At 65.3% G+C, this 55,011-nt stretch carries 58 protein-coding genes, 1 tRNA gene and 1 pseudogene (2 of these 60 running past the window's edge); 44 read left to right on the top strand and 16 right to left on the bottom strand.

Annotated features, from left to right (window positions below):
* The 3 genes in view from C6570_RS17775 to C6570_RS17765 are tightly spaced (at most 57 nt apart) and all read left to right on the top strand, a layout consistent with a single transcriptional unit that may run on beyond the window.
* Positions 1-2,990, top strand: partial view of a glutamate synthase-related protein gene (locus C6570_RS17775; protein ID WP_106704795.1) — the 3' portion only. 1,789 nt of this gene lie to the left of the window's left edge; the window shows 2,990 of its 4,779 coding nt (coding positions 1,790-4,779); its start codon lies beyond the left edge, outside the window; its stop codon occupies positions 2,988-2,990.
* An 8-nt stretch (positions 2,991-2,998) separates the two neighbouring features.
* Positions 2,999-3,637 (top strand): glutathione S-transferase family protein, encoded by a 639-nt coding sequence (locus C6570_RS17770; protein ID WP_106704406.1) that lies wholly within the window; start codon positions 2,999-3,001, stop codon positions 3,635-3,637.
* A gap of 57 nt (positions 3,638-3,694) precedes the next feature.
* Positions 3,695-5,176 carry a glutamate synthase subunit beta gene (locus C6570_RS17765; RefSeq protein ID WP_106704405.1) on the top strand — a complete coding sequence of 494 codons (1,482 nt, stop codon included), beginning with the start codon at positions 3,695-3,697 and terminating at the stop codon, positions 5,174-5,176.
* 90 nt (positions 5,177-5,266) lie between these two features.
* Here the strand turns inward: C6570_RS17765 and C6570_RS18050 are convergent, their stop codons facing one another.
* Entirely contained in the window at positions 5,267-5,458 is a 192-nt protein-coding gene (locus C6570_RS18050) for a hypothetical protein (RefSeq protein ID WP_123812298.1), read from the bottom strand.
* Between C6570_RS18050 and C6570_RS17760 the strand changes: the two genes are divergently transcribed.
* The 11 genes and pseudogenes from C6570_RS17760 (at position 5,457) to hisG (ending at position 13,996) form a co-directional block, all read left to right on the top strand.
* Positions 5,457-6,281 carry an ABC transporter ATP-binding protein gene (locus tag C6570_RS17760; RefSeq protein WP_106704404.1) on the top strand — a complete coding sequence of 275 codons (825 nt, stop codon included), beginning with the start codon at positions 5,457-5,459 and terminating at the stop codon, positions 6,279-6,281. The genes C6570_RS18050 and C6570_RS17760 overlap by 2 nt on opposite strands.
* Positions 6,278-7,060, top strand: coding sequence for a lipid asymmetry maintenance ABC transporter permease subunit MlaE (mlaE, locus tag C6570_RS17755; RefSeq protein ID WP_106704403.1), 783 nt, complete (start codon positions 6,278-6,280; stop codon positions 7,058-7,060). Before C6570_RS17760 ends, mlaE begins: the two co-directional genes overlap by 4 nt.
* An 18-nt stretch (positions 7,061-7,078) precedes the next feature.
* Positions 7,079-7,573 carry an outer membrane lipid asymmetry maintenance protein MlaD gene (mlaD, locus tag C6570_RS17750; protein ID WP_106704402.1) on the top strand — a complete coding sequence of 165 codons (495 nt, stop codon included), beginning with the start codon at positions 7,079-7,081 and terminating at the stop codon, positions 7,571-7,573.
* Positions 7,574-7,667: 94 nt separating this feature from the next.
* Positions 7,668-8,390: pseudogene (locus tag C6570_RS18465) on the top strand (MlaA family lipoprotein); the annotation flags it as partial.
* 404 nt (positions 8,391-8,794) lie between these two features.
* Positions 8,795-9,454, top strand: a complete 660-nt coding sequence (locus C6570_RS17740; RefSeq protein WP_211297618.1) for an MlaC/ttg2D family ABC transporter substrate-binding protein — start codon at positions 8,795-8,797, stop codon at positions 9,452-9,454.
* Between the two features lie 35 nt (positions 9,455-9,489).
* Complete coding sequence (locus C6570_RS17735; protein ID WP_106704400.1) at positions 9,490-9,786, top strand: STAS domain-containing protein; 297 nt, start codon at positions 9,490-9,492, stop codon at positions 9,784-9,786.
* A 76-nt stretch (positions 9,787-9,862) separates the two neighbouring features.
* A complete protein-coding gene (locus C6570_RS17730; RefSeq protein WP_106704399.1) occupies positions 9,863-10,819 on the top strand; it encodes an ABC transporter ATP-binding protein in 957 nt (318 codons plus the stop codon).
* Positions 10,820-10,920: 101 nt separating this feature from the next.
* Positions 10,921-11,661 carry an ABC transporter permease gene (locus C6570_RS17725; RefSeq protein ID WP_245896520.1) on the top strand — a complete coding sequence of 247 codons (741 nt, stop codon included), beginning with the start codon at positions 10,921-10,923 and terminating at the stop codon, positions 11,659-11,661.
* 29 nt (positions 11,662-11,690) lie between these two features.
* Entirely contained in the window at positions 11,691-11,936 is a 246-nt protein-coding gene (locus C6570_RS17720; RefSeq protein WP_106704397.1) for a BolA family protein, read from the top strand.
* 79 nt (positions 11,937-12,015) lie between these two features.
* On the top strand, positions 12,016-13,320 hold the full coding sequence (gene murA, locus C6570_RS17715) for a UDP-N-acetylglucosamine 1-carboxyvinyltransferase (protein WP_106704396.1): 1,305 nt from the start codon (positions 12,016-12,018) through the stop codon (positions 13,318-13,320).
* 28 nt (positions 13,321-13,348) lie between these two features.
* Positions 13,349-13,996, top strand: coding sequence for an ATP phosphoribosyltransferase (hisG, locus tag C6570_RS17710; RefSeq protein WP_106704395.1), 648 nt, complete (start codon positions 13,349-13,351; stop codon positions 13,994-13,996).
* Between the two features lie 265 nt (positions 13,997-14,261).
* Here the strand turns inward: hisG and C6570_RS17705 are convergent, their stop codons facing one another.
* On the bottom strand, positions 14,262-14,987 hold the full coding sequence (locus tag C6570_RS17705) for a hypothetical protein (protein ID WP_123812297.1): 726 nt from the start codon (positions 14,985-14,987) through the stop codon (positions 14,262-14,264).
* Positions 14,988-15,162: 175 nt separating this feature from the next.
* On the opposite strand from C6570_RS17705, the gene hisD reads away from it, so the two are divergent.
* Positions 15,163-16,533, top strand: a complete 1,371-nt coding sequence (hisD, locus tag C6570_RS17700; RefSeq protein WP_106704393.1) for a histidinol dehydrogenase — start codon at positions 15,163-15,165, stop codon at positions 16,531-16,533.
* A 129-nt stretch (positions 16,534-16,662) separates the two neighbouring features.
* Positions 16,663-17,835, top strand: coding sequence for an NAD(P)/FAD-dependent oxidoreductase (locus C6570_RS17695; RefSeq protein WP_106704392.1), 1,173 nt, complete (start codon positions 16,663-16,665; stop codon positions 17,833-17,835).
* Between the two features lie 235 nt (positions 17,836-18,070).
* Here C6570_RS17695 and C6570_RS17690 read toward each other — a convergent pair whose 3' ends face one another.
* Positions 18,071-18,433: a hypothetical protein gene (locus C6570_RS17690; RefSeq protein ID WP_106704391.1), complete on the bottom strand. Its 363-nt coding sequence runs from the start codon at positions 18,431-18,433 to the stop codon at positions 18,071-18,073.
* Positions 18,434-18,971: 538 nt separating this feature from the next.
* On the opposite strand from C6570_RS17690, the gene C6570_RS17685 reads away from it, so the two are divergent.
* From C6570_RS17685 to tatC, 15 genes are all read left to right on the top strand, one after another.
* A complete protein-coding gene (locus C6570_RS17685; protein WP_164675561.1) occupies positions 18,972-19,841 on the top strand; it encodes a helix-turn-helix transcriptional regulator in 870 nt (289 codons plus the stop codon).
* Positions 19,842-20,003: 162 nt separating this feature from the next.
* The gene (gene hisC, locus C6570_RS17680; protein ID WP_106704389.1) at positions 20,004-21,137 is read left to right on the top strand and encodes a histidinol-phosphate transaminase; all 1,134 of its coding nucleotides are present in this window, start codon (positions 20,004-20,006) and stop codon (positions 21,135-21,137) included.
* Positions 21,134-21,757 (top strand): imidazoleglycerol-phosphate dehydratase HisB, encoded by a 624-nt coding sequence (gene hisB, locus C6570_RS17675; protein WP_106704388.1) that lies wholly within the window; start codon positions 21,134-21,136, stop codon positions 21,755-21,757. Before hisC ends, hisB begins: the two co-directional genes overlap by 4 nt.
* A gap of 64 nt (positions 21,758-21,821) precedes the next feature.
* On the top strand, positions 21,822-22,493 hold the full coding sequence (gene hisH / locus C6570_RS17670; protein ID WP_106704387.1) for an imidazole glycerol phosphate synthase subunit HisH: 672 nt from the start codon (positions 21,822-21,824) through the stop codon (positions 22,491-22,493).
* 100 nt (positions 22,494-22,593) lie between these two features.
* The gene (hisA, locus tag C6570_RS17665) at positions 22,594-23,334 is read left to right on the top strand and encodes a 1-(5-phosphoribosyl)-5-[(5-phosphoribosylamino)methylideneamino]imidazole-4-carboxamide isomerase (protein ID WP_106704386.1); all 741 of its coding nucleotides are present in this window, start codon (positions 22,594-22,596) and stop codon (positions 23,332-23,334) included.
* 35 nt (positions 23,335-23,369) lie between these two features.
* On the top strand, positions 23,370-24,149 hold the full coding sequence (gene hisF / locus C6570_RS17660; protein ID WP_106704385.1) for an imidazole glycerol phosphate synthase subunit HisF: 780 nt from the start codon (positions 23,370-23,372) through the stop codon (positions 24,147-24,149).
* Positions 24,150-24,719: 570 nt separating this feature from the next.
* A complete protein-coding gene (gene gdhA, locus C6570_RS17655) occupies positions 24,720-26,063 on the top strand; it encodes an NADP-specific glutamate dehydrogenase (protein ID WP_106704384.1) in 1,344 nt (447 codons plus the stop codon).
* Between the two features lie 153 nt (positions 26,064-26,216).
* Positions 26,217-26,606: a phosphoribosyl-AMP cyclohydrolase gene (gene hisI, locus C6570_RS17650; protein ID WP_106704383.1), complete on the top strand. Its 390-nt coding sequence runs from the start codon at positions 26,217-26,219 to the stop codon at positions 26,604-26,606.
* A 5-nt stretch (positions 26,607-26,611) separates the two neighbouring features.
* Positions 26,612-26,980, top strand: a complete 369-nt coding sequence (locus C6570_RS17645) for a phosphoribosyl-ATP diphosphatase (RefSeq protein WP_106704793.1) — start codon at positions 26,612-26,614, stop codon at positions 26,978-26,980.
* Positions 26,981-27,015: 35 nt separating this feature from the next.
* Positions 27,016-27,423: a DUF4870 family protein gene (locus tag C6570_RS17640; protein ID WP_106704382.1), complete on the top strand. Its 408-nt coding sequence runs from the start codon at positions 27,016-27,018 to the stop codon at positions 27,421-27,423.
* Positions 27,416-28,474: a patatin-like phospholipase family protein gene (locus C6570_RS17635; protein WP_106704381.1), complete on the top strand. Its 1,059-nt coding sequence runs from the start codon at positions 27,416-27,418 to the stop codon at positions 28,472-28,474. Before C6570_RS17640 ends, C6570_RS17635 begins: the two co-directional genes overlap by 8 nt.
* Positions 28,471-28,863 carry a histidine triad nucleotide-binding protein gene (locus C6570_RS17630; RefSeq protein WP_106704380.1) on the top strand — a complete coding sequence of 131 codons (393 nt, stop codon included), beginning with the start codon at positions 28,471-28,473 and terminating at the stop codon, positions 28,861-28,863. The genes C6570_RS17635 and C6570_RS17630 overlap by 4 nt, the downstream gene beginning before the upstream one ends.
* Before the next feature lie 95 nt (positions 28,864-28,958).
* A complete protein-coding gene (gene tatA / locus C6570_RS17625) occupies positions 28,959-29,192 on the top strand; it encodes a Sec-independent protein translocase subunit TatA (protein ID WP_106704379.1) in 234 nt (77 codons plus the stop codon).
* A gap of 73 nt (positions 29,193-29,265) precedes the next feature.
* On the top strand, positions 29,266-29,760 hold the full coding sequence (gene tatB, locus C6570_RS17620; RefSeq protein WP_106704378.1) for a Sec-independent protein translocase protein TatB: 495 nt from the start codon (positions 29,266-29,268) through the stop codon (positions 29,758-29,760).
* Between the two features lie 94 nt (positions 29,761-29,854).
* Complete coding sequence (gene tatC, locus C6570_RS17615; protein ID WP_106704377.1) at positions 29,855-30,664, top strand: twin-arginine translocase subunit TatC; 810 nt, start codon at positions 29,855-29,857, stop codon at positions 30,662-30,664.
* A 389-nt stretch (positions 30,665-31,053) separates the two neighbouring features.
* On the opposite strand, the gene C6570_RS17610 is transcribed toward tatC, so the two are convergent.
* Together C6570_RS17610 and C6570_RS17605 are read right to left on the bottom strand one after the other, a co-directional pair.
* Positions 31,054-32,205: a Do family serine endopeptidase gene (locus C6570_RS17610; RefSeq protein ID WP_106704376.1), complete on the bottom strand. Its 1,152-nt coding sequence runs from the start codon at positions 32,203-32,205 to the stop codon at positions 31,054-31,056.
* Between the two features lie 91 nt (positions 32,206-32,296).
* The gene (locus C6570_RS17605; protein WP_106704375.1) at positions 32,297-33,085 is read right to left on the bottom strand and encodes a hypothetical protein; all 789 of its coding nucleotides are present in this window, start codon (positions 33,083-33,085) and stop codon (positions 32,297-32,299) included.
* Positions 33,086-33,376: 291 nt separating this feature from the next.
* Between C6570_RS17605 and C6570_RS17600 the strand changes: the two genes are divergently transcribed.
* Both C6570_RS17600 and pdxA read left to right on the top strand, forming a co-directional pair.
* Entirely contained in the window at positions 33,377-34,138 is a 762-nt protein-coding gene (locus C6570_RS17600) for a Nif3-like dinuclear metal center hexameric protein (protein ID WP_106704374.1), read from the top strand.
* A gap of 6 nt (positions 34,139-34,144) precedes the next feature.
* Positions 34,145-35,200 (top strand): 4-hydroxythreonine-4-phosphate dehydrogenase PdxA, encoded by a 1,056-nt coding sequence (gene pdxA, locus C6570_RS17595; protein WP_106704373.1) that lies wholly within the window; start codon positions 34,145-34,147, stop codon positions 35,198-35,200.
* 69 nt (positions 35,201-35,269) lie between these two features.
* On the opposite strand, the gene mscL is transcribed toward pdxA, so the two are convergent.
* The gene (gene mscL / locus C6570_RS17590; protein ID WP_106704372.1) at positions 35,270-35,683 is read right to left on the bottom strand and encodes a large conductance mechanosensitive channel protein MscL; all 414 of its coding nucleotides are present in this window, start codon (positions 35,681-35,683) and stop codon (positions 35,270-35,272) included.
* Between the two features lie 158 nt (positions 35,684-35,841).
* Between mscL and petA the strand changes: the two genes are divergently transcribed.
* From petA to C6570_RS17560, 6 genes are all read left to right on the top strand, one after another.
* A complete protein-coding gene (petA, locus tag C6570_RS17585; protein ID WP_106704371.1) occupies positions 35,842-36,468 on the top strand; it encodes a ubiquinol-cytochrome c reductase iron-sulfur subunit in 627 nt (208 codons plus the stop codon).
* A gap of 9 nt (positions 36,469-36,477) precedes the next feature.
* On the top strand, positions 36,478-37,923 hold the full coding sequence (locus C6570_RS17580) for a cytochrome b (protein WP_106704370.1): 1,446 nt from the start codon (positions 36,478-36,480) through the stop codon (positions 37,921-37,923).
* Between the two features lie 20 nt (positions 37,924-37,943).
* Positions 37,944-38,711 carry a cytochrome c1 gene (locus C6570_RS17575; RefSeq protein ID WP_106704369.1) on the top strand — a complete coding sequence of 256 codons (768 nt, stop codon included), beginning with the start codon at positions 37,944-37,946 and terminating at the stop codon, positions 38,709-38,711.
* A 100-nt stretch (positions 38,712-38,811) separates the two neighbouring features.
* Positions 38,812-39,423, top strand: coding sequence for a glutathione S-transferase N-terminal domain-containing protein (locus C6570_RS17570; protein ID WP_106704368.1), 612 nt, complete (start codon positions 38,812-38,814; stop codon positions 39,421-39,423).
* 20 nt (positions 39,424-39,443) lie between these two features.
* Positions 39,444-39,953, top strand: a complete 510-nt coding sequence (locus C6570_RS17565; RefSeq protein ID WP_425437903.1) for a ClpXP protease specificity-enhancing factor — start codon at positions 39,444-39,446, stop codon at positions 39,951-39,953.
* A gap of 48 nt (positions 39,954-40,001) precedes the next feature.
* Positions 40,002-40,077: transfer RNA gene (locus C6570_RS17560), tRNA-Thr, on the top strand.
* 31 nt (positions 40,078-40,108) lie between these two features.
* On the opposite strand, the gene C6570_RS17555 is transcribed toward C6570_RS17560, so the two are convergent.
* Positions 40,109-40,420 carry a DciA family protein gene (locus C6570_RS17555; protein ID WP_106704792.1) on the bottom strand — a complete coding sequence of 104 codons (312 nt, stop codon included), beginning with the start codon at positions 40,418-40,420 and terminating at the stop codon, positions 40,109-40,111.
* 204 nt (positions 40,421-40,624) lie between these two features.
* Here C6570_RS17555 and secA point away from each other — a divergent pair, with 204 nt between their 5' ends.
* The 4 genes from secA (at position 40,625) to C6570_RS17535 (ending at position 46,201) form a co-directional block, all read left to right on the top strand.
* On the top strand, positions 40,625-43,417 hold the full coding sequence (secA, locus tag C6570_RS17550; protein ID WP_106704366.1) for a preprotein translocase subunit SecA: 2,793 nt from the start codon (positions 40,625-40,627) through the stop codon (positions 43,415-43,417).
* A 129-nt stretch (positions 43,418-43,546) separates the two neighbouring features.
* Complete coding sequence (gene argJ / locus C6570_RS17545; RefSeq protein WP_106704365.1) at positions 43,547-44,776, top strand: bifunctional glutamate N-acetyltransferase/amino-acid acetyltransferase ArgJ; 1,230 nt, start codon at positions 43,547-43,549, stop codon at positions 44,774-44,776.
* 54 nt (positions 44,777-44,830) lie between these two features.
* Entirely contained in the window at positions 44,831-45,709 is an 879-nt protein-coding gene (locus C6570_RS17540; protein WP_106704364.1) for an ATP-binding protein, read from the top strand.
* Between the two features lie 12 nt (positions 45,710-45,721).
* Complete coding sequence (locus C6570_RS17535; RefSeq protein WP_106704363.1) at positions 45,722-46,201, top strand: NUDIX domain-containing protein; 480 nt, start codon at positions 45,722-45,724, stop codon at positions 46,199-46,201.
* Positions 46,202-46,299: 98 nt separating this feature from the next.
* Here C6570_RS17535 and C6570_RS17530 read toward each other — a convergent pair whose 3' ends face one another.
* From C6570_RS17530 to pilB, 6 genes are read right to left on the bottom strand one after another with little or no spacing between them, the layout of a single operon-like run.
* Complete coding sequence (locus tag C6570_RS17530; protein WP_106704362.1) at positions 46,300-46,539, bottom strand: DNA gyrase inhibitor YacG; 240 nt, start codon at positions 46,537-46,539, stop codon at positions 46,300-46,302.
* Complete coding sequence (gene zapD, locus C6570_RS17525) at positions 46,536-47,291, bottom strand: cell division protein ZapD (protein WP_106704361.1); 756 nt, start codon at positions 47,289-47,291, stop codon at positions 46,536-46,538. The genes C6570_RS17530 and zapD overlap by 4 nt, the downstream gene beginning before the upstream one ends.
* Before the next feature lie 30 nt (positions 47,292-47,321).
* Entirely contained in the window at positions 47,322-47,939 is a 618-nt protein-coding gene (coaE, locus tag C6570_RS17520) for a dephospho-CoA kinase (RefSeq protein WP_106704360.1), read from the bottom strand.
* 6 nt (positions 47,940-47,945) lie between these two features.
* Positions 47,946-48,788, bottom strand: coding sequence for a prepilin peptidase (locus tag C6570_RS17515; RefSeq protein ID WP_106704359.1), 843 nt, complete (start codon positions 48,786-48,788; stop codon positions 47,946-47,948).
* Complete coding sequence (locus C6570_RS17510; protein WP_106704358.1) at positions 48,788-50,011, bottom strand: type II secretion system F family protein; 1,224 nt, start codon at positions 50,009-50,011, stop codon at positions 48,788-48,790. The genes C6570_RS17515 and C6570_RS17510 overlap by 1 nt, the downstream gene beginning before the upstream one ends.
* A gap of 35 nt (positions 50,012-50,046) precedes the next feature.
* Positions 50,047-51,786, bottom strand: coding sequence for a type IV-A pilus assembly ATPase PilB (gene pilB, locus C6570_RS17505; RefSeq protein ID WP_106704791.1), 1,740 nt, complete (start codon positions 51,784-51,786; stop codon positions 50,047-50,049).
* A gap of 193 nt (positions 51,787-51,979) precedes the next feature.
* On the opposite strand from pilB, the gene C6570_RS17500 reads away from it, so the two are divergent.
* Positions 51,980-52,690 (top strand): GNAT family N-acetyltransferase, encoded by a 711-nt coding sequence (locus tag C6570_RS17500; RefSeq protein WP_106704357.1) that lies wholly within the window; start codon positions 51,980-51,982, stop codon positions 52,688-52,690.
* Positions 52,691-52,776: 86 nt separating this feature from the next.
* Here C6570_RS17500 and C6570_RS17495 read toward each other — a convergent pair whose 3' ends face one another.
* The 3 genes from C6570_RS17495 to C6570_RS17485 all read right to left on the bottom strand — a co-directional run.
* On the bottom strand, positions 52,777-53,517 hold the full coding sequence (locus C6570_RS17495; protein ID WP_106704356.1) for a DUF6683 family protein: 741 nt from the start codon (positions 53,515-53,517) through the stop codon (positions 52,777-52,779).
* 150 nt (positions 53,518-53,667) lie between these two features.
* Positions 53,668-54,513: a hypothetical protein gene (locus tag C6570_RS17490; RefSeq protein ID WP_123812296.1), complete on the bottom strand. Its 846-nt coding sequence runs from the start codon at positions 54,511-54,513 to the stop codon at positions 53,668-53,670.
* 350 nt (positions 54,514-54,863) lie between these two features.
* On the bottom strand, positions 54,864-55,011 hold the end of the coding sequence (locus C6570_RS17485) for a response regulator transcription factor (protein WP_106704354.1). 557 nt of this gene lie beyond the right edge of the window; only the last 148 of its 705 coding nucleotides appear in the window; its start codon lies off the right edge, out of view; its stop codon occupies positions 54,864-54,866.

Raw genomic sequence — 55,011 nt, 5'->3', positions numbered from 1 at the left:
CCGACATGGTTAAGCTGCGCCAGATCAAGCGCCACACGCAGGGCAAGTTCAGCTCGGCCGTGCTGGACATCACCTACCCGCTGGCCTGGGGCCCCGAAGGCGTGGAAGCGCGCTTGGCCAGCCTGTGCGCGCAGGCCGTGGACGCCATCAAGGGCGGGCACAACATCCTGATCCTGAGCGACCGCAGCGTCGGCCCCGACAACGTCGCCATCCCGGCGCTGCTGGCGTTGTCCAGCGTGCACCAGCACCTGATCCGCGAAGGCCTGCGCACCAGCGCCGGCCTGGTGGTGGAAACGGGCAGCGCCCGCGAAGTGCACCACTTCGCCGTGCTGGCGGGCTACGGCGCCGAGGCCGTGCACCCCTGGCTGGCCATGGAAACGCTGGCGGCCATGCACAAGGACCTGCCGGGCGAGCTGAGTGGCGACAAGGCCATCACCAACTACGTCAAGGCGATCGGCAAGGGCCTGTCCAAGATCATGTCCAAGATGGGCGTGAGCACCTACATGAGCTACTGCGGTGCGCAGCTGTTCGAGGCCATCGGCATCAACACCGCCACCATCGCCAAGTACTTCACCGGCACCGCCAGCCGCGTGGAAGGCATCGGCGTGTTCGAGATCGCGGAGGAGTCCTTCCGCCGCCATCGCGCCGCCTTCAGCGACGACCCGGTGCTGGCCGGCATGCTGGATGCGGGTGGTGAATACGCTTGGCGCACCCGCGGCGAAGAGCACATGTGGACGCCCGACGCCATCGCCAAGCTGCAGCACAGCACGCGCGCCAACAGCTTCAACACCTACAAGGAATACGCGCAGCTGATCAACGACCAGAGCCGCCGCCACATGACGCTGCGCGGCCTGTTCGAGTTCAAGGTCGACCCGGCCAAGGCCATTCCGCTGGACGAGGTGGAGCCTGCTGCCGAGATCGTCAAGCGCTTTGCCACCGGCGCCATGTCGCTGGGCTCGATCAGCACCGAGGCGCACGCCACGCTGGCCGTGGCCATGAACCGCATCGGCGGCAAGAGCAACACCGGCGAAGGCGGCGAAGACCCGGCGCGCTACCGCAATGAGCTCAAGGGCATCCCGATCAAGCAGGGTGAAACGCTCAAATCGATCATCGGCGACGACGTGGTCGAGGTGGACCTGCCGCTGCAGGCGGGCGATTCGCTGCGCTCGCGCATCAAGCAGGTGGCGTCGGGCCGCTTTGGCGTGACGGCCGAGTACCTGACCAGCTCTGACCAGATCCAGATCAAGATGGCCCAGGGCGCCAAGCCGGGCGAGGGCGGCCAGCTGCCCGGCGGCAAGGTGTCCGAGTACATCGGCAAGCAGCGCTATTCGGTGCCCGGCGTGGGCCTGATCAGCCCGCCGCCGCACCACGACATCTATTCCATCGAGGATCTGGCGCAGCTGATCCACGACCTGAAAAACGTGGCGCCGCACAGCGATATCAGCGTCAAGCTGGTGTCTGAAGTGGGCGTGGGCACCATCGCCGCAGGCGTGGCCAAGTGCAAGAGCGACCACGTGGTGATCGCCGGGCACGACGGCGGCACGGGCGCATCACCCTGGTCGTCCATCAAGCACGCGGGCAGCCCGTGGGAAATCGGTTTGGCCGAAACGCAGCAGACGCTGGTGCTCAACCGCCTGCGCGGGCGCATCCGCGTGCAGGCCGACGGCCAGATGAAGACTGGCCGCGACGTCGCCATCGGCGCGCTGCTGGGCGCCGACGAATTCGGCTTTGCCACCGCGCCGCTGGTGGTCGAAGGCTGCATCATGATGCGCAAATGCCACCTGAACACCTGCCCGGTGGGCGTGGCCACGCAAGACCCGGTGCTGCGCAAGAAGTTCACCGGCCGTCCTGAGCACGTGGTGAACTACTTCTTCTTCGTCGCCGAAGAAGTGCGCCAGATCATGGCGCAGCTGGGCATCCGCCAGTTCGACGACCTGATCGGCCGCAGCGACCTGCTCGACATGAAGCAGGGTCTCGAGCACTGGAAGGCGCGCGGCCTCGATTTCAGCCGCCTGTTCGCCCAGCCGAACGTGCCGGACGATGTGCCGCGCTTTCACGTGGCGAAACAGGACCACGGCCTGGCCAAGGCACTGGACGTGCGCCTGATCGAGAAAGCCCGCCCCGCCATTGAAAAGGGCGAGGCCGTCAAGATCATGGACACGGCGCGCAACGTGAACCGCTCGGTCGGCGCCATGCTGTCCGGCGCGGTGACCAAGGCGCACGCCGAAGGCCTGCCGGACGACACCATCCGCATCCAGCTCGAAGGCACCGGCGGCCAGAGCTTTGGCGCCTTCCTGTGCAAGGGCATTACGCTGTTCCTGATCGGCGAAGCCAACGACTACACCGGCAAGGGCTTGTCGGGCGGCCGCATCGCCATCCGCCCCAGCCTGGACTTCCGCGGCGCCGCGCACGACAACATCATCGTCGGCAACACGGTGATGTACGGCGCCACCACCGGTGAAGCCTTCTTCAGCGGCGTGGCGGGCGAACGCTTTGCCGTGCGCCTGTCGGGCGCCACCACGGTGGTGGAAGGCACGGGCGACCACGGCTGCGAATACATGACCGGTGGCACCGTCGTGGTGCTGGGCAAGACCGGCCGCAACTTCGCCGCGGGCATGAGCGGCGGCGTGGCCTACGTGTACGACGAAGACGGCCAGTTCGCCAAGCGCTGCAACCTGTCGATGGTCACCCTGGAAAAAGTGGTGCCTTTTGCCGAGCAGCGCGCTGCGGGCGACGTGGGTATCTGGCACCGCGGGCAGACCGACGAAGAGCAGCTGCGCAAGCTGCTGGACGACCACCTGCGCTGGACAGGCAGCCGCCGCGCCCGCGAACTGCTCGACAACTGGGCCGCCTCGCGCGAGAAGTTCGTCAAGGTGCTGCCGACCGAGTACAAGCGCGCGCTGGGCGAGATTCATGCCAAGAAACAGGCTGCGGCGCAGGCTGCACCAGCGCAAGGCGCTTCTAAAAACGTAGCGGTTGCTGCGAAGTAAGGCGCCTGATGGAACTGGTTGGCATGCTCGACTCGCCGTACGTGCGGCGCGTGGCGGTTTCACTGGGCCTGATGGGGCTGCCGTTTCAACTGCGGCCCCTGTCGGTGTTCAGCACGTTCGATCAGTTTCGTGCCATCAACCCGGTGGTGAAGGCGCCTACGCTGATCACCGATGGCGGCGCGGTGCTGATGGATTCGAGCCTCATCCTGGACTACGCCGAGCAGTTGCCCGGCAAGCGCCGCAGCCTGATGCCCGCTGATCTGGACGAGCGAGTGCGCGTGCTGCGCGTCACCGGGTTCGCCCTGGCCGCGTGCGAAAAGGCCGTTCAGCTGGTGTACGAGCGCAAGCTGCGGCCTGCAGACAAGCAGCATGCGCCTTGGCTGCAGCGCGTTCAGACCCAGTTGCACGCCGCCTGCGAAGCGCTGGAGGCCGAACTGGTGGCCGCGCCGCTGCCCAGCGCGGAAGAAACGATGGACCAGGCCGGCGTCAGCGCCGCGGTAGCCTGGCTGTTCATTCAAAAGGCGCTTCAGCCGGGCGACGTGCCCGCCGAACGCCTGCCAGGGCTGGCCGCCCATTCGGCCCGCGCCGAAGCCTTGCCCGCCTTTGTCAGTGCGCCCTTTGACTCCAGCGGCTGGAAGCCGCTCTGAGTGCCAGCGCACCGCCAAGACCCACGAGAACCAGCAAAAAGAAACTGAGAGCACCCTATGGGAAAAGTCACCGGCTTCATGGAGTTTGACCGCATCGAAGAGGGCTACGCGCCCGTGGCCGAGCGGCTGAAGAACTACAAGGAATTCGTCATCGCGCTGGAAGACACGCAGGCACGCCAGCAGGGCGCGCGCTGCATGGACTGCGGCACGCCGTTCTGCAACAGCGGCTGCCCCGTGAACAACATCATTCCGGATTTCAACGATCTGGTGTACCGCGACGACTGGAAGAACGCCTTCGCGGTGCTGAACTCGACCAACAACTTCCCCGAGTTCACCGGCCGCATCTGCCCCGCCCCGTGCGAGGCCGCCTGCGTGCTGAACATCAACGACGACCCCATCGGCATCAAGTCGATCGAGCACGCCATCATCGACCGCGCCTGGAAGGAAGGCTGGGTCAAGCCCGAGCTGCCGCCCGTCAAGACCGGCAAGCGCGTCGCCGTGGTGGGCGCTGGCCCCGCAGGCATGGCCGCCGCGCAGCAACTGGCGCGCGCCGGGCACGACGTGACGCTGTTTGAAAAGAACGACCGCGTGGGCGGCCTGCTGCGCTACGGCATTCCCGACTTCAAGTTGGACAAAGAGCACATCGACCGCCGCGTGGAGCAGATGCAGGCCGAGGGCGTCACCATCCGCACCGGCGTGCTGATTGGCGCCATGCCCACCGAAGGCCCGGGCGCCAAGGTGACCAACCTCGCCACCGAAGTCATTCCGGCCGACAAGCTGACGGCCGACTTTGACGCCGTGCTGCTCACCGGCGGGGCCGAGCAATCGCGCGACCTGCCCGTGCCGGGGCGCGACTTGTCGGGCGTGCACTTCGCCATGGAACTGCTTCCGCAGCAAAACCGCGCCAACGCGGGCGACAAGGTCAAGGACGCTATCAGTGCCAAGGGCAAGCACGTCATCGTGATCGGCGGCGGCGACACCGGCAGCGACTGCGTGGGCACCAGCAACCGCCACGGCGCCAAGAGCGTCACGCAGTTCGAGGTGATGCCCATGCCGCCCGAGCAGGAAGACAAGCCGCTGACCTGGCCGTACTGGCCGATCAAGCTGCGGACCAGTTCCAGCCACGAAGAAGGTGCCACGCGCGAATTCGCCATCTCCACCAAGGAATTCGTGGGCGACGGCAAGAGCGGCAAGGTCAAGGCGCTGAAGACGGTGCAGATCGAATTCAAAGACGGCAAGCTGACCGAAGTGGCGGGCACCGAAAAAGAATGGCCCGCCGACCTGGTGCTGCTGGCCATGGGCTTTACCAACCCGCTGGCTTCCGTGCTGGACGCGTTCGGCATCGACAAAGACGTGCGCGGCAACGCCAAGGCCACCACCGAGGCGGCGGGCGGCTACCAGACCAGCGCCAACAAGGTGTTTGCCGCTGGCGACATGCGCCGCGGCCAAAGCCTGGTGGTGTGGGCCATCCGCGAAGGGCGGCAAGCGGCGCGCGCGGTGGATGAGTTCCTGATGGGCGCCTCCATCCTGCCGCGCTGAGTTCGGCCCGGGCAGCGGGGTATGGCGGCGGCGCATCGGCCTTGGGGTTTCAGGGCCATGCCGTCCGGCCAAGCCTACGTACGCAGAGATTCAGAATAAAAAATGCCGCCAGCGCTTGTGTGATAAGCGCTGGCGGCTATCAAAAATATAGTAGACCCGTGAATGAATCGTTGCGCCGCGCCCGGTCTTGCGCCCATCGCTGGGGCCTGTCCGGCGGGCAACGCGCGGAATCGCTATCATCTCTGCAGCCGGTGACTCGCCGGCTTTTTTGTTGTCCAGCATGACCGCCCCCGCCCCGCCACCGCCCGCCTTGGTAGAGCTGCGCCACGTCACCTTCGGGTACGACGAGCGCCCGGTGCTGCGCGATTTGTCGCTCACGGTGCCGCGCGGCCGGGTCACGGTGCTGATGGGCGCCTCGGGTGGCGGCAAGACCACCGTGCTGCGCCTGATCGGCGGCCAGCAGCGCGCCAACGCCGGCGCGGTGCTGGTGGACGGGCAGGACGTAGGCGCCATGGACGAGGCGCGCCTGTACGCCGCGCGCCGCCGCATGGGCATGCTGTTCCAGTTTGGTGCGCTGTTCACCGACCTTTCGGTGTTCGACAACGTGGCCTTTCCGCTGCGCGAGCACACCACGCTGACCGAGCCATTGGTGCGCGACATCGTGTTGATGAAGCTGGACGCGGTGGGCCTGCGCGGCGCGCGCGACCTGATGCCCTCCCAGGTGTCGGGCGGCATGGCGCGGCGCGTGGCGCTGGCCCGCGCCATCGCGTTGGACCCGGAGCTGGTCATGTACGACGAGCCCTTCGCGGGGTTGGATCCGATTTCGCTGGAAACATCAGCGCGGCTGATCCGCCAGCTCAACGATGCGCTGGGCATCACCAGCATCGTGGTGTCGCACGACGTGGCCGAAACCTTCCGCATCGCCGACAAGGTCATCATCCTGGCCGATGGGCAAGTGGCCGCGCAGGGTACGCCCGATGAAGTGCGCGCCAGCACCAACCCGCTGGTGCGGCAGTTCATTGGCGAAGACACGGATGGCCCGGTGCGCTTTCACTATCCGGGGCCCACGGTCGAGCAGGATTTTGGCGTGGAGCAGGCGCGATGAGCTGGTGGCGCCCGTCCGATTTGGGTTTTGCCGTGCGCAGCGGCCTGGCCGACATGGGCTATGCGGCGCGCTTTCTGGCGCGGCTGGTGGCGCTGTTCGGTCCGACGATGCGGCGCTTTTCGCTGGTGCGCGAGCAAATCCATTTCCTGGGCAACTACTCGCTGGCCATCATCGGCGTGTCTGGCCTGTTCGTGGGCTTTGTGCTGGCGCTGCAGGGCTACAACATCTTGCAGCGCTACGGCTCGGCGGAGGCCGTGGGGCTGATGGTGGCGCTTTCGTTGCTGCGCGAATTGGGCCCGGTTGTGACGGCGCTGCTGTTTGCGGGGCGCGCTGGCACGTCGCTCACGGCGGAAATCGGGCTGATGAAGGCGGGTGAGCAGCTGTCCGCCATGGAGATGATGGCGGTCGACCCGATTCAGCGCATCATCGCGCCGCGTTTCTGGGGGGGCGCCATCGTGGTGCCGCTGCTGACGGCGGTCTTTAACGCCGTGGGCATTTTGGGTGGCTGGGTCGTCAGCGTGCTGATGATCGGCGTAGATCCGGGCGCCTTCTGGAGCCAGATGCAGGGCGGCGTCGATGTCTGGGCCGACCTGGGCAACGGCGTGCTCAAAAGTGTGGTGTTCGGGGTGACGGTGACCTTTGTCGCCCTGCTGCAAGGTTATGTGGCCAAACCCACGGCCGACGGGGTGGCGCGCGCCACCACGCGCACCGTGGTGATGGCTTCGCTGATGGTGCTGGGGCTGGATTTCCTGCTCACGGCCATGATGTTCAGTTTTTGACGGGAAGGGGCGCGCACTGTGGGACGCTCGAAAAACGATCTTTGGGTAGGCCTGTTCGTGCTGATCGGGCTGGGCGCGCTGGTGTTTTTGGCGCTTCAATCAGCGAACCTGCTGTCGCTGAGCTTTCAGCCCACCTACCGCGTAACGGCCAATTTCGACAACATCGGCGGGCTGAAACCGAAGGCCGCAGTGCGCAGCGCGGGCGTGGTGGTGGGCCGCGTTGCCGGCATCGGCTTTGACGATCAGCGGTATCAGGCGCGCGTCTCGCTCGATCTGGACAGCCGCTACCACTTTCCCAAGGACAGCTCGCTCAAGATCCTGACCAGCGGCCTGCTGGGCGAGCAGTACATCGGCGTAGAGCCCGGCGCCGACGATAAAAATCTGGCCAGCGGTGATAATGTCACCCAAACCCAGTCTGCCGTGGTGCTGGAAAACCTGATCAGCCAGTTTCTCTACAACAGCGCGGCCGGCAATTCGCCCGCTGGTGGCAAAGGCGCCAGCGCCGACAAATAACAAGAATCGCCCCACAGGAACGGCCGCCGGCCAAGCGCGTGATCTGCCCCGCGTTGGCAGCAGGCCGTGGCGGTTCGACACAACAGAGTATCTGATGACTGAGCGAACAGCGCTTACGTGCAGGCCCTTGCGGCTGGCGGCTGCCGCGGCCATGATGGCGCTGGCGGCGGGCTGCGCCACGGTGCCCGGCGAGCAGCGCGACCCCCGCGATCCGTGGGAGCCCTACAACCGGTCGATGACCAAATTCAACGACGCGGTGGACGACGCGGTGCTCAAGCCCGTGGCCACGGCGTACCGCGACGTGCTGCCACAGCCCGTGCGCACCGGCGTCAGCAACTTCTTCGGCAACCTGAGTGACGCCTGGTCTTTCGTGAACAACGTGCTTCAGGGCAAGCCCGAGGGTTCGTTGCATTCGTTCTGGCGCGTGGTGATCAACTCCACCGTCGGGCTGGGCGGCGTGCTGGACCCCGCCACGGAAATGCGCCTGGAGCGCCGCCGCGAAGACTTCGGCCAGACGCTGGGCCGCTGGGGCGTGCCTCCCGGGCCCTACTTCGTCATCCCGCTGCTCGGCCCTTCCACCGTGCGCGACACCGCGGCGCTGCCGGTCGACATCTATGGCAATCCCCTGGGCCAGATGCACGACGTGGCCTGGCGCAATTCGCTGGCGGCACTGCAAGTGGTCAACACCCGCGCCACGGTGCTGAATGCCATCGACCTGCTCGACGCCGCGGCGCTGGACCCGTACACCTTCACGCGCGATGCCTACCTGCAAAAGCGCCTGAACGACGTCTACGACGGCAACCCGCCCGTGGACGAAGAGCGCTACGACCTGGACGAGGCCGATCCCGCCGCGCAGCCGCCGGCTGGCGCCACGCCGGGTGCCGCGCCCGCCAAGCGGCCAAACCGCCGCAGCCCGCGCCGCGTTCAACCAGCGCCGACCTCCGAAGCGCCGTCGCAGACGCCAGTCGCTGAGGCGGCGGTGGGCGAGCCCGTTGCGACCGCCGCTCAAGATGCAGGCACGACGGTGGCCGCGCCCAGTGCTGCGGAAGCCACGGCGCCGATGGTCACCGCCGTCGCGCCAGCGCCAGCGGAGCCCATTCACTGAGGTCGCGCTCAATCTCTCCATCCGGACAATCTGTAACAGGCCAATGGAACCCCTCGCCCATGGGGTGGTCTGATGCACGGGAGGGCGCAGTGCGCCCGGCACTATAGGAATTCACCATGATCGCAAGTTATCGCCGCACTGTCGTGAAGACGCTCGCCCTGGCCGCCACGGCTGCGTGCATGGCCGGCGCCGCGCCTTGGGCGTTCGCGGCCGACGAGGCACCCGACGCCATGATCCAGCGCCTGTCGGACGACGTGCTGGCCACCATCCGCAACGACAAGACGCTGCAAAGCGGCGACGTGAACCGCGTGATGGCGGTGGTCGACAGCAAGGTGATGCCGAACGTCAACTTCACCCGCATGACTGCGTCGGCCACCGGCCCCATGTGGCGCAAGGCCACGCCCGACCAGCGCCAGCGGCTGCAAACTGAGTTCAAGAGCCTGCTGGTGCGCACGTACGCCGGTGCGCTCAAGCAGGTCAGCGATCAAACCGTTGAGGTCAAACCCATGCGTTCGGCGCCGGGCGACAAGGAAGTGGTGGTTCGCACGCTGGTCAAGGGCAAGGGCGACCCGGTGCAACTGGACTACCGCATGGAGCAAACGCCCGGGCAGGGCAGCGGCTGGAAGATCTACGACCTGAATGTGCTGGGCGTCTGGCTGGTCGACAACTACCGCCCGCAGTTTGCGCAGCAGCTGAATGCAGGCGGCGTGGACGCGCTGATCAAGTCGCTGTCCGAGCGCAACCAGGCGAACGCCGCCAAGGGCAACGGCGGCTGAGGCCGCGCGTTCTGTTCAGGAGCTTTCCCGTGGCCATGCTCGTGCTTCCTGCGGAGTTGACGCACAGCCAGGCCAATACCTGCCTGGGCATGCTGCGCGAGGCCGTGCGCGCGGCGCGCGCCGAGCAGGTTCTGGTCGATGCCAGCGCGCTGACGCGCTTCGATTCCTCCGCTCTGGCTGTCTTGCTGGAATGCCGCCGCGATGCCTTGCACGACGGCAAGCCGTTTGCGGTGCGCGGCTTGCCGGCGCGTCTCAAGGAGCTGGCGCAGGTCTACGGCGTGCGCGAGTTGCTGAACGAACTGCCCGAGCCCGCCAGCCCTGTCGCCGCCTGATGGTGCGCCCTGGCCAAGGGCATCTGGCAGGCGGCCGGGCCAAAATCGCTTGAAATCGTAGAATGGCGGGTTGCCTATGCCTGCCGTATCTTTTCAGTCCGTCTCCAAGGTCTACCCGGCCTCCGGGCGCCCCGGCGCTCGCCCACTTCAGGCGCTCGACCACGTCAGCTTCGATATCGAAGAAGGCGAGTTCTTTGGCCTGCTGGGGCCCAACGGCGCGGGCAAGACCACGTTGATTTCGATCCTGGCGGGGCTGGCGCGCACCACCTCCGGCAGCGTGAAAGTGCATGGCCACGACGTGCAGGCCGAGTTCATCGAGGCGCGCAGGCATTTGGGCGTTGTCCCGCAAGAGTTGGTGTTCGACCCGTTTTTCACGGTGCGCGAAGCTCTGGTTTTTCAGTCGGGCTACTTCGGCCTGTACGACAACGGCGCCTGGATCGACGAGCTACTGGACGGCCTGGGCCTGGCCGACAAGGCCAAGGCCAATATGCGCCAGCTGTCGGGCGGCATGAAACGGCGCGTGCTGGTGGCGCAAGCGCTGGTGCACCGCCCCCCGGTGATCGTGCTGGACGAGCCGACCGCCGGCGTGGACGTAGAACTGCGCCAGACGCTGTGGCATTTCGTGGGCGATTTGAACCGCAAGGGCCACACCGTATTGCTGACCACCCACTACCTTGAAGAGGCCGAGGCGCTCTGTTCACGCCTGGCCATGCTCAAGCAAGGCAAGGTGATTGCGCTGGAGCGCACCAGCACCCTGCTGAGCAACGCGACTTCCAACATCCTGCATTTCAAGACCGACGACGAGCTGCCCCCGGCGCTGGCCGCGCTGGCGCGCGTGACGGGGCGCATCGTTCAGCTGCCCGCCAACGACACGGCTGAAATCGAGCGCCACCTGGCCGCACTGCGCGAAGCCGGCGTGCGGGTGGAAGACGTCGAGATCCGCAAGGCCGATCTGGAAGACGTGTTCATCGCGTTGATGAACGGCAGCGCCCCCGCGCAAAAAGCGCCGCCCGCGCTGGAGGCCGCGCCATGAGAGAGCCGCAGGCCATGGCGCCCACGCCGCCCACCCCCACGCCCCGCCACCCCGCTGCGCCCCACCTGCGCGCGCTGCCGGCCGCCAACGATGGCTGGAAGATGCTGCTGAAAAAGGAAGTGCTGCGCTTTTGGCGCGTGGCCTTCCAGACCATCGCCGCGCCGGTGCTGACGGCGGTGCTCTACCTGATGATCTTCGGCCACGTGCTGCAGGGTCGGGTGGAGGTGTACCCCGGTGTCAGCTACGTGGCTTTTCTGGTGCCTGGCCTGGTGATGATGAGCATGCTGCAGAACGCGTTTGCCAACAGCGCGTCGAGCCTGGTGCAAAGCAAGATCATGGGCAACCTGGTCTTCACGCTGCTGGCGCCGCTGACGGCGTGGAACTGGTTCGTGGCCTACGTGGGAGCGGCCATCATCCGTGGCCTGCTGGTGGGCCTGGGCGTGTACGTGATCACGCTGTTCTATGCGCCGCCGCAGGCCGTCGCGCCGCTGTGGATATTCGCCTTCGCGCTGCTGGGCTCCGGCCTGATGGGCGTGCTGGGTCTGCTGGCCGGGCTGTGGGCCGACAAGTTTGACCAGATGGCGGTGTTCCAGAACTTCATCGTCATGCCCATGACCTTTCTGGCGGGCGTGTTCTATTCAATCCATTCGCTGCCCACTGTGTGGCAGACGCTCAGCCACCTCAACCCGTTCTTCTACATGATCGACGGGTTCCGCTATGGGTTCTTTGGCGTCAGCGACGTGTCGCCCTGGCTCAGCCTGGCGATTGCGGGCGGCGCCTTCCTGGCGGTGTCTGCCCTCACGCTGCACCTGCTGCGCACCGGCTACAAGCTGCGCAACTGAACCCCGCTTTCACCCACCGCGCCGCCGACATGACCGCCGACCAGCTCAAATCCCTCATCGCCGCAGGCCTGGCCTGCGACCATATCGACCTGGAGGGCGACGGCCGTCACTGGTTCGCGACCATCGTTTCCGCAGAATTCGCTGGCATGCGCCCCATCGCGCGCCACCAGCGCGTGTACGCCACGCTGGGCGAACGCATGAAGACCGACGAAGTGCACGCGCTGTCGATGAAAACCTTCACCCCGGCCGAATGGTCCGCCCGCGGCGCTGGCTGAATACTATCAATACAATAGCTGCTGGCGCTGGTGCCACCTGCGCCAGCGGCTTGTTTGACTTAGAAAACGTCCCCACACCATGGACAAACTCCTCATCCGCGGCGGCCGCCCCCTGAACGGTGAAGTGCTGATTTCGGGCGCCAAGAACGCCGCATTGCCCGAGATGTGTGCCACGCTGCTCACCGACGAGTTGGTCATGCTGACCAACGTGCCGCGCCTGCACGACGTGCGCACCATGCGCAAGCTGCTGGACAACATGGGCGTTCAGACTGAGACCCACGGCGAGCGCGGCGGCATGAGCTTTCACGCAGCCGACCCCATCACACCCGAGGCGCCCTACGAGCTGGTCAAGACCATGCGCGCGTCGGTGCTGGCGCTGGGCCCGCTGCTGGCGCGCTTTGGCCGCGCGCGCGTGTCGCTGCCCGGCGGCTGCGCCATCGGTTCGCGCCCGGTGGATCAGCACATCAAGGGCCTGCAGGCTATGGGTGCCGACATCGTGGTGGAGCACGGCTACATGGTCGCCAGCCTGCCCGACGGGCAAACGCGGCTGAAGGGCGCGCGCATCACGACCGACATGGTGACCGTGACCGGCACCGAGAACTTCCTCATGGCCGCCTGCCTGGCCGAGGGCGAGACCATCCTCGAAAACGCCGCGCAAGAGCCCGAGATCACTGATCTGGCCGAGATGCTGATCAAGATGGGCGCGCAGATCGAAGGGCACGGCACCAGCCGCATCCGCATCCAGGGCGTAGAGCGCCTGCACGGCTGCACGCACGAAGTGGTGGCCGATCGCATCGAGGCAGGCACCTTCCTGTGTGCCGTGGCCGCCACGGGCGGCGAAGCGACTTTGCAGCACGCCTGCGCGCACCACCTTGATTCAGTGATCGAAAAGCTGCGCGAAGCGGGCGCCGAGGTGACGGCCATGGGCGGCCCCGACTGCGAGAGCGGCCCCCGGTCGCACGCCATCCACATCCGCAGCGCGGGCGCCAAGGCGCTGAAAGCGCAGAGCTTTCGCACCATCGAGTACCCTGGCTTTCCTACCGACATGCAGGCGCAGTTCATGGCGCTGAATTGCGTGGCCGGCGGCGCCAGCAGGGTGACCGAGACGATTTTTGAGAACCGCTTCATGCACGTGAACGAACTGGTGCGCCTGGGCGCGCAAATTCACGTGGACGGGCGCGCCGCCATGATCGACGGCGGCGCACAGCTGTCGGGCGCCACCGTGATGGCGACCGACCTGCGCGCCTCGGCCGGCCTGGTCATTGCCGGCCTGGTGGCCGAGGGTGAAACCCTGGTCGACCGCATCTACCACCTGGACCGTGGCTACGACCAGATGGAAGAAAAGCTGCGCGGCATGGGCGCGGACATCGAAAGGGTTTCATGAGCACCCCGATTGCACCGGAGACGCTGTCGTGATCACACTGGCGCTCTCCAAAGGCCGCATCTTCGACGAAACCCTGCCGCTGCTGGCCGCCGCAGGCATCGAAGTGCTGGAAGACCCCGAAAAGTCGCGCAAGCTGATCCTGCCGACCAACCAGCCCCACGTGCGCGTGGTGCTGGTGCGTGCGACCGACGTGCCCACCTACGTGGAGTACGGCGGCGCAGACATCGGCGTGACCGGCAAGGACGTGCTGCTGGAGCACGGCGGCGCAGGCCTGTACCAGCCGCTGGACCTGCAGATCGCCAAGTGCCACATGGCCGTGGCGGCGCCCACGGGTTTCGACTATGCGCGCGCCATCCGCCAGGGCAGCCGCATCACCGTGGCCACCAAGTACACGCACATCGCGCGGCAGTTCTTTGCCGAAAAAGGCGTGCACGTCGACCTGATCAAGCTGTACGGCAGCATGGAACTGGCCCCGCTGACCGGCATGGCCGACGCCATCGTCGACTTGGTCAGCACCGGCAAGACGCTGAAGGCCAATGACCTGGTCGAGGTGGAGCACATCATGGACATCAGCTCGCAACTGGTGGTGAACCAGGCTGCGCTGAAGCTCAAGACAGCGCCCATCCGCCGCATCATTGATGCCTTCACCCAGGCTACGCCCGCCGCTGCGGCGTAGCGTTCGATCGTTCAGCATCGCCTGAGGGGTCTTGCTGCGCGCTGGGCGCGTGCCATGCCGCGATGTACAGAACCGCATGGCCGTCGGCCGATTCGAAATAGGCCATTCCATTCTCGCCGGTGCGCCGAAGCGTCCAGTCCTCGGGCAAAGACGCGCGCCGGTTTGCGCCAGTGTGGGTGGAAAGTGCCACGGTGGGTGGGATTGTTGCGGTTGGTCTGGCTGACACCACCTTGGGGTTGGCGCTTGCGCGGCCTTTCGGGTGTGCTTAGCCTTCTTTGAAAAAATCGATTTCGCGGCCTGTGTAGCCGTCGCGCACGTACTCGACCCAGCTGTCGAACTGCAACGGGCACCGAAAGCGCGGGTCGTTCGGCGTCCGGTAGCGCGCCAGCACCAGCGCTTCGAGGTCCTTGACCAGCGCGCGCCGCTGAGTACCGAGCAACGGCGACATCAGTACCACGCGCCGTGCCGACAACATCGGCTGGCTCCCTAGGCTGGACGGCGCCAGGTCCAGACCCCAGCGCCACTCAGATCGCCCTTGCATGATCGTTTGACCGAGCAACGTGGCCAGATCCAATACCACGCTAAAGATCGCGTCAGGGCCCTCGCGCTCGCTTTGCGCCCAATACGCATCGTCGTTGTGTTGCGGCAGATACGGGTGGGTGGGCCAGCTGGCACGAGTCCAATCGATCAGGCGCGCGGTCAGGTCGAGCGCGTCTTCCAGTGAATCCATGGCGTTGTCGTCCAGCTCGCATCCCGTCTGCGCGCACAGCAAGCGCAAGGCGGCAAGTCGCTCATGCAAAGTCCGGTTGAACCAGTCGAGGTTCTGCTGGGCTTGCTCGATGCTGAGGCTGGCACCCAAGCCGCGATGGGGTGGCACGTGCGCGGGATAGTTGCGCAGCGCTAGGGCGAAGCTTGCTTGCCGATCTTGCGGTGTGAGCAAATCGGCAGAGGCCGGTTTTCGAGACAGCCAGCTCTTCAATTGATCCATCATGGCGGTTTGGCGGTTTGGCGGGTTTTAGTTTTACTGCATCGAAGGCCCGAGCGCGCCGCTCGGGCGCCGATGAACCACCTATGCGCTTCTCGAGCCGGTGAGACAATGGCGCAAGCCGTTCCCGTCAGCGGCGCCCCTGTTTCGACCCCCAGTCCGCAGTTCCGCTGCCTGCCCCATGACCCTGTCTGCCGCACCCCTACGCTTGTCCACCGCCGATGCGGATTTCGAAGCTCAGTTCGCCGCGCGCCTGCACTGGAGCGCGGAGCAGGACGACGCGATCGAGCAGCGCGTGAAGGCCATCCTGGCGGACGTGCGCCAGCGCGGCGACGCCGCGGTGCTGGAGTACACCGCCCGCTTTGATGGGCTGCAGGCAGACAGCATGGCCGCGTTGGAGTTGAGCGCCGATGAGCTGAAAGCGGCCTTCGACGGCCTGCCTGCCGAGCAGCGCGACGCACTGGAACAGGCCGCCGCGCGCATCCGCCGCTACCACGTTTGGCAGAAAACGCAGGGCGGCGAAACCGCCACCTACCGCGATGCCGACGGCACGCTGCTGGGCCAAAAGGTTACGCCGCTGGATCGCGTGGGCATCTACGTGCCGGGCGGCAAGGCCGCGTACCCATCCAGCTTGCTGATGAACGCCATTCCCGCTCAAGTGGCGGGCGTGGCCGAAATCATCATGGTGGTGCCAACCCCGGTGCGTGGCAGTGTTGCCACGGGCGGCGACGGCGGCGCGGGGGCTGCCACTCGTGGCGAGCGCAACGAGCTGGTGCTGGCCGCCGCGCACGTCGCGGGCGTGACCCGCGCCTTCACCCTGGGCGGCGCGCAGGCCATTGGCGCGCTGGCCTATGGCACGGCCACCGTGCCCAAGGTCGACAAGATCACCGGCCCCGGCAACGCCTACGTGGCCAGCGCCAAGAAGCATGTATTCGGCACCGTGGGCATCGACATGATCGCCGGGCCTTCTGAGATTCTGGTGCTGGCCGACGGCAGCACGCGCCCCGACTGGGTGGCGATGGATCTGTTCAGCCAGGCCGAGCACGACGAGCTGGCGCAAAGCATTCTGCTGTGCCCCGACGCGGCTTACATCGACGCCGTGCAGCGCGAAATCGACCGCTTGCTGCCTGGCATGCCGCGCGCCGAGATCATCGCCAAAAGCCTGAACGGCCGCGGCGCGCTGATCCATACCCGCAGCATGGAAGAGGCTTGCGCCATCAGCAACCGCATCGCACCCGAACACCTGGAAGTCAGCAGCACCGACCCGCACCGCTGGGAGCCGCTGCTCAAGCACGCGGGCGCCATCTTCCTGGGCGCCTACACCAGCGAAGCGCTGGGCGACTACTGCGCCGGCCCCAACCACGTGCTGCCCACCAGCGGCACGGCGCGATTCTCAGGCCCGTTGTCGGTCTACGACTTTCAAAAACGCAGCAGTCTGATCGAAGTCAGCCAACAAGGCGCCCAGCAACTGGGCCGCATCGCGAGCGTGCTGGCCCACGGTGAGGGGCTGCAGGCGCACGCGGGTGCGGCAGAGATGCGGCTCGTCGACTAAGCACGGGCCAGTCCATCCTTGAGCGGGTTGCGCGGATAGAGCGCGCCCTGCGGTGGTCGGCGAGCCGGGTGCATCCGGTTTACGCCGCACCATCGCTACCATCGCGCTCATCGCCCCCAACGCCCCAGCATGAACGCCACCCCTCACATCGTCATCATCGGCGGCGGCGCGGTGGGCAGCGCGGTGGCGGCTGGCCTGACCTTGCCTGCGCGGCAGGCGGCGTTTGCCTGCCGCGTGACGGTGCTTGAGCGCGACCCCAGCTACGCGCGCGCGTCGTCGGCGCTGTCGGCCTCATCCATCCGGCAGCAGTTTTCCACCGCCGTCAACATCGCCATCTCGGCCTACGGCATCGAGGTGCTGCGCGCGATGCCCGGCATCGGCTTGCACGAGGGCGGCTACCTGTACCTGGCCACCCCGGCCGGCGAAGCGGCGCTGCGCGACAACCACGCGCTGCAGCGCGCCCATGGGGTGGACGTGGCGCTGCTCACGCCCGAGCAGCTCCGGCAGCGCTTCGGGTGGTTGAGTACCGATGGCCTGGCGCAGGGTTCGCTGGGGTTGTCGGGCGAAGGCTGGTTCGACGGCTACAGCCTGCTGCAGGCCTTTCGCGCTCAGGCGCGGGCGCAGGGCGCGCGCTACGTGCAGGCCGAGGCGTTGGGGTTTGATAGCAAAAACAACGGCCAGCGCACGACCATTCAGCGCGTGCAGCTATCGAATCAAGAGCATCTGGATGCGGACATCGTGGTCAACGCCGCTGGTCCGTGGGCGCGCCACGTGGCCGCATGGGCCGGTATTGATCTGCCCGTGGCGGCGCGGCGGCGCACGGTGTTTCACGTCAGTTGCCCGAAGCCGCTGCCCACCTGCCCACTGCTGATCGACCCGTCGGGCATCTGGCTGCGGCCCGAAGGCAGTGGCTTTCTTATCGGCCTTGCGCCGCCAGAGGGCGAAGATGCGGACGATCTGCCGCTGGACCAGCCCGACTTGGCCGCGTTTGAAGCCATCGTCTGGCCCACGCTGGCCGCGCGCATCCCCGCCTTCGAGGCGCTGCGCCTGCAGCGCGCCTGGGCGGGTTACTACGAGATGAACACGTTCGACCACAACGCCATCGTCGGCCTGCACCCCACCTGCGCCAACCTGGTGTTTGCCAACGGCTTTTCTGGCCACGGGCTGCAGCAGGCGCCGGCTGTCGGGCGGGGCGTGGCTGAGTTGATTGCCACCGGCGGCTACCAGACGCTGGATCTGTCGCCGCTGGGCTGGGCGCGTGTGCTGCAAGGCCAGCCGCTGCTGGAGCGCAACGTGATCTGATGCCGCCCAAACCGGCGGTAGGGCAGGCGTGCGCCATGGCGGCGTGACATGGCGAATGAGGCGGCTAAAGGGCTGCCAGCGCAGGCGCAACCAGCGCTGGCAGCTATGATTTTTGACAAGGCTGCTTTCCTCGCGGGGCGGTCGGATATGGCTGCATGGACGAAGCCGCAGGCGCTAGCGATGCGCCCTTCCACGCGAACTGGGCCACAGCCCGCCACGTCAGCGGCGCGCTTCGCTACCGGAACCACAGAATCACCGCCGTCGTCAGGCCGCAGGCGGCGGCGTTGGCCAGGCTCACGCCGATGGCTTTGTCCATGCGTTGGCCGTTGTGCTCGTACAGCCACGCGGCCATGGTCAGGTTGGCGCCCACCCAGGTCAGCCAGGTCCACAGCGAGTGTTGGCGCGAGTCGCGCGTCTGCAAAATGGCCCACACCGTGGGCATGTAGGCGGCCAGGCGTGCGCCGGTCAGCAGCAGGAAAGCCCAGGTCAGCACCCGCAGATACCAACGGCGCCACGGCCAGTTGCGCCGGGCCGTGGTGGGGCCGCTGGGGGCGATGGGTGCGCCCAGGTCGGCTGTGTCTGCATGGGTGGGGGGCATGGTGCGGCGCGGACCAGGTGGATCAGGCATCGGCCCCGGGCCAGCGCCGCACGCGGGCCAGTGGCTGGCGTGGCCCTCCGGCGGTATCGGCGGGGGTGGCCCGCCTGCGCGGCGGCTGGGCCCGCCCAACCGCCCGCGCACAGCGATGTGAGTGGTGCCCCACTGCGCGGCAAGCGGTGCAGGGGCGGGCGATGGCGGGGGCAGGGCAGGTCATTTCGGGCCAGAGGTTAGGCATTCGCCGCCCGCCGGTCTTGGACTGGCGCGAAGCCGGTGCGGACTGGTGCGAACTGCCATATGGCCTAGGGCGCCTGCTGCAGGCGCGGTAGATGGCGCGCCTGAAAATAAGTCCGAAAGAAATCCAAACTTATGCCAAGATGCGGCCGATCAACGCACGGTGCGAGGATGTATGGCAAGCACACAGGCAGGCGCTGACCTCGGCGCGACGCCCGCAGGGGCGGCGTTGACGCGGTGGCTGAAAACGCCCCTCATTCGAGACCCCCGGACGCTGTCGCGCTTTCAGCAGCGGTTCAGCGAATTCATGGGCGGCATCGTGGTCGAGCCGCTGTATGGCCAGCCCATGGCGGTGGCGGGCAGCTTGACCAGCGTGGACGACATGGTCATCAGCATCGGCCACACCACGCCCACGCGCTGCGTGCACCCGGCCGCGCGCGGGCTGGACGACACGCTGATCCTGATGGGCGCGGCGCAGGGCGATTGCGAAATGGCGGGGCGGGGCACATCGCTGACCCTGGCGGCTGGCGATGTGCTGCTGGACAGCACCGCGCGCGCCCGCGCGTTTCTGGCGCACACGCCCGCGCGCTTGTGTATGGTCACGCTCAACCGGCGTCGGCTGCAGGCCATGGGCGTGGATGTGGATGCCGCGTTGCTGCGCCCGGTGCGCGCCAACCCCGCCACGCAGCTGCTGATGAACTACGCCGCCTGGGTGCGCGACCAGGGCCCGCTGGCCAGCCCGGAGCTGCGCAGTGCCACCACGCTGCACATGCACGACCTGGCCGCTCTCGTAGCCGGCGGCGCGCGCGAGGTGGCGCAACTGGCGCAGCGCCGGGGCGGGCGCGCCGCGCGGCTGCTGGGCGTCAAACAAGACATCCAGGCGCATTGCGCCGATGCGGCCCTTACCGTGGGCGACGTTGCGCGTCGCCAGCGCATGAGCACGCGCTACCTGCAAATGCTGCTGGAGGGCGAGGGCAGCAGCTTCACCGCGCTGGTGCTCGAATACCGCCTGACGCTGGCGCATCGGCTGCTGTGCGACCCGCGCCTGGCCCCGTGCGGCATCAGCGGCATCGCGCTGGACGCGGGTTTTGGCGACCTGTCGTACTTCAACCGGTGTTTTCGCCGTCGCTACGGGCAGACCCCTTCCGACGTGCGGGCGCAGGCGCGGGCGCATTGATCGGCGCGCGCGGCGTGCTGCGTGCCCCGCTGGCGCCCGCGCCCGGTTGTCAGCCCAGGCGCCGCCCATGGCCCGCGCCGCCGTGTGAATAGGGCGCGTGAACTGGGCGCGTGGCCTACCATACGGCCCTTCGCCGCTTTCACCCGCCTTTCGCGCCCCGTCATGACCGCTGCCGATTCCCTGCGCCCCAGCCCGCTGGCCCGCATCCGCCCGGATGTGCAGGCCATGCACGCCTACGCCGTTCAGGACGCGGCGGGCCTGGTCAAGCTGGACGCCATGGAAAACCCCCATACCCTGCCGCCCGCGCTGCGCGCCGTGCTGGGCCAGCGCCTGGGCGAAGTGGCCGTCAACCGCTACCCCGGCCCCAATGTCGACCAGCTCAAGCGCGCCCTGCACGACTATGCGCAACCGCCAGAGGGCTGGTCGCTGATGCTGGGCAACGGCTCGGACGAGCTGATCAGCCTGCTGGCCATGGCGTGCGACGTGCCCGGCGCCACCGTCATGGCGCCCGTGCCCGGCTTCGTGATGTACGCCTTCAGCGCGCAGCTGCAGGGCCTGGGCTTTCATGGCGTGCCGCTCACGCCCGATTTCGAGCTGGACGAGCCCGCCATGCTGGCCGCCATCGCGCAGCACCGCCCGGCCATTCTGTACCTGGCCTACCCCAACAACCCCACCGGCACGCTGTGGAACGCCGACGCCATCGCGCGGCTGATCGACGCGCAGGGCGCGCAAGGCGGGCTGGTGGTGATGGACGAGGCCTACCAGCCCTTCGCCGCTGCCAGCTGGATCGACCGCGCGCGCGCCGAGCCGGCGCGCCACGCGCACGTGCTGATCATGCGCACGCTGAGCAAGTTCGGCCTGGCTGGCGTGCGCCTGGGCTATCTGCTGGGCGACGCCGCCCTGGTGGCGCAAATCGACAAGGTGCGCCCGCCCTACAACGTCAGCGTGCTGAACGCCGAATGCGCCCTGTTTGCGCTGGAAAATGAAGCGGTCTTTGCCGCGCAGGCGCAGGATATACGGGCACAGCGTGCTTCACTTTTTGAAGCGCTGGCCCAACTGCCCGGCGTGCACGCCTACCCCAGCGAGGGCAACATGATCCTGGTGCGCATCACCGCCCAGGGCGGCCGCGCCGACGACCAGGCCGCCGCCCGCGTGTGGGATGGCATGAAGGCGCGCGGCGTGCTGATCAAGAACGTTTCTAAAATGCACCCCATGCTGGCCAATTGCCTGCGCCTGACAGTCGGCACGGCCGCCGAAAACGCGCAGCAGATCGCCGCCCTGCAGGCCTCCCTATGAACGCCCCCATCTCCATCGCCTCCGCGCACGAGCCGCGCACCGCCGAAGTCTCGCGCGACACGGCCGAAACGCAGATCACCGTCAGCGTCAACCTGGACGGCCACGGCCAGTCTGAGTTGAGCACCGGCATCGGCTTTTTCGACCACATGCTCGAGCAGATCGCCCGGCACGGCCTGATCGACCTGAAGGTGCGCGCCAAGGGCGACCTGCACATCGACGGCCACCACACGGTGGAAGACGTGGGCATCACGCTGGGCCAGGCAGTGCGCAAGGCCGTGGGCGACAAGCGCGGCATCACCCGCTACGGCCACAGCTACGTGCCGCTGGACGAGGCGCTGTCGCGCGTGGTGATCGACTTCTCGGGCCGCCCCGGCCTGGTGCTGGACGCGCATTTCACCAGCGGCATGGTGGGCGCGTTCGACACGCAGCTGGTCTACGAATTCTTCCAGGGCTTTGCCAACCACGCGCTGGTGTCGCTGCACATCGACAACCTGAAGGGCATCAACGCCCACCACCAGGTTGAAACGATCTTCAAGGCCTTTGGCCGTGCGCTGCGCATGGCCCTGGAGCGCGATGCGCGCGCCGCAGGGCAGATCCCGTCCACCAAGGGCACGCTGTAGGCCAGCACCCTGCGTTTTCAAGCCAAATCGGGCGCCAGCGCCCGTCCCTACAGCGCCAGCAGCTATGAATTCAGTAGTTAAGCAGACCGTGGCCGTGGTCGACTACGGCATGGGCAACCTGCGCTCGGTGGCGCAGGCGGTGATCCACGCCACCACCGACACGCACGTCAACGCCGTCATCACCGCCGACCCGCAGGTGGTGCGCAGCGCCCACCGCGTGGTGCTGCCGGGCCAGGGCGCCATGGCCGACTGCATGCGCGAGCTGCGCGAATCCGGCCTGCTGGAATCCGTGCTGGAAGCCGCCGCCACCAAGCCGCTGTTTGGCGTGTGCGTAGGCATGCAGATGCTGCTGGACCACAGCGCCGAAGGCCGCAGCGCCGCCGGCACGCCCGGCCTGGGCCTGATCGCGGGCAACGTGCTCAAGTTCGACCTGGCCGGCCAGCACGCGCCCGATGGCAGCCGCTACAAGGTGCCGCAAATGGGCTGGAACCGCGTCCACCAGACGCGCCCGCACCCCGTGTGGGGCAACGTGCCCGACGGGCAGTGGTTCTACTTCGTGCACAGCTTCTACGCGCGCCCGCAGGATGCGGCGCACAGCGTCGGGGAAACCGATTACGGCCAACGCTTTACCTCGGCAGTGGCACGCGATAATATTTTTGCGACCCAGTTCCATCCCGAAAAAAGCGCGGACCAGGGCCTGGCGCTGTACCGCAACTTCCTGCACTGGAACCCCTGAGCGCGCGGCCCGTTCCGCCCCTTAGTCCGCTATTTGTTTGATAGCTTCTGGCGCCCAGCCAGCCTGCGCCAACAGCGTTTTTCTTTACTCATCTCAGATCATGCTGCTCATCCCCGCCATCGACCTCAAAGACGGCCAGTGCGTGCGCCTGAAGCAGGGCGACATGGACCAGGCCACCGTATTCAGCGAAGACCCGGCCGCCATGGCCGCGCGCTGGCTGGCCGCGGGCGCGCGCCGCCTGCACCTGGTCGATCTGAACGGTGCCTTCGCCGGCAAGCCGCAGAACCTTGCCGCCATCAAGGCCATCCTGAAGGAAGTGGGCGAAGACATTCCGGTGCAGCTGGGCGGCGGCATCCGCGACCTGGACACGATCGAGAAATACATCGACGCGGGCATGCGCTACGTGATCATCGGCACGGCGGCGGTCAAAAACCCCGGCTTTCTGAAAGACGCCTGCACCGCGTTCGGCGGCCACATCATCGTGGGGCTGGACGCCAAGGACGGCAAGGTGGCCACCGACGGCTGGAGCAAGCTGACCGGCCATGAAGTGGCCGATCTGGCCAAGAAATTCGAAGACTGGGGTGTGGAAAGCATCATCTACACCGACATCGGCCGCGACGGCATGCTGAGCGGCGTGAACATCGACGCCACCGTCAAGCTGGCGCAGGCGCTGTCGATCCCGGTCATCGCCTCGGGCGGCCTGTCCAGCATGGCCGACATCGACGCGCTGTGCGCGGTGGAAAGCGAGGGCGTCGAAGGCGTCATCGCCGGGCGCGCCATCTATTCGGGCGACCTGGATTTCGCCGCCGCCCAGGCCCGCGCAGACGAGCTGGCGGCCTGATCGGCCCCAATCCAGCCAGACGAACCAACCCGCTCATGCTTGCCAAACGCATCATCCCCTGCCTGGACGTGACCGGTGGCCGCGTCGTGAAGGGCGTCAACTTTGTCGAACTGCGCGATGCGGGCGACCCGGTGGAAATCGCCGCGCGCTACAACGAGCAGGGCGCCGATGAGCTGACGTTTTTGGACATCACCGCCACCAGCGACGGGCGCGACTTGATCCTGCACATCATCGAGGCCGTGGCTTCGCAGGTGTTCATCCCCCTCACGGTGGGCGGCGGCGTGCGCACGGTGGACGACGTGCGGCGCCTGCTGAACGCGGGGGCGGACAAGACCAGCTTCAACTCGGCCGCCATTGCCGACCCGCAGGTCATCCGAGATGCCTCGGCCAAGTACGGCGCGCAATGCATCGTGGTGGCTATCGACGCCAAGCGCCGCGTGGGCGACGAAGTGGCGCGGCGTGGCGAAGGCTGGGACGTGTACAGCCACGGCGGTCGCAAGAACACCGGGCTGGACGCCGTGGCCTGGGCCACGCAGATGGCCGAGCACGGCGCGGGCGAAATCCTGCTGACCAGCATGGACAAGGACGGCACCAAGAGCGGCTTTGACCTGGCGCTGACCCGCGCCGTGGCCGAAGCGGTGCCCGTGCCCGTGATCGCGTCCGGCGGCGTGGGCAACCTGGACCACCTGGCCGACGGCGTGCAGCAGGGCCTGGCCGACGCGGTACTGGCCGCCAGCATCTTTCATTACGGTGAATTCACCGTGGGCCAGGCCAAGCAGCGCATGGCCGAGCGCGGCATTCCTGTGCGCCTTTGAGGGGCTGCCGCGCGGGCGGCGGCAGACCGGCCCGCTAGAGGCGGGCAGCGATTCGACCAGTGCGCCAATGCGCGGGCTTTCGGTCGTTGCGGGCAACTGTGGCGCTCGCGCAGCGTGGTTTCCTCCGTTAGACCGCGATCGCGGCGTCGGTTCGTGGCCAGCGGCAGCGGTGCTGACTGGCGGCGTTGCTGAAGTCCCACCCGAGGTTCGCTGACGATCGGCGCGAACCAAACAGGTGCGCTTGGCGCTCAACTCTGGTGCACTGGCGTTTGACTGGGCAACGTCACGTTGGTCGCGCACGCCCAACGCCTGGGTGACAATCCAGATGCTATTAATAGGGTAGCTGCCGGCGCAATGGGTACGGGCGCTGGAAGGCTTTTTTCTCTGAATAATCGCCATGCCTCTGCCCGATCACCACCCTTGCAGCGGCCAAATTCCAGCGCCCAGCGCGGCGCCGGGCATACCCCCACCCAGAAAGCGGCGACGTGCGCCAGCCTGGCGGGGCACCAACTGCGTGCATCATTAGGGGTTTTTCGGCCCGCCGGGCCGGCACACCTCAGGAGCCTGATCTTGTCCGCCCAACGTCTCGAAGACTTCATGCAGCAGGTTGCCCTGCGCGACCCTGGCCAGCCCGAATTCCTGCAGGCCGTGCAGGAAGTGATGGCCAGCCTGTGGCCGTTTCTGGCGCAGAACCCGCGCTACCGCGACTTTGGCTTGCTGGAGCGTCTGGTCGAGCCGGATCGCGTGATCCAGTTTCGCGTGGCGTGGGTGGACGACAAGGGCCAGACGCAGGTCAACCGCGCCTTCCGCGTGCAGCACAGCATGGCCATCGGCCCATACAAGGGCGGCATGCGCTTTCACCCCAGCGTGAACCTGTCGATCCTGAAGTTCCTGGCATTCGAGCAAAGCTTCAAGAACGCGCTGACCACGCTGCCCATGGGCGGCGGCAAGGGCGGCAGCGACTTTGACCCCAAGGGCAAGAGCGACGGTGAGGTGATGCGCTTTTGCCAGGCATTGATCAACGAGCTTTACCGCCACCTGGGCGCCGACACCGACGTGCCGGCGGGCGACATCGGCGTGGGCGCGCGCGAGGTGGGCTTCATGGCCGGCATGATGAAAAAGCTCAGCAACAACGCGGGCAGCGTGTTCACCGGCAAGGGCCTGGCCTACGGCGGCAGCCTGATGCGGCCCGAAGCCACCGGCTACGGCACGGTGTACTTCGCGCAAGAGATGCTGCACCGCGCCAAGGATGGGTTCGAGGGCAAGCGCGTGTCGATCTCTGGCTCGGGCAACGTCGCGCAGTACGCGGCCGTGAAGGCGCTGGAGCTGGGCGCCAAGGTGGTCACGCTGTCCGATTCGGGTGGCACGCTGGTGTGCGAAGCGGGGCTGACCGATGGCCAGCTGGCCGAGCTGATGGACTGGAAGAACGTGCAGCGCGGCCGCCTGGCCGATTTTGCGGCGCGCCACGGCATGGCTTTTGAAAGCGGCAAACGCCCCTGGCACGTGCCGGCGGACATCGCGCTCCCGTGCGCCACGCAGAATGAGCTGGACGAAGCCGACGCCAAGGCGCTGATCGCCAACGGCGTGCGCTGCGTGGCCGAGGGCGCCAACATGCCCAGCACGCTGGAGGCGGCGGACGCCTTCATCCACGCGGGCGTGCTGTACGCGCCGGGCAAGGCCAGCAACGCGGGCGGCGTGGCCACGTCGGGCCTGGAGATGAGCCAGAACGCCATGCGCCTGTCTTGGACGCACGCCGAAGTGGACGAACGCCTGCATTCCATCATGAAGGACATCCATCACAACTGCGTGCGCCACGGCGAGCGCAAGGATGGCTCGGTCAACTACGTGGAAGGCGCCAACGTGGCGGGCTTCGTCAAGCTGGCCGACGCGATGCTGGCGCAGGGCGTGCTGTAAGGCGCGCTCGGGCTTATTCAAGCCAGATCGGCCTCTGGCGCCCGAGCGACAAGCGCTGGTAGCTATGAAATCAGTAGTAAGCCGCGCTGCCTGAACCCTGGCCCGTCGGGCGATGCCCCGCCGCCGCGCGACCAAATCACCGACAATCCGGCCATGAACTGGCTGGATCAAGTGAAATGGGACGCGCAGGGCCTGGTGCCCGTGATCGCGCAAGAGCAGGGCACGGGCGACGTGCTGATGTTCGCCTGGATGAACCGCGAGGCGCTGGCCCAGACGGCCGAGCTGGGCCGCGCGGTGTACTACAGCCGCTCGCGCGGCAAGCTGTGGCCCAAGGGCGAAGAATCGGGCCACGTGCAGCAGGTGCATGAGATCCGCATCGACTGCGACAACGACGTCGTGCTGCTCAAAGTCACCCAGCTGGGGCACGATCCCGGCATCGCCTGCCACACCGGCCGCCACAGCTGCTTTTTCAGCGTGCTGAAAGATGGCCAGTGGCAAGCCGTGGAGCCGGTCTTGAAAGACCCCACCACCATCTACAAATGAAGGCCATGCCCGAGCAAGACACCCTGGCGCGCTTGACCGCCGTCATCGAAAGCCGCCAACCCGCCGCCGGCGGCGACCCAGACAAAAGCTACGTCGCCCGCCTGCTGCACAAGGGGCCGGACGCTTTCTTGAAGAAGATTGGCGAAGAGGCGACCGAAGTCGTCATGGCCGCCAAGGACGCCGATCACGGCGCGCCGCGCGAGAAGATCGTCGCCGAGATGGCCGACCTGTGGTTTCACTGCATGGTGGCGCTGGCGCACTATGGCTTGTCGGCCGACGACGTGGTGGCGGAACTGGGCCGGCGCGAAGGACTCTCAGGCATTGAAGAAAAAGCGCTGCGCAAGGTGCGCGAGCGCGAAGCCAGCGGCGGTTGAACCCGCCCCCACCCGGTTTGCAAAGGAGTGACCGCATGAGCCGCAACGACATCATCGACGTGGAAGCCCGCAGCGCCGACGAGGCCCAGGCACGCAGCGATTCGCTCAAGACCTGGGGCTGGGTGAGCTACATCCTGCACCTGATCGTGGCGGTGGCCGCGGTGATTCCGGGCGCGCAGGTCAGCATTGCGCTGCTCATCATCGCGCTGGTGATGGACCTGGTGAAAAAAGACGACGCCGTCGGCACCTGGCAGGAAAGCCACTTCAAATGGCGCATCAGCTCGGTGATCTGGGCGGGCGTGCTGTACGTGGTGACCTTCCCCTTGTTCCTGCTGCTGTACCTGCCGGGCGCCATCGCCTGGGCGCTGATCTCGATCTGGTTCCTTTACCGCATCGTCAAGGGCATGGTGCGCATGAACGCCAACCAGCCGGTTCATGGCTGAGTCCGCGGCGCCGCGCAGCGCCACCTCCAAATCGGCCAACCTGGCCTTGCAAGGTGGCGGGTCGCACGGCGCCTTCACCTGGGGCGTGTTGGACGCGCTGCTGGAAGACGGGCGCGTTGAATTCGAAGGCGCCAGCGGCACCAGCGCCGGCGCCATGAACGCCGTGGTGCTGGCCCACGCGCTGGCGCGCGCGCACGCCGACGGCCTTCGCGGGCCTGACCAGCGCGCAGCCGCACGCAGCGCGCTGGCGCGCTTCTGGGACGGCGTGGGGCTGATGGGCACCTTCATGGCCGGCGTGCCCCTGCCAGCCGCGCAGGCCTTTGGCGCGTGGTTTGGCCAATGGTTTTCGCCCTACCAGACCAACCCGCTGGGCCTGAACCCCCTGCGCACTTTGCTGCAGCGCGAGGTGGACTTTGAGCTGCTGGCGCACCAGCGCCAGATGAAGGTGTTCGTCACCGCCACCAACATCCGCACCGGGCGCGGCGAGGTGTTCAGCGGCAAGCAGCTTTCTTGTTCTGCGGTGATGGCCTCGGCCTGCCTGCCCACGCTGTTCCAGGCGGTGGAGATCGATGGCGAGCACTATTGGGACGGCGGCTATTCCGGCAACCCGGCCATCTACCCGCTGATCTACGAGACCGACTGCGCCGACATGATCCTGGTGCAGATCAACCCGATCGAATCCGGCTTCAAGCCAGGCGCCAGCGCCACCGAGATTGCCGAGCGCGTGAACGAGATCACCTTCAATGCCCCGCTGCTGGCCGAGATGCGCGCGATCGATTTCGTTGCACGCCTGCTGGCCGAAGGCAAGCTGGACGACGCCCGCTACAAAAACGTGCTGCTGCACCGGGTGGACGGCGGCGCGGCGCTGGCCGAGTTTGGCGCCACCAGCAAGGCGCGCGCCGACGCGGCTTTTCTGCGCCGCCTGTTCGATTTGGGCCGCGCCGCGGGCGTGTCGTGGCTGGCCGAACACTTTCAGGATCTGGGTGTGCGTTCGAGTGTCGAAAAAGTTCGCCATACTCACGCGCAAGTCAAACCCGCCTCTGCCTCATGAACGCCACCGCAACCGCTTCCGATCACGCCCACCCGCACGACCCGAACTGCATTTTCTGCAAGATCGTGGCGGGCCAGATTCCGTCCAAGAAGGTCTACGAAGACGAGGACATCGTCGCCTTTCACGACATCAGCCCCTGGGCGCCCGTGCACTTCCTGATGGTGCCTAAGGCGCATATCCCTTCGATGGCCCAGGTCGGCCCGGAGCACGAGCGCCTGCTGGGGCGCATCATGACCCTGGCGCCTAAGCTGGCGGCCGAGCAGGGCTGCAACCCTTATCCCGACGGAGGCTTTCGCATCGTCGTGAACACGGGCAGCGAAGGCGGGCAGGAGGTGCATCACCTGCACGTGCATGTGATGGGCGGCCCGCGGCCGTGGCTGAAAGGCTGAGCGAAGGCGGGGCGCAGCGGCGCCGACACGCTGGCGACGCCCCTGCCGTCTAAAATCGTACGTAATGCGCCCGCTGTGGCGCCAGGAGAAACATCATGGGTTCGTTTTCCATTTGGCATTGGCTGATCGTCCTGCTCATCGTGGTGATGATTTTTGGCACCAAAAAGCTCAAGAACATGGGTTCTGACCTGGGCGGCGCCGTCAAGGGTTTCAAGGACGGCATGAAAGACGGCGCGGCCGAGGCCGACAAGCCCGTGGCTGGCCAGGTCGCCAACAGCGCCACGGCATCCAAGGAAACCATCGACGTTCAGGCCAAGGAAAAGAGCTGAGCGTGGCGCCTGCGCGGCCGCTGCAGTTTTTTCGTGACATGCCTTTGCCCGACACGGCCAATGCGTCTGCACCATGATTGACCTTGGCATTTCCAAGATGGCCTTGATCGGCGCGGTGGCGCTGATCGTGATCGGCCCTGAAAAGCTGCCGCGCGTGGCCCGCACGGTGGGCACCTTGCTGGGCAAGGCGCAGCGCTACGTGTCTGACGTCAAGGCAGAGGTCAACCGGGCGATGGACCTGGACGAGCTCAAGAAAATGAAGGAAACGGTGGAAGAGGCCGGCCGCGAGGTCGAAAAAGGCATCTACACCACCAAGGCCGACTTCGAAAAAGACTGGAACGACGTCACCACCGGCCTGGACGGCAGCACCTCCGCAGCCGACCACGCCGCCAGCGGCTCCGCAGCCTGGTCGCCGCCCCCACCCGAGTACCGCCGCCCCGACAAGAACTGGCGCCTGAAGCGAGGCGCCACGCCGCAGTGGTACAAGGCGCGCCAGGGCGTGCGCCGCCAAGTGCAGTCGGGCGCCGCGCGGGTGGCGCGCTACCGCCCGCGCAGGCCCGGCGCTTGAGCCGGTCGCATCCGGCGCGCCGGCCTTTCGCACGTGCCACGCAGCGCCTAACGGGCCACAGGCGCAGCCCCGCTGGGCGACAATCGCACTTCCCATGACCGATCCCAACTCCAAGCCCGAACCCGAAGACGAACTGGCCGGCACCGAGCAGCCCTTCGTCGCGCACCTGATGGAGCTGCGTGATCGGCTGATCAAGGCGCTGATTGCCGTGGCCGTGGTGGCCGGGGTGCTGGCGGTGTACCCGGGCCCGGGCCAGCTGTACGACCTGCTGGCCGCGCCCCTGGTGGCGCACCTGCCCGCCGGGGCCACGATGATCGCCACGTCGGTCATATCGCCCTTCATGGTGCCGCTGAAGATTTTGATGCTGGCCGCCTTTCTGATCGCGCTGCCGGTGGTGCTGTACCAGGTGTGGGCGTTCGTGGCGCCGGGGCTGTATTCGCATGAAAAGCGGATGGTCCTGCCGCTGGTTATTTCCAGCACGCTGCTGTTCTTCTCTGGCGTGGCGTTCTGCTACTTCCTCGTGTTTGGCAAGGTGTTTGCCTTCATCCAGAGTTTCGCGCCCAAGAGCATCACCGCCGCGCCGGATATCGAGGCGTACCTGGGCTTCGTCATGACCATGTTCCTGGCGTTTGGCCTCGCGTTCGAGGTGCCAATTGCCGTGGTCGTGCTGGCACGCATCGGCGTGGTGACCATCGATCAGCTCAAGAGCTTTCGCGGCTACTTCATCGTGCTGGCCTTCGTCGTCGCTGCCGTGGTCACGCCGCCGGACGTGGTGTCGCAACTGGCGCTGGCCATTCCGATGTGCCTGCTGTACGAGGTGGGCATCTGGGCGGCCAAGATTTTCATCAAACACACCAAGGCGCCTGACGACGAGGCCGAATCCACCGAAGTGGCCAAGCCCTGAGCGCCGCTTGGGGCGGCGCACGATTCATGGTGTTTTCTGCCTCTAGCGCTGGTTGGGCCTGCGCCTGCAGCTATCTAAAACAGAGCAATTGGATGGCTTTGCGCATCCCATGATCGGTTTCGGTTGGGCGCTGATCGCTGGTTGTGCCGCCCGCACCTGAGACTGGTAGCGCTGCGTCGCGGCTCATCCTGAGAAGGTTGCAACAGCGCCGCTGGCGTGGCGCCGAGCGACGGTCTGCGCTACCCCAGCCGCGATGGCCCGAAGTAAACTTTGACACGCAGCCGCCGAGCCAGGTTGGACAGCTGGATTCGCCTCTGGCGCCCGCCAGCAGAGCGCTGGCAGCTTCCGAAAAGATAGCAAAAACTATGTGCCGTGACGCCGGCAGCACTTCAGCGCTGGGGCATGCGCTGCGGGCGGGGCCGCTGCGCCGGCACCACCTGCAGCTCCACCTGCTCGCCGCGGCGCTGCACTTCAAACGGCGCGGCCTGGCCAGGGGTGAGGGCGGCGATGCGCGTCAAAAGCTCTGACACCGTGCGCACCGGCTGGCCCTGCACCTGCGTGATCACGTCGCCGGGGCGGATGCCCGCCGAGGCGGCCGGCCCGGTGTTCAGCACGCCGGTCACGATGACGCCCTGCGCGCGGCTGATGCCGAAGGTCTGCGCCAGCTCGGGCGTGAGCTCATTGGGCTCCACGCCGATCCAGCCGCGCACCACCTGGCCGTCCTTGACGATGCTTTCCAGCACCTGTTTGGCCGTGCTGACCGGAATCGCAAAGCCGATGCCCATGCTGCCGCCCGAGCGCGAATAGATGGCCGTGTTGATGCCCATCAGGTTGCCGCTGATGTCGGTCAGCGCGCCGCCTGAGTTGCCCGGGTTGATGGCCGCGTCGGTCTGGATGAAGTTCTCGAACGTGTTGATGCCCAGCTGGTTGCGCCCCAGCGCGCTGACGATGCCGCTGGTCACCGTCTGGCCCACGCCGAACGGGTTGCCGATGGCCAGCACCTGGTCGCCCACCTGCAGGGCATCGGAATTGCCCAGCGACATCACCGGCAGCTTGTCCAGGTTGATCTTGAGCACGGCCAGATCGCTTTCCGGGTCGGTGCCAATCACCTTGGCGGTGGTGCGGCGGGCGTCCTGCAGCACTACCTCGATGGCGTCGGCGCCTTCCACCACGTGGTTGTTGGTCAGCACGTAGCCTTCGGGGCTCATGATCACGCCCGAACCCAGGCCCGATTGCTGCTGCTCGGCCTGGTCACCGAAGAAGAAGCGGAACCACGGGTCGTTGTTGCGCGGCGCGCGGGCGGTGGTGCTGGTGTTGATACTGACCACCGCGGGCGCGGCCTTGCGCACGGCCCCGCTCAGGCTGCCGGGTGCGCTGGTGCCAGGGGCGACGCTGGGCGCCTCAACGATGGACACCGTGCCCGTGGTGCCGGGCATCGCCACACCGCGGCCCAGCCATTGCGGCTTGAGCGTGGCGACCACGAAATACGCCGCCAGCAGCACGGTGACCACTTGCGCGAAAAGAAGCCAGAGTCGTCTCATGGGGCGAATTGTGCTGCATCCACGAAAAAGCCAGCCCGTGGGCTGGCTTGCGGCGGGGCGCCCGAAAGCGCCCGGTGAAGGCCGTCAGGCTTCAGCGGAAGCCGGTGCTGTTGATCAGCTGCTCGTCCGCCAGAATCACGCCCTTGGCGTCGACCGACATGCGGCGCACCAGCATGCCCGTGCCATGCTGCACCCACTCGTGCGTGACCGAGCCATCGCCGGGATAGCGCGAGAACTTGCAGGTCAGCAGATTGCCGGCCGGCACACCCATCACTTCTTGCCCCACGTAGGTGTGGCGAGTGCTGCTGTTGAGGATGGTGATGGGCTCTTGCGTGACGTCGTTCAGCGCAACCAGCTGCTTGCCGTTGATCGGCGAGTCGTAGCTCTGGCCTGGGGCCAGCGGGGTGTAGTCCTGGTTCAGCGCCGCAGGGTCGTAGGTGTTCATCACGCGCCGATCGGGCACCCTGTCGACGATGTTGTCCCATTTTTCAGCGATGACGTCGCTGAAATAGCTGCGGCTGCCGCCGGTGTTCCACAGGAAGTACTCCTCCTGGTTGTCGTAGAGCATCGCGCCGTACATCGTGGCGGGCGCGTTGAAGGTGGAGCGGCCGGCGGCGCGGTTGCGAACAACCTGCTGGCCGTTGAGCTCGACCGGCTCGTTGATCACCAGCACCTCGTTGCGAACGGCGGCAGAGCCGTCGGCGTATTTCACCTGGTAGTTGCTGGTGGCCGTGGCCAGTTTGGCGGGCGGCGCGCATTCCGAAGACAGGGGCACCGGGGGCGGCGGCGCATCGTCGTTGCCGCCGCCGCAGGCGACGAGGGTGGCAGCGCACAGCGCGGTCAGGGACAGCTTGGAAAGGCTGCTGATGGAGATGCTCATGAATTTCTTCTCTGGTGATGGTGAAAAAGTTGGCGCATTCGGCGCAGTCGCACGCACGGACCGCATAGATCCGATGGCGCGCCCCCCTGGCTGCCGACCGCAGCGAAGCTGCTCGCGTGGCAACCATAGCGCCGTCGGCAACGTTTGTCACGACTGTTCACAGATTGGTTGTATGGAGCGGACACTTTGCCCGCACTCCAACGCGGCGTGGCGCTTGGGTAAGAATCGGCCTTTTGCGCCGCTGGCCGCCGAGCCCGTGCGCGCCATCCTTTGCACGGGGAACGCCTTCTCATGACGACGCAGCGCGCGGACCTGCTGGCCGCTTTCAATGCCGAGATGCAGCCCGGCCGCTTCAAGGACTATGGGCCGAACGGCCTGCAGGTAGAGGGGCGCGCCGAAATCCGCAAACTGGTCAGCGGCGTGACCGCCAGCCGCGCCCTGATTGACGCCGCCATCGCGGCCGGCGCGGATGCCATCTTCGTGCACCACGGCCTGTTCTGGCGCGGGCAGGATGGCACTGTGACGGGTTGGATGAAAGAGCGCCTCAAGCGCCTGCTGGCGCACGACATCAACCTGTTCGCCTACCACCTGCCGCTGGACGCACACCCCACGCTGGGCAACAACGCGCAACTCGGCCAGCGCCTGGGGCTGCAAACCCTGGGGCATTTCGGCGACCAGGACCTGGGCTTCATCGGCCACCGCGCTGACGGCGGCGTGTTTGCCGACGCCGATGTGCTGGCGTGGCAGATCGAGCACGTATTGAATCGGCCCGTGGTGCACGTGGGACAAGCGCGAGAAGCTATCGAAAAAGTAGCGTGGTGCACCGGTGGCGCCCAGGGCTTCTTTGAGGCGGCCATCGCCGCCGGCGCGCAGGCCTACATCACCGGCGAGATTTCCGAGCCGCAGGCCCACCTGGCACGCGAATGCGGCGTGGCCTACTTCGCCTGCGGCCACCACGCCACCGAGCGGTACGGCGCGCCCGCCATGGCCGCGCACGTGGCGGCGCAGCTGGGCATCGCGCACGAGTTCATTGAGATCGACAACCCGGCCTGAAGCCCTATGCCATCCCACGCACCCTTGCCGCTGGCCATCACGCTGGGCGATCCGGCCGGTATCGGGCCGGAAATCATCGCCAAGGCCTTTCGCGATCAACCCGAGGCGCTGCGCGGCTGCTTTGTGGCCGGCGACGTGGCCAGCGTGCGGCGCGGCGCGCAGTGCGTTCAGCCGCCCGATGTGCAAGTCGGCCTGCCCGTGGCCGAAATCGACGCGCCCGCCGGGGCGTTGACGGCGCCGCCGGGGTGTATTCCGGTGCTGCAGGTGGTGCCCGCGCAGGCGCTGGTGCCGTTGGGTCAGGTCAGCGCACAGGCCGGGCGCATCGCGGGCGACTGCGTCACGTGGGCCGCGCGGGCCGCGTTGCGCGGCGAGGTGGCGGCCATCGTCACGGCGCCCTTGCACAAGGAGGCGCTGGCCGCTGCCGGCGCGCCTTACGACCAATATCCGGGCCACACCGAATTGCTGCAGGCCGAAGCCGCCGCGCACCTGGGCCGCGCGGTGGCCGATGTGCCGGTGCGCATGATGCTGGCGAACGACGAGCTGCGCACCGTGCTGGCCAGCATCCACATGTCTTTGCGCGACGCCATTGAAAGTGTGACGGCGCGCAACATCCTTCAAACGCTGCGAATCGGCCACCAAAGTGTTGGTGCGGCGCTACGAAAGGCGCCGCGCATCGCCGTGGCGGGCCTCAACCCCCATGCGGGTGAGGGCGGGCTGTTTGGGCGCGAGGAGATCGAGCACATCGCTCCCGCTATCGCCCAGGCGCGCGCCGAAGGCATCGACGCGCACGGCCCCTTTGCGCCCGACACGGTCTTCATGCGTGCGCGCCACACGCCGCAGCGCGCGGGCGAGTTTGACGTGGTGGTGGCGATGTACCACGACCAGGGCCTGATCCCGGTGAAGTACCTGGGTGTGGAGCAGGGCGTGAACGTCACGCTGGGCCTGCCCTTCGTGCGCACCAGCCCGGATCACGGCACCGCGTTTGACATCGCCGGCCGCGGCATCGCGAGCGCCGACAGTCTGCTGTCGGCCGTGCGCATGGCGCGGGCACTTTCGCAATGAAAAACGCCCGCAGCGCAAATGCGGCGGGCGCAAGCAGCTACGATAAACGTAGCAATCAGACGGGCTGAATCAGCGCTTCAGGCTGTCGCGAATCTCGCGCAGCAGCGTCACTTCTTCTGGCGGGGCTTCGGGCGCTTTGGCCGGCTCTTCCTTCTTCAGGCGGTTGAGCTGCTTGACCAGCATGAAGATGATGAAGGCCAGCAGGACGAAGTTCACCAGGATGGTGATGAAATTGCCATAGGCGAACACGGCGCCGCCCTTTTTGGCCGCTTCCAGCGACAAGCCCGCGGCCTGGCCAGCCAACGGGATGTAGTAACTGGAGAAATCCAGCCCGCCGATCAGCTTGCTGACCAACGGCATGATCAGGTCGCCGACGATGGAATCGACAATCTTGCCGAACGCCCCGCCGATGATCACGCCCACCGCCAAGTCAATGGCATTGCCCTTGACCGCGAACTCTCGAAACTCTTGCATCATGCCCATAGGTACCTCCCGCTTCGGGTAGTTAAGTTGATAACGGCCGCCAGTATTGCCACGGCTTGATCCCTGTCAACCGCCTGCTGCGTGCGTCGGCGCGGCTGTTTCGCTCCGCTACAATCCGCGGTTGATTCGAGTACAAGAAACACCCGCAGAGGACAGCCATGAGCGACGCAACGTCCAGCACCTTCACTCCCGCGCCCCTAGACAGCAGTAAGCGTACCTGGTTGATTGCCTCGGGTTGCGCCGGTGCCGCCGGTGCCGTGGGCCTGGCCACCCCCTTCGTCAGCAGCTTCAGCCCCTCTGAGCGAGCCAAGGCCGCCGGTGCCGCCGTCGAGGTGGACATCGCCGCCCTCAAGCCGGGCGAAAAGATGACGGTGGAATGGCGTGGCAAGCCTGTGTGGATCCTGCGCCGCACGCCCGAGATGATGGCGTCGCTCAAGAAGACCGACTCGGAAGTGGCCGACCCCAATTCCGACCGCAAGGCCTTCCCTATTCCCGAATACGCCAAGAACGAAGCGCGTTCGCGCGCCGACCACCCCGAAGTGCTGGTGGTCGTGGGCATCTGCACGCACCTGGGCTGCTCGCCCGTGGACAAGTTCCAGACCGGTGCGCAGCCTTCGCTGCCTGACAACTGGGAGGGCGGCTTCTTCTGCCCCTGCCACGGGTCCACGTTCGACCTGGCGGGTCGCGTGTTCAAGAACAAGCCGGCACCCGACAACCTGGAAGTGCCCCCCTACATGTACCTGGCAGACACCAAGCTGCTGGTCGGTGAGGACAAGAAGGCGTAAGAGGCGGACATGGCTGAATTCAAGGAAATCTCCCCCAACGCGCCGGTGGGCGCCAAGCTCACCAACTGGTTCGAAAACCGTTTCCCGACGGCGTTTGCGGAGTACCGCAAACATATGTCGGAGTACTACGCGCCGAAGAACTTCAACTTCTGGTACTTCTTCGGCTCGCTGGCCATGCTGGTGCTGGTGTTGCAGATCGTCACCGGCATTTTCCTGGTGATGCACTACAAGCCGGACGCCGCCAAGGCGTTCGAGTCGGTCGAGTACATCATGCGCGACGTGCCGGGCGGCTGGTTCATCCGCTACATGCACTCCACGGGTGCATCGGCTTTCTTCGTCGTGGTCTACCTGCACATGTTCCGCGGCCTGATGTACGGCAGCTACCGCAAGCCGCGCGAGTTGGTCTGGATCTTCGGCTGCGCGATCTTTCTGTGTCTGATGGCCGAGGCCTTCATGGGCTACCTGCTGCCCTGGGGCCAGATGTCCTACTGGGGCGCGCAGGTGATCGTCAACCTGTTCTCTGCCATTCCATTCATCGGACCTGATCTGGCGCTGCTGATCCGTGGCGACTACGTCGTGGGCGACGCCACGCTGAACCGCTTCTTCAGCTTCCACGTGATCGCCGTGCCGCTGGTGCTGATCGGCTTGGTGGTGGCTCACTTGCTGGCGCTGCACGACGTGGGCTCCAACAACCCGGACGGCATCGAAATCAAGAAGGGCCCGAAAGGCAACCGCTGGTCGCCCGATGCGCCCGCCGACGGCGTGCCCTTTCATCCCTACTACACCGTGCACGACATCATGGGCGTGGGCGTGTTCTTGATGATCTTCTTCGCGGTGGTGTTCTTCGCGCCGGAGATGGGCGGCTACTTTCTCGAATACAACAACTTCATCCCGGCTGACCCGCTGGTGACGCCGTCGCACATCGCACCGGTGTGGTACTTCACGCCCTTCTATTCAATGCTGCGTGCCACCACGGACACCATGGTCAACGTGCTGTGCGTCATCATCGCCGGTGCCGTCGTCTTCGGCTTCCTGAAGTGCAAATGCTCGATGCTGCTGAAGGCGGGTGCCGCCGTGGCGGCGCTCGTGGCCATCGTGCTGCTCAAAACCTTCGACGCCAAGTTCTGGGGCGTGGTGGTGATGGGCGGCGCGGTCATCATCCTGTTCTTCCTGCCCTGGCTGGATCACAGCCCAGTGCGCTCGCTGCGCTATCGCCCGCAGTGGCACAAGGTGCTGTACGGCATCTTCGTCGTGTGGTTCATCATCCTGATGATTCTGGGCATCATGGTGCCGGGCCCGATCTTCGGCCATCCCTCTCTGGCGTGGCTGACCAATGAACTGGTCGCCATGGCCGGCACGCTGTTCTACTTTGGTTTCTTCTTGCTGATGCCGTGGTGGAGCCAACTGGGCCAGCCCAAGCCGGTGCCGGACCGCGTGACTTTCCACCCGCACTGAAGACCAAGAGAAGACCCACTATGAAAATCTGGAAAAAAATGGTCTTGGGTGCCGCGCTCTGTGTGGGTGCGGTGATGGGCTCCTACGCTGCCACGGGTGGCATTGCATGGGACAAGGCGCCGGTTAAAACCAATGACCTGAGTTCGCTGCAAAACGGCGCGAAGCTGTTCGTCAACTACTGTCTGAACTGCCATTCCGCTGCGTTCATGCGGTTTAACCGCCTGCAGGACTTGGGATTGACTGAGCAGCAGATCAAAGACAACCTGCTGTTCACCACCGACAAGGTGGGCGAGACCATGCGCTCGGCCATCGATCCGCTGCAGGCCAAGGCTTGGTTTGGCGCCAACCCGCCTGACCTGACCTTGATCGCCCGCTCGCGCGCAGGCGCTGGCGGTACCGGTGCGGATTACATCTACACCCTGCTGCGCAGCTATTACCGCGATCCGGCCAAGCCGACGGGTTGGAACAACCTGGCTTTCCCCAACATCGGCATGCCCAACCCGCTGTGGCAGCTGCAGGGTACGCGCAAGCCCATCTTCGATACGATTGAAGAACATGGCCATGAGGTGCACGCCTTCACGGGCCGCTGGGATCAGCTCACGCCAGGCACCATGACCCCGCTGCAGTTTGACCAAGCCGTGGGTGATCTGGTCAACTACCTGCAGTGGATGGGCGAGCCGGCGCAGAACAAACGCGTCATGATCGGTGTGTGGGTCATGATGTTCCTTCTGGTGTTCACGCTCATTGCGTGGCGTTTGAATGCTGCTTACTGGAAGGACGTCAAGTAACTTGACGTTCAACGCTCGGCCGATGGCCGGATGAATGCGGAGTGGGGGTGCGCTGCTTGAGGTGCACCGCCCACTCCGTTGGTTTTAAGGAGTCTCCAACATGATGGTGCTGTATTCAGGAACGACGTGCCCGTTTTCGCATCGGTGCCGCTTTGTGCTGTTCGAAAAAGGCATGGATTTCGAGATCCGCGACGTGGATCTCTACAACAAGCCCGAAGACATCGCCGTGATGAACCCCTATGGCCAGGTGCCGATCCTGGTCGAGCGGGATTTGATCCTGTATGAATCGAACATCATCAACGAGTACATCGACGAGCGCTTTCCGCACCCGCAGCTGATGCCGGGTGACCCGGTCGACCGCGCCCGCGTGCGCCTGTTCCTGCTCAACTTCGAAAAAGAGCTGTTCACGCACGTCAGCACGCTGGAAAACCGCGCCAGCAAGTCGAACGAGAAGGCGCTGGAAAAAGCGCGCGGCAACATCCGTGACCGCCTGACCCAAATGGCGCCGGTGTTCCTCAAGAACAAATTCATCCTGGGCGACAACTTCTCGATGCTGGACGTCGCCTTGGCGCCCTTGCTCTGGCGCTTGGACTACTACGGCATTGACTTGTCGCGCAACGCCGCACCGTTGCTCAAATATGCTGAACGCATCTTCTCGCGCCCCGCCTACATCGAGGCGCTGACGCCCTCTGAAAAGGTGATGCGCAAGTAAGCGCGGCCAGGCCCGGCATGATGAACGCGCTCGAATCTGCGTCGACCCGCCCGTACTTGATCCGGGCGCTGTACGAATGGTGTTCGGACAACGGCTTCACGCCGTACATTGCCGTGCGGGCCGATGAGACTGTGCAGGTGCCCAGGGAGTACGTTCAGAACGGCGAAATCGTCCTGAACGTGAGCCCCGACGCTACCAGTTCGTTGGCGATTGGCAACGAATTCATCGAGTTCAAGGCGCGATTCGGCGGGGTGCCGCGTGAAATCATGGTGCCCGTGGATCGCGTGCTCGCCATCTACGCGCGCGAGAATGGCCAGGGCATGGCGTTTCCGGTGGCGGCGCCAGAGGGCACGCAGAATGCGCCCGTCGACGATGGGCAAGCGCCCGGTGCAGTGGGGGCTGCGGCGCCGACACCCGGTGCGCGCTCGGGCATCCAATTGGTCCAGATTCCGGACGGTGGCGATGACGACGGAGTCGATCCTCCGCCCCCCGCCAGCCGCAAGAAACCCGCGCTCAAGCGCATCAAGTGAACGCGACGCGCGCTTTATTGCCGTTTCGCCGTTTAGAATCCCCCCGTCGCCGGTTTAGCTCAGTTGGTAGAGCACCCGCCTTGTAAGCGGTAGGTCGTCAGTTCGAATCCGACAACCGGCACCATCTCTCTGGCCTGTCTTTCGCGCCGAACCCCTCAGTGGGGTGACTGCATCACCTTGATGCGAATGGCTTGGACGGGCTCTCCACCTTCCTGCAATGCCTTGATCATCCGGGGCATCAATTGCCGCAATTTGGCGGCCGCTGCTGCGTGCGGCACCAAAACGCACCACGAATCCGGCTCTGGTACGCCGGGTTGAACGAGTTTGCGCAGAGGCGCGGGGATGATCGGCCGCACGAGCGCCATGCGCGCAGACGATTGGCGCGCCAACTGGCTCAGGCGCGCCAGCGTTGGAGATTCATCAACGGCCTGCTGAACAGGGATTGCGCTGTGTCGGGTGATGTTCACGAATGCCTTTGGTTGCTGCATTCATTATCCGCGGCGAGGTTGTCGCGAGAGGTAAAATGCCCGGTTAACTTGGGTTCCGTCAGGGGGCGGGGCAGGCTTGCAGCCGAGCTTCGCGCCCCCATCTGGTTCCCCAGACCTTTGATTAACTTCGAACCACGTCATTGCCTGAGCGCTATTGTGCGAAGGCAAGCCTGACGCGCCCGCATGGCCACAAATCTTCTCACCAAGTTCTTCGGTAGTCGCAACGACCGCTTGCTGAAGCAATACCGCAAAACGACGGCCCGCATCAACGCGATGGAGCCGGACTTTGAAAAACTGAGCGATGAGGCGCTGACGGCCAAAACCCAGGAATTCCGCGATCGCCTCGCCAAGGGTGAGGAACTCGATCAGCTGCTGCCCGAAGCCTTTGCTACCGTGCGCGAGGCTTCCAAGCGCGTCATGAAGATGCGCCACTTCGACGTGCAGCTGATGGGCGGCATGGCCTTGCACGAAGGCAAGATCGCTGAAATGCGTACTGGCGAGGGCAAGACGCTGACCGCCACGCTGCCGGTGTACCTAAATGCCCTGGCCGGCAACGGTGTCCACGTCGTCACGGTCAACGACTATCTGGCCAACCGCGACGCGCAGTGGATGGCGCGGCTGTACAACTTCCTCGGCTTGTCAGTAGGGGTCAACCTGCCGCAGATGGCGCGCGAGGACAAGCAGACCGCGTACGCCTCGGACATCACCTACGGCACGAACAACGAGTTCGGCTTCGATTACCTGCGCGACAACATGGTCTATGAGACGCAGGACCGTGTGCAGCGCAAGCTCAACTACGCCATCGTCGACGAGGTGGACTCCATCCTGATCGATGAGGCGCGCACGCCGCTGATCATCAGCGGGCAGGCCGAAGACCATACGGCGCTGTACGTCGCCATGAATCAGGTTGTGCCGCTGCTTACTCGCCAAGAGGGCGAGGCCGATCCGCGCACGGGCATCGGCATCACCAAGCCCGGCGACTTCACCGTCGACGAAAAAGCGCACCAGATCTACCTGACGGAACAAGGGCACGAGACCGCTGAGCGCATCCTGGCCGAGCGCGGCTTGATCGCGCCTGGCGCCAGCCTGTACGACCCGGCCAACATCTCGCTCATGCACCATTTGTATGCAGCGCTGCGGGCGAACAACCTGTACCACCGCGACCAGCACTACGTGGTGCAGCAGGGCGAGCAAGGCCCTGAAATCGTGATCGTGGATGAGTTCACCGGCCGTCTGATGAGCGGCCGCCGCTGGAGCGAGGGCTTGCACCAGGCCGTCGAGGCCAAGGAAGGCGTGCCGATCCAGGCTGAGAACCAGACGCTGGCGTCCATCACCTTCCAGAACTATTTCCGCCTGTACAACAAGCTGTCCGGCATGACGGGCACGGCCGACACCGAGGCGTACGAGTTTCAGGAAATCTACGGCCTTGAGACCGTCGTTATCCCTCCCAACCGCGGCAGCAAGCGCGACGACCAGCTTGATCGCGTCTACAAAACCACCAAAGAAAAGTACGACGCCGCCATCGCTGATATCCGCGAGTGTTTCGTGCGTGGCCAGCCGGTGTTGGTGGGCACCACGTCCATCGAGAACTCCGAAATCATCGCCGAGCTGCTGCAGAAAGAAAAACTGCCGCACCAGGTGCTGAACGCCAAGCAGCATGCCCGCGAAGCCGACATCGTCGCGCAGGCGGGCAGCGCCAAGATGATCACCATCGCCACCAATATGGCGGGCCGCGGTACCGACATCGTGCTGGGCGGCAACATCGAGAAGGCCGTGCAGGCCGTCGAGGCAGACGAATCCCTGGACGAAGCCACAAAGCAAGCACGAATTGCCGATCTGCGCGCCAAGTGGCAGCAGGATCACGAGGCCATCAAGGCGCTGGGCGGGCTGCGGATCATCGCGACTGAGCGCCACGAAAGCCGCCGCATCGACAACCAGTTGCGTGGCCGTTCGGGTCGCCAGGGCGATCCGGGCTCTTCGCGCTTTTACCTGAGCTTGGACGACACGCTGATGCGCATCTTCGCGGGCGACCGCGTGCGTGCGATCATGGACCGCCTGAAGATGCCGGAGGGCGAGGCGATCGAGGCGGGCATCGTCACCCGCAGCATTGAGAGCGCGCAGCGCAAGGTGGAGGCGCGCAACTTCGACATCCGCAAACAGTTGCTGGAGTACGACGACGTTTCCAACGACCAGCGCAAGGTGATCTACCAGCAGCGCAACGACATTCTGGATGCGCAGGATCTTTCCGCCCAGATTGCCGGCCTGCGCGAAAGCAGCCTGACCGACCTCGTGCACCAGTACGTGCCCGCGCAGTCGGTGGAAGAGCAGTGGGACATCCCCGGCCTGGAAAAAGTGCTGGCCGAAGAGTGGCAGCTCACGCTGCCGCTGCAAAAAGAAGTGGAATCCTCGTCCGCCATCACCGACGAAGACATCCTGGAGAAGGTGCTCAAGGCCGCCAACGAAGCGTACGAGGCCCGCGTGCAAACCGTCGGCGCCGAGAACTTCCGTGGCTTCGAGCGTGCGGTGTTGCTGCAGAACATCGACACCCACTGGCGCGAACACCTGTCCGCCCTCGACTACCTGCGCCAGGGCATTCACCTGCGCGGCTACGCGCAAAAGCAGCCCAAGCAGGAGTACAAGCGCGAGGCGTTCGAGCTGTTTGGCCAGTTGCTCGACGTGATCAAGAACGACGTCACCCGCACGCTGATGACCGTGCGCATCCAGTCGCCCGAGCAGTTGGACCAAGCGGCCGACCTGATCGAGCAGCGGGGCGAGCAGCTGAGCAACGTGACCTACACCGCGCCCAATGAGGCAGGCCAGGCCGAAACGGTGCCCGTGGGCACCGCCGGTGCGGCCGCCGGTTTGGCAGGCGCGGCCGTCGCCGCTGGCGCAGACATCCCGCGCGTGGGCCGCAACGACCCCTGCCCCTGCGGCAGCGGCAAGAAGTACAAGCAGTGCCACGGCGCACTGAGCTGAGCGCCTGATGCTGCTCCGCGTCAACTGAAATCGCAACGGGCCAGATTTGGCCCGTTTGCCTTTTGGGCAGCGCGCCCCTGTTACCTGTCGATAATCGCGTTTCTCTTTCATTCCGCAAAGGATCAAGTCATGCCGGTGAATCTGTCTGCTCCTGACCCCGCCCGTTTGCTGCCCGTGCCGGGCGTTCGCATTGGCGTGGCCGAGGCGGGGGTACGCAAAGCAAACCGCAAGGACCTGACGGTGTTTTTGCTGGACGAAGGCGCCAGCGTGGGCGGCGTTTTCACGCGCAACCGCTTCTGCGCGGCGCCGGTGCAGATTTGCCGCGACCGGCTGGCCGGTGGCGACGCGATTCGCGCCATGGTCATCAACACCGGCAACGCCAACGCGGGCACGGGAGAAGACGGCCTGGCGCGTGCGCAGCAGGTGTGCAGCGCGCTGGCGGGCCTGCTGAAGCTCAACCCCAGCCAAATCCTGCCGTTCTCCACCGGCGTGATCATGGAGCCGCTGCCGGTTGAGCGCATCGAAGCCGGGCTGCCCGCCGCGCTGGCCGATGCCGCGCCCGACCACTGGGCGCGCGCGGCCGAAGGCATCATGACCACCGATACGGTAGCCAAGGCATTCAGCGCCAAGGCCACGGTGGGCGGGGCCGAGGTGACGATCACCGGCATCAGCAAGGGCGCGGGCATGATCCGCCCCAACATGGCCACGATGCTTGGCTTTCTGGCGACCGACGCCTGCGTGGACCCCGCGCTGATGAAGCAGCTGGCGCAAGAGCTGGCCGATGGTTCATTCAACCGCGTCACGATCGATGGCGACACCTCCACCAACGACTCCTTCATCGTCATCGCCACCAACAAGGCGGGCAACGCGCCGGTCACCTCGCTCAGCGCTGACGATGGGCGCGCGCTGAAGGCGGCCATGCTGGACGTGGCCCGCCAACTCGCCCAGGCCATCGTGCGCGACGGCGAGGGCGCCACCAAGTTCATCACCGTGCAGGTCGATGGCGGCCGCACGGCCGAGGAATGCCGCCAGGTGGCCTACGCCATCGCGCATTCGCCGCTGGTCAAGACCGCGTTCTTCGCTAGCGATCCGAACCTGGGCCGCATCCTGGCCGCCGTGGGCTACGCCGGTATCGACGACCTGGACCAGACCACCATCAACCTGTACCTGGACGACGTGCACGTGGCCGTCAACGGTGGGCGCAACCCGGCTTACCGCGAGGAAGACGGCCAGCGCGTGATGAAGCAGGCCGAGATTCTGGTGCGCGTGGACCTGGGCCGCGGCACGGCCAGCGACACAGTCTGGACGTGCGACTTGAGCCATGACTACGTCAGCATCAACGCCGACTACCGTTCCTGATTACTCTGTTTTTAATAGCTGCCCGCGCAGTATCGACGGGCGCCAGAGCCCTAAATGACTGAAGAACTCCTGCGCTTGATGGCGCGCGCCGAGCAGCTGATGGCGCGCATTGAATCGGCCTTGCCGCAACCCCTGCGCGCGCCCGACTGGGCGCAAGCCGTCGCTTGGCGCTACCGCAAGCGCGCATCTGGCCACGGCGTGCTGGAGCCGGTGCGCCACGTTGGCCACATCGCGCTGGGCGATCTGAAAGAGATCGATGCGCAAAAAGACAAGATCGAGCGCAACACGCGCCAGTTTGTCGAAGGGCGGCCCGCCAACAACGTGCTGCTGACCGGCGCGCGCGGCACGGGCAAGTCGTCGCTCATCAAGGCCTGCCTGAACGCCTACGCGCCGCAAGGCCTGCGCCTGATCGAGGTGGACAAGGCCGATTTGACCGACCTGCCCGACATCGTCGACGTGGTGGCCGGCTTGCCGCAGAAGTTCATCGTCTACTGCGACGACCTGAGCTTTGACGAGGGCGAGCCGGGCTACAAGGCGCTCAAGAGCATTCTGGATGGCTCGGTCGCGGCCAACACGCCCAACGTGCTGGTCTACGCCACCAGCAACCGGCGCCACCTGCTGCCCGAGTACATGAAGGACAACCTCAGCTACACCCACACGGACGACGGCGAAGTGCATCCGGGCGAGGTGATCGAGGAAAAGATTTCGCTGTCAGAGCGCTTCGGCCTGTGGGTCAGCTTCTACCCGTTCAGCCAGGACGAATACCTGGCCATCGTCGCGCAATGGCTGAGCGCGCTGGGCGCCGCGCCGGGGCAAATCAATGCGGCCCGGCCTGAGGCGTTGGTCTGGGCGCTGGAGCGCGGCTCTCGTTCGGGCCGCGTCGCCTACCAGTTCGCGCGCGACTTCATGGGCCGCGCCGAAGCCGCTGCCTGATCGGAGGCACGCATGAGCGAACCGCTGCTGACCGCCGATGCGCACCTGCGCCGCGACGACGCCGCGCGCGGCGATGCCCCGCGCAAGGTGGTGGATGTGGCCGTCGGCGTGCTGATCGGCGCGGACGGGCGCTTTCTGCTCACCTCGCGGCCCGAGGGCAAGGTGTACGCAGGCTATTGGGAGTTTCCGGGCGGCAAGCTCGAAGCGGGCGAGAGCGTCGAGGCGGCGCTGGCGCGCGAGTTGAGCGAAGAGCTGGGCATCGCCGTAGACCCGGCCCACGTGCAGCGCTGGCGCGAGCAGATGGTGGACTACCCCCATGCGCTGGTGCGCCTGCATTTTTGTCGCCTCTACCAATGGCAAGGCGAGCTGCAGGCACGCGAAGGCCAAAGCTGGGTGTGGGCGGCGCTGCCAGTGACGGTATCACCGGTTCTGCCCGGCGCACTGCCGGTGCTGCGCTGGCTGGGCGAAGAGCACGTTCCGCCCAGCGCTTGAATCCGTTTGCTATCAAAAAAGAAGCTTGTCGCGCAGGTTCCGTGGGCGCTAGAGCCTGATCTGACTATGAATCTACGCGGGCCGGTGAACGGGCGCGCTTATTGAAGCGGCTCGATCGGCAACGAATCTTCATCGCCGCCGGGCGGCGTTTCCACGCGAAAACTCTCGCTGGCCCACGCGCCCAAGTCGAACATTTTGCAGCGCTCGCTGCAAAAGGGGCGGTAGGCGTTGTCGGCAGCGTAGCGGCTGGGGCCGCCGCAGGCGGGGCAGCGCACGGTGCGGGCGGCTTGTTCGGAGGGTGCGGCGTCAGTTCCGCGGCGTTTTCGGGGGGCTGTCATGCGCACAGCGCCAGCTCAAACGGCGCTTCTTCGCGCGCCGGGTGCAGTTTGCCGTCTGCGCCATGCCGCACCAGGCGCACGGAAACCATAAGCCGATTGCCGCTGATCTCGGGAATCAGTTGAAGCGCTGGATCGATGCGCAGACGCAGCAATTGAAAGCTGCGCCCTTGCGGCAGGATCTGCTGAAACTGCCCGGCGCGCGTCATCACCTTTTGTGGCTGGCCGGCGTCGCGCAGCAACTGCAGCAGCAGCGAAACAGCTTGCGCCATGGGCGCGAGCGAACTGGCCCATTGGTTGAGGTCAGCACGGCGCCGGGCCGGCGGCTCCTGCTGCCAGGCATGGTACGCCGGCAGATCGAATTCGCAGGTGCCGCCTGGAATCACGGCCCGGCTGCGGATGCTCATCAGCCATTCGTTGTCCTGCAACTCGTGACCGGGTTTGCCAAGTTGCGCGTTCAGTCGCGTGAAGGCATCGTCCAGCCGCTCAAGCACCGCATCGAGCGAGGCTTCTGAAATGGCCGGGTTGCCGCGAAACGCCGCGAAGTGCGCCTTCTGGCGATCCAGGTCTTTGAGCACATCCGACTTGATGTCGGCCCGGCTGGTGACGTCCATCACCTCGAAAATCGTGACCAGCGCGTAGTGGTGATCGAGCGCGCCATCCCGCGGCAGCAATTGGGCCAAGCGGCCAATCAGGTGCTCCAGCCGCAAATAGGTGCGAATGCGTTCGTTGAAAGGGTATTCGTACAGGATCACGCGGAAGAGACCTTCCCTGAGACGGCCGCATCATAGCCCGAACCGCTGCGCCCAAGCCCCGAGCTGGGTGCCCAAGAGCGTCAAATCGACGCCCAATCCATTGAACACGACCGTATCTGCGCACGACAGGCGCTGGTCGCGGCTGGCCTGCGCCGCAATGATGGCTTCCACCTGCTCGCGCGGCAAACCATTGCGCCGCATGACGCGAGCGAGCTGGGTTTGCGCATCGCAATCCACCACCATGACCTGATCGACACGGGCGCGCCAGCGGGCGCCGGCCTCGACCAGCAGCGGCACATCGAACACCAGCAGCGGGGCGCCGCTGGCCAGCGCTTGTTGGGCCTGACGGTCGGTCTCCTGCGCGACGAGCGGGTGAATGATGGCTTCAAGCTGGTGACGGGCGTCTGCGTCTTGGTAGACGAGCTCGCGCATGGCGGCCCGGTCCAGCGCCCCGTCGGCGCCGATCAATTCGGATCCAAAGGCCGCCGCAATTGCGGGCAGGGCGCTACCACCTGCTGAGGTGGTCTGACGTGAAATTGCGTCCGCATCGATGACCGTGGCCCGATGCTGCGCGGCCAGAAGTCCTGCGACCGTGCTCTTGCCGCTGCCAATGCCGCCTGTCAGCCCCAACAGGACCGGCGTGGCCATGCCGGGTTAAAGGCCGACGGCGCGCAGGATGCTCTGCGGGCCAAAGACCATGGCGGTGATGCCGGCCATTGCTAGGAAGGGGCCGAATGGGATCTGGCCGCCGTCGCGCAGCGAGCTTCTGAGCTTCATGACAATGCCGACAGCTGCACCGATCACGGACGACATCAGAATGATCGGCACCAGCGCTTGCCAGCCAAACCACGCGCCGAGTGCGGCGAAAAGCTTGAAATCACCGAAACCCATGCCTTCCTTGCCCGTAGCCAGCTTGAAGGCCCAGTACACGAGCCACAGGGACATGTAGCCACCAACAGCGCCCCAGACGGCGTCGCTCAAGGGCACAGGGATCCAGTGCAGGTTGGCGGCGATCAGCCCTGCCCAGAGCAGCGGCAAGGTCAGCACGTCGGGCAGCAAGGTGGTGTCCCAATCGATCAAGGTCATGGCGACCAGCATGGCGGCAAACAGACACCACATACCGCCCGACAGGTTCAGGCCCCAACGCCAAATGCACCACGCGAAAAGCACGCCAGTGGCAAGTTCGATCATCGGATAACGGATGCTGATGGGCGTGCCACAAGCAGAGCATTTTCCGCGGAGTGCGAGGTAGCTCAACACCGGGATGTTTTCGTACCAGCGAATCTGGTGACCGCAAGCCTGACAACGAGACCGCGGCACGAGCAAGTTGAACGGCTCCTGCTCGGGAAGCGGTTGGCCAGAAAGCTCTGCACACCCGGCTGCCCATTCGCGCTCGAGCATTTTGGGCAGCCGATAAATGACGACGTTGAGAAAGCTGCCAATCAACAAGCCAAATAAACCGGCCGTGAGCACCGGAACCCAGAGCTCTGCGTCCATCAAACCACCTGGCCGAGCTTGAAGATGGGTAGGTACATCGAGACGACGATGCCGCCGATTACAGTGCCAAGCACCACGATGATGATCGGCTCCATGAGGCTGGAAAGGCCCGCGACCATTTCATCGACTTCATCCTCATAGAAGTCTGCAGCCTTGCCGAGCATGTGATCCAACGCGCCCGACTCTTCACCGATGGCTGTCATTTGAAGCACCATGCTTGGGAAGATGTTGGCGTTGGTCATGGCAGCGGTCAGACTGGTACCAGTGGCGACTTCCTTTTGTATCTTGTCTGTCGCAATCTTGTAGACGGAATTGCCCGCGGCGCCCCCCACCGAATCCAGAGACTCGACCAACGGGACGCCCGCGGCAAACATGGTGGAAAGCGTGCGCGTCCAGCGCGCCACCACCGACTTTTCGATCAACTCGCCAAAGATGGGCAGCTTGAGGAGCAGGCGGTCCATGAACATTTGTACTTTTTCATCGCGGCGCCAGGCTTGCATGAAAAAATACACGCCACCGAAAATGCCCCCGAAGATAAGCCACCACCATTTGACGAAAAACTCACTCATCGCGATGACTACTAAAGTCGGGGCAGGAAGATCAGCGCCGAAGCTGGTGAACACCTCCTTGAATGCCGGGATCACAAAGATCATGATGACGGCCACCACGACGAACGCGACCACTAAAACTGCAATAGGATACATTAGCGCGGACTTGATCTTGGATTTGATCGCCTCCGTTTTCTCCATATACGTCGCCAGACGATCGAGAAGGCTTTCCAGAATACCTGCCGACTCGCCCGCTTCGACCAAATTGCAATAAAGAGAGTTGAAGTAAAGCGGATATTTGCGAAACGCTGCAGAGAGCGAAGTACCCGTTTCGATGTCGGCTCGAACGTCGTTCAGCAATTTCGTGACGCTGGGGTTCGGGTTGCCGCGTCCTACAATATCGAAAGATTGAAGCAGCGGCACCCCCGCCTTCATCATCGTCGCAAGCTGCCGGGTAAAAATCGCAATGTCTTTCGGCTTGATTTTCTTGCCGGAGCGCATGCGGCGCTTCTTGAGTTTGGTGACAAAAATGCCTTGGCGCCGCAGTGAGGCTTGAACCTGATTCTCACCCGCGGCACGCGTCTCGCCTCGCACAACCTTGCCGTTGCGGTCCTTGCCTTCCCACTCAAAAACGAGTTCCTTGACCGTTTTACTGCTTGCGACTCGGGTTGCCATGCTTTTGATCTCTTATAGGGCGCGTCTTCGCGCGGTTATTGGTTGGTGACGGCCAAAACTTCTTCAAGCGAAGTCACGCCAATTTTGACCTTGTGCAGCGCCGATTCGCGCAATGAGCGGACGCCCTCCCTGCGTGCCTGCTCGCCAATCTCCAATGCGCTGCCATCCGCGAGGATGATGCGCTGCATGTCTTCACTGATCGGCATCACCTCATAAATGCCGACGCGTCCTTTATAGCCGTTGTTGCAGGCAGCGCAGCCGACCGGTTTGTAAGGCGTCCAGCTTCCATCCAACTCGTTTTCATCAAACCCAGCCTCGATCAAGGCCTCGCGGGGGATGTCCATCGGCGCCTTGCATTGAGGGCAAAGGCGGCGCGCCAGACGCTGTGCCGTAATCAAGATCACGCTGGACGCGATGTTGAACGGCGCGATGCCCATGTTGCGCATGCGCGTGAGCGTGGTCGGGGCGTCGTTCGTGTGCAGCGTCGACAGCACCAAGTGCCCCGTTTGCGCGGCCTTGATCGCGATGTCGGCCGTTTCGAGATCCCGGATCTCGCCGACCATGATGATGTCAGGATCCTGACGCAGGAAAGCCTTGAGAGCGACCGCAAACGTCAGACCGGCCTTCTCGTTGACGTTGACCTGGTTGACGCCCGGCAGGTTGATCTCTGATGGGTCTTCTGCAGTCGCGATGTTCACGCCCGGCTTGTTCAGCAGGTTCAGGCAGGTGTAGAGCGAAACGGTCTTGCCGGAGCCGGTGGGGCCGGTCACCAGGATCATGCCGTAGGGGCGCTCAATCGCCTTGAGCAAGCGCACCTTCTCTTCGGGCTCGTAGCCGAGCGCGTCGATACCGAGCTTGGCACTGCTTGGGTCGAGAATACGAATAACGATCTTTTCACCGAAAAGCGTGGGCAGCGTACTCACGCGAAAATCGATCACGCGGTCTGGGCCGACTTTCAGCTTCATGCGGCCGTCTTGCGGAATCCGCTTCTCGGAAATATCCAGCCGCGACAACACCTTGATGCGCGAGGCAAGCTTCTCTTTGATCAGCACTGGGGGAGAGACGATCTCGCGCAATTCGCCGTCCACGCGAAAGCGCACGCGGTATTGGTGTTCATACGGCTCGAAGTGCAAGTCCGACGCGCGCATGTTGAAGGCGTCGATCAGCATCTTGTGCAGAAACTTGACGACCGGGGCGTCTTCAACATCGTTCGCTGCAGAATCGTCCTCTTCTGCCGGAACCGCAGCGCCCAAGGACGCCTCGTCGAACTCAAAATCCCCGCCGACGATGCTGTCCATCGACTCGGCAGCGGACTTGGTGTGGGCCTCCACCAACTTCGACAGCTTGTCGAACTCGGCGATGACCCATTCGACGCCCATCTGCGTCGAGAACTTGATGCGTTCCGCCGCATCGTGATCAGACGGGTCGGCCGTGGCGACGATCAGCCTGCCGTTGCGTTTGCTGAGCGCCAGCAGGCGGTAGGTCTGCGACAGTTTTGGATCGATCAGGTCCTTGGGCAGGCGCTCAGGATCGAGTGCGTCCGCATCCAGCAGCGGCGCCGAAAAAGCCTGGGCCAGGGTATGGGCCAGATCCGACGCGGCGATCGCGCCCGAGCCGATCAGCTCGGAGATGAAGTTTTTCTGGCCAGCGCGTGCTTTCTTGAATGTGTCTTCGGCGACTTTTTGGGTCAGTTTTCCAGCCAGCACCAGGGCGCGGCCCACGCCAGGCAGCGCGACGGGCGCGGCATCTCGTGAAACAGATTCGGCAGTGGCCATGAAGCAGATGATCCGGAAGGCAAAAACAGCCGTTCGATCATCGCCGATCGGTGAAAAGATGTAAATCTTGCGGGCAGTTGATGTGTGCATCAGTTGACACAACCGTTGCATTTGAGGATCGCTGGCGCAGGCGCCCAATGCAGCGCGCCATGGCCTCGCTGGCGACTGCGGCCTGCCTTAAAGTCTTGCAGTCATGAGCTCCCACGCCGTAGCCCCTCCAGACCCGCCCTGGCGAGCCAGCGATCGGCTGCGGCTGCGCGAGTTCGCGCTCAGCGATGTTTCTGATCTGGCGCGCATGCACCAGGACCCGCGCGTGCGTGCGCAGCTGGTGGACGATCTCGCACTGGACGACCTGGCCACCGCCAGTGGCTTCGTGGCCGGCATGCAGGCGTTCTATCGCCAATACGAGGGGCGCGGCATCTGGTGCGCCGAACGCGCCATACCTGCAGACGCCGACGCCGTGGCCGAAGCGCAGGCCGCCCACGCTGCGGGCGACATCGATGACGGGCTTCTCGCTTACGTGATGGCGCCAACCTGGCGGTTTTGCGGGTGGTTCAGCCTGGTGCACGTGCTGGACGCGCCCGATCAAATTGAAATAGGCGCTCGCTTGGCACCCGAGGCGTGGGGCAACGCGCTGGCGTTGGACGGGGGCGACTGGCTGCTGGCGCGCGCCTTTGCCGACACCGCGCGCACCGAGGTGTACGGCTATTGCGCACCGGAGAATCGCTCAGCCGCCCACTGCCTGCGCGTGCTCGGCTTTGATCGCGTAGGCAATGCGCCTTACAACGGGCACCTGGCGGCGCAGTTTCGCTTGTCGCGCGCGCATTGGGAGGCGTGGCGCCACCTGCCGCGGCGCGACCGCCTGCGTCAGGTGCTGCGCGGCGGGCAGCCAGCCCAGGCTTGACGCCGGCCGCGCCGGCAGCGTGACAACCTCGCCCGCACGCCCGCAAGCGCCAGAGCAGCCCTCACGCACGCTCGGCCCTCGCGCCGTCAGCGAAACCTCAATCCCGACGAGGTGAACTCCACCTCTTCCGGCTCCACATGCAGCACGGCGCGGAACACGCGCGCGCCCTCGGCCTTCAGCTGGGCCGCATCCGCCGCGCTGCCCGATTTCTGCACTTCCTGCTGCATCAGCGACAGCAGCATTCCCAGGCCCACGCTCTGCATGTAAGAGCGCATCCGCTCAGAGCCTGGTTTGAACGCCTCCGGCTTGCCCTGCAGGTAGGTGCGGACCTGTTCCACCGTTGGCTTGATGGCGTTTTCAGGAAATGGCTTGTTGTAGTACGCCGCGTAGCCCCCGGCCAGCAGTGTCACGATGCCCGTGGCCACGTTTTCCTTGGGTACGCCGTAGAGCTTCTCCACGTTGTTGTTGAAGGTCACTACGATCTGCTTGAACAGCGTCTGCGCCTCCTTGCGCTGCGCGGCGGGAACCATCTGCGCCATCTCTTCCAGCGGCTTCGAGTCCAGCACCTCGCCGTTGCGCAGCACCACCAGCTTGCCGGTCCACAGCGGATCGGCCTGCGTCGATGGCTTGCGCGCGGCCGGCGCGGTGCTTCGGGCCCTGGCCCGGCTCGAACTGCTGCTGCCCTCCAAGTCCTTCTTGGCCTGCGACATCGCCCTGTTGTAGGCGTCGTTGCGCAGCCACTGCTCGTTGTAGTCGATCGTAAAGAAGGCGTGCGCCTTCGTGCTGATCAGCAGCAGCGCAATCAATGCGGTCAGAAGCAGTCTCATACCCAATCCTGTGTGTCCTGGAAAAACAGACGCGCGGTGCCGGTTGGCGCCCCGCGCTTGATTGTCGCCCTTGAATCCAAGCGACCCCCCATAGCAAAAAAGCAGGCCTTTCGACCTGCTTTTTGGGCTGTTGTGCCGTGAAACGCGCGCTTACTGCTTACGTGCCATGCCCGACAGCGCTTCGCCGATCGATTTGAGCAGCGTCGAAACCGTCTCGCTGATCAGCTTCATTTCCTGTGCGGCGCCTTGCAGCTCGGTCTGCGCCTTGGTCATCTCGGCCGCCAGCTTTTGCTTGTCGGCCTCGACAGCTTTGGTGCCTTCCTTGTCGTCAGAGCTCACGCTCTTGGACTTTTCGGCCAGCTTGGACTGTTCATCCGCCACGTTGCTGACTTGGGCCGACAGCTTGACCACTTCCTGCGTCTTGGCGCCATACACCTTGCCCATTGCCTCGGCAATCGCGGCGAACCAGCTTTGTGCAGACTTTTTGCCCTTGACCTTGCCGTCGCCCTTGCCTTCGCAGGCTTCCTGGGTGGCCTCGTTGGTGTTTTTGTTCAGCGTCTCGCGAATCTTGTCCAGCAGCTGGTCGGTCAGCTGCTTGATCTCTTTCAGCGAATCGTCCTTGGTCGCGCTGTCCAGCGTTTGCTGGGCTTGCGGGTCCACCGGCTTGTGGCAGTTCTTCACCGCCTCGTCGATCGCCTTGTTCACCGCGTCGCGGATGAATTTGGGCATGCCGTCCTGCTGGTGCAGGGTGTTCATGGCGTCTTTGCCCGAATTGCCGAAGATGTTGCCAATCAGGTTCGACGTGGCGTTCAGGATGTTGGTCGGCGAAAAGCCTTCCATCGCCTTGCCGATGCCTGCGCCAATGCCAGAGTTACCCAGAATGCCGCCGATCAGGTTGCCCAGCAGGCCGCCCATGCCGCCGCCCAAGCCGCCCAACAGGCCAGCGCCGCCGCCACCCACCACAACGCTTGCTACCACGCCAACTGCTGCACCCATTTTTAGCTCCTTTGGTGACCTTCGCAGGTCGAATTGATGACTTCAGGCTCTTCGCCCCGCCGGGAACCGTTCCCTGCCAGGCGACCAAGCAACTCATGAAGACGGAATCACTTGATGGGTGCTATTGAATCGTTGGCGGCGCCGCTTGAACATTCATGGCGTTACCAGCTAGTAATCAACCCAGCTAGTAACGTTACCTATAGGCACGAACGCGGGCGGCCGTTACAAACCCGTGGTTTGCTATTAAATAAATAGCTGCCAGCGCAGGCAGCACCAGCGCCAGAGGCCAATTGGGTTCAGATTGGCGCGGCGGCCGCGCCTCGCCACGGGCCAGCCCGCGCCGCGTGCCGCTATACGTCCACGCGCTGGTGCAGCGCCATGCGCGTCAGGTGCACCACCGAATCGGCCTGCATCTTGGCCATCACGCGGCTGCGGTGCAGCTCCACCGTCTTGGTGCTGATGTCCAGGTCGCGCGCAATTGTCTTGCTGATCTTGCCT

It is taken from the genome of Ottowia oryzae, assembly GCF_003008535.1.
Classification (GTDB): Bacteria; Pseudomonadota; Gammaproteobacteria; order Burkholderiales; family Burkholderiaceae_C; genus Ottowia; species Ottowia oryzae.
Note: the sequence above shows the minus strand (reverse complement) of the source record. Positions and strands in the feature narration are given on the sequence as shown.

What these genes read in the sequence shown, in the direction of transcription:
- C6570_RS17510 (WP_106704358.1), bottom strand. Translation starts at nt 50,011, where the DNA reads ATGGCAACCCGAGTCGCAAGCAGTAAAACGGTCAAGGAACTCGTTTTT.
- murA (WP_106704396.1), top strand. Translation starts at nt 12,016, where the DNA reads ATGGACAAACTCCTCATCCGCGGCGGCCGCCCCCTGAACGGTGAAGTG.
- C6570_RS17720 (WP_106704397.1), top strand. Translation starts at nt 11,691, where the DNA reads ATGACCGCCGACCAGCTCAAATCCCTCATCGCCGCAGGCCTGGCCTGC.
- hisA (WP_106704386.1), top strand. Translation starts at nt 22,594, where the DNA reads ATGCTGCTCATCCCCGCCATCGACCTCAAAGACGGCCAGTGCGTGCGC.
- C6570_RS17630 (WP_106704380.1), top strand. Translation starts at nt 28,471, where the DNA reads ATGAACGCCACCGCAACCGCTTCCGATCACGCCCACCCGCACGACCCG.
- C6570_RS17490 (WP_123812296.1), bottom strand. Translation starts at nt 54,513, where the DNA reads ATGGGTGCAGCAGTTGGCGTGGTAGCAAGCGTTGTGGTGGGTGGCGGC.
- C6570_RS17600 (WP_106704374.1), top strand. Translation starts at nt 33,377, where the DNA reads ATGACGACGCAGCGCGCGGACCTGCTGGCCGCTTTCAATGCCGAGATG.
- pilB (WP_106704791.1), bottom strand. Translation starts at nt 51,786, where the DNA reads ATGGCCACTGCCGAATCTGTTTCACGAGATGCCGCGCCCGTCGCGCTG.
- hisI (WP_106704383.1), top strand. Translation starts at nt 26,217, where the DNA reads ATGAACTGGCTGGATCAAGTGAAATGGGACGCGCAGGGCCTGGTGCCC.
- C6570_RS17515 (WP_106704359.1), bottom strand. Translation starts at nt 48,788, where the DNA reads ATGGACGCAGAGCTCTGGGTTCCGGTGCTCACGGCCGGTTTATTTGGC.
- C6570_RS17760 (WP_106704404.1), top strand. Translation starts at nt 5,457, where the DNA reads ATGACCGCCCCCGCCCCGCCACCGCCCGCCTTGGTAGAGCTGCGCCAC.
- hisD (WP_106704393.1), top strand. Translation starts at nt 15,163, where the DNA reads ATGACCCTGTCTGCCGCACCCCTACGCTTGTCCACCGCCGATGCGGAT.
- tatB (WP_106704378.1), top strand. Translation starts at nt 29,266, where the DNA reads ATGATTGACCTTGGCATTTCCAAGATGGCCTTGATCGGCGCGGTGGCG.
- C6570_RS17565 (WP_425437903.1), top strand. Translation starts at nt 39,444, where the DNA reads ATGAACGCGCTCGAATCTGCGTCGACCCGCCCGTACTTGATCCGGGCG.
- C6570_RS17695 (WP_106704392.1), top strand. Translation starts at nt 16,663, where the DNA reads ATGAACGCCACCCCTCACATCGTCATCATCGGCGGCGGCGCGGTGGGC.
- C6570_RS17575 (WP_106704369.1), top strand. Translation starts at nt 37,944, where the DNA reads ATGAAAATCTGGAAAAAAATGGTCTTGGGTGCCGCGCTCTGTGTGGGT.
- pdxA (WP_106704373.1), top strand. Translation starts at nt 34,145, where the DNA reads ATGCCATCCCACGCACCCTTGCCGCTGGCCATCACGCTGGGCGATCCG.
- C6570_RS17770 (WP_106704406.1), top strand. Translation starts at nt 2,999, where the DNA reads ATGGAACTGGTTGGCATGCTCGACTCGCCGTACGTGCGGCGCGTGGCG.
- C6570_RS17765 (WP_106704405.1), top strand. Translation starts at nt 3,695, where the DNA reads ATGGGAAAAGTCACCGGCTTCATGGAGTTTGACCGCATCGAAGAGGGC.
- C6570_RS17690 (WP_106704391.1), bottom strand. Translation starts at nt 18,433, where the DNA reads ATGCCCCCCACCCATGCAGACACAGCCGACCTGGGCGCACCCATCGCC.
- C6570_RS17605 (WP_106704375.1), bottom strand. Translation starts at nt 33,085, where the DNA reads ATGAGCATCTCCATCAGCAGCCTTTCCAAGCTGTCCCTGACCGCGCTG.
- C6570_RS17725 (WP_245896520.1), top strand. Translation starts at nt 10,921, where the DNA reads ATGCTGCTGAAAAAGGAAGTGCTGCGCTTTTGGCGCGTGGCCTTCCAG.
- hisC (WP_106704389.1), top strand. Translation starts at nt 20,004, where the DNA reads ATGACCGCTGCCGATTCCCTGCGCCCCAGCCCGCTGGCCCGCATCCGC.
- C6570_RS17535 (WP_106704363.1), top strand. Translation starts at nt 45,722, where the DNA reads ATGAGCGAACCGCTGCTGACCGCCGATGCGCACCTGCGCCGCGACGAC.
- mscL (WP_106704372.1), bottom strand. Translation starts at nt 35,683, where the DNA reads ATGGGCATGATGCAAGAGTTTCGAGAGTTCGCGGTCAAGGGCAATGCC.
- C6570_RS17540 (WP_106704364.1), top strand. Translation starts at nt 44,831, where the DNA reads ATGACTGAAGAACTCCTGCGCTTGATGGCGCGCGCCGAGCAGCTGATG.
- C6570_RS17495 (WP_106704356.1), bottom strand. Translation starts at nt 53,517, where the DNA reads ATGAGACTGCTTCTGACCGCATTGATTGCGCTGCTGCTGATCAGCACG.
- C6570_RS17635 (WP_106704381.1), top strand. Translation starts at nt 27,416, where the DNA reads ATGGCTGAGTCCGCGGCGCCGCGCAGCGCCACCTCCAAATCGGCCAAC.
- C6570_RS17640 (WP_106704382.1), top strand. Translation starts at nt 27,016, where the DNA reads ATGAGCCGCAACGACATCATCGACGTGGAAGCCCGCAGCGCCGACGAG.
- petA (WP_106704371.1), top strand. Translation starts at nt 35,842, where the DNA reads ATGAGCGACGCAACGTCCAGCACCTTCACTCCCGCGCCCCTAGACAGC.
- argJ (WP_106704365.1), top strand. Translation starts at nt 43,547, where the DNA reads ATGCCGGTGAATCTGTCTGCTCCTGACCCCGCCCGTTTGCTGCCCGTG.
- secA (WP_106704366.1), top strand. Translation starts at nt 40,625, where the DNA reads ATGGCCACAAATCTTCTCACCAAGTTCTTCGGTAGTCGCAACGACCGC.
- C6570_RS17705 (WP_123812297.1), bottom strand. Translation starts at nt 14,987, where the DNA reads ATGATGGATCAATTGAAGAGCTGGCTGTCTCGAAAACCGGCCTCTGCC.
- coaE (WP_106704360.1), bottom strand. Translation starts at nt 47,939, where the DNA reads ATGGCCACGCCGGTCCTGTTGGGGCTGACAGGCGGCATTGGCAGCGGC.
- C6570_RS18050 (WP_123812298.1), bottom strand. Translation starts at nt 5,458, where the DNA reads ATGCTGGACAACAAAAAAGCCGGCGAGTCACCGGCTGCAGAGATGATA.
- C6570_RS17530 (WP_106704362.1), bottom strand. Translation starts at nt 46,539, where the DNA reads ATGACAGCCCCCCGAAAACGCCGCGGAACTGACGCCGCACCCTCCGAA.
- C6570_RS17740 (WP_211297618.1), top strand. Translation starts at nt 8,795, where the DNA reads ATGATCGCAAGTTATCGCCGCACTGTCGTGAAGACGCTCGCCCTGGCC.
- C6570_RS17570 (WP_106704368.1), top strand. Translation starts at nt 38,812, where the DNA reads ATGATGGTGCTGTATTCAGGAACGACGTGCCCGTTTTCGCATCGGTGC.
- hisB (WP_106704388.1), top strand. Translation starts at nt 21,134, where the DNA reads ATGAACGCCCCCATCTCCATCGCCTCCGCGCACGAGCCGCGCACCGCC.
- tatA (WP_106704379.1), top strand. Translation starts at nt 28,959, where the DNA reads ATGGGTTCGTTTTCCATTTGGCATTGGCTGATCGTCCTGCTCATCGTG.
- C6570_RS17685 (WP_164675561.1), top strand. Translation starts at nt 18,972, where the DNA reads ATGGGCGGCATCGTGGTCGAGCCGCTGTATGGCCAGCCCATGGCGGTG.
- C6570_RS17645 (WP_106704793.1), top strand. Translation starts at nt 26,612, where the DNA reads ATGCCCGAGCAAGACACCCTGGCGCGCTTGACCGCCGTCATCGAAAGC.
- C6570_RS17730 (WP_106704399.1), top strand. Translation starts at nt 9,863, where the DNA reads ATGCCTGCCGTATCTTTTCAGTCCGTCTCCAAGGTCTACCCGGCCTCC.
- hisF (WP_106704385.1), top strand. Translation starts at nt 23,370, where the DNA reads ATGCTTGCCAAACGCATCATCCCCTGCCTGGACGTGACCGGTGGCCGC.
- C6570_RS17735 (WP_106704400.1), top strand. Translation starts at nt 9,490, where the DNA reads ATGCTCGTGCTTCCTGCGGAGTTGACGCACAGCCAGGCCAATACCTGC.
- C6570_RS17580 (WP_106704370.1), top strand. Translation starts at nt 36,478, where the DNA reads ATGGCTGAATTCAAGGAAATCTCCCCCAACGCGCCGGTGGGCGCCAAG.
- C6570_RS17610 (WP_106704376.1), bottom strand. Translation starts at nt 32,205, where the DNA reads ATGAGACGACTCTGGCTTCTTTTCGCGCAAGTGGTCACCGTGCTGCTG.
- tatC (WP_106704377.1), top strand. Translation starts at nt 29,855, where the DNA reads ATGACCGATCCCAACTCCAAGCCCGAACCCGAAGACGAACTGGCCGGC.
- mlaE (WP_106704403.1), top strand. Translation starts at nt 6,278, where the DNA reads ATGAGCTGGTGGCGCCCGTCCGATTTGGGTTTTGCCGTGCGCAGCGGC.
- C6570_RS17500 (WP_106704357.1), top strand. Translation starts at nt 51,980, where the DNA reads ATGAGCTCCCACGCCGTAGCCCCTCCAGACCCGCCCTGGCGAGCCAGC.
- hisH (WP_106704387.1), top strand. Translation starts at nt 21,822, where the DNA reads ATGAATTCAGTAGTTAAGCAGACCGTGGCCGTGGTCGACTACGGCATG.